Consider the following 57671-nt stretch of genomic DNA (forward strand, 5'->3'; position numbering starts at 1 on the left):
ACGAAACACCCCGACAAATCCTCGGCGGCGCAACCCCACGTGAAATACTCAACGAACTATTCAAGCGTGGCGCATCCACCGCTTGATTCCGCCCCGCGAGTACACCGTGAAGACCCCGGGGCTTAACCACCGGGGTGAGCGCCGCATCGTCGTCGGCGGCGGCACTAAGACCGACCCGGACGTGTGGTATTACACGTCCGACCACTTCGAGAGCTTCTGCTCCATCCCCGACGCGGAGGACTAGCCCACGCCTAGGCCCAGGCGGCGCTGATCCCGCTGGCGCGCTTGTCCAGCCGCTCCAACCGGGATTCCGTCAGCGAGGCCACCTGGTCGATGACTACGCGGCGTGCCTCGCGGTCGGAGGCGGCGGCGTCAAACCACGAAGAAAACATTGGGTCCAGCGCGCCCGAGCCGCCGCGCCACAGGTAGTCCGTGACACGAAAGATGCGCTCGCGCTGGCGCTGCTGGTTGGCCAGATGCTGGGTCTCGTCCATGACGTACAGGACCGCGACGGACTTCAGCAGTGTGACCTCAGCCTGCACGGGCTCGGGGATCACCAGGTCGGCGGCGTAGCGGCCGAGTGCCCCCTCGCCGAACTGCTGACGAGTGCCCGTGACGGCGGCGGTGACGAAGCGGGAAACCAGCTCCGAGGTCATGGCCTTGAGCGCGGCGAGGTCCTGCATCGACCCGCCGAAATCGGCCGCGCGGGAGACCAACGTCATCGCGCGCAGACGATCGGCGGCTTCCAGCAGCTCCTCCGGGGTGCCACCGAACACGCGGGCGCCCTTCTCCGCCAGGGCGGCCAGCTCCACCAGATCCCACAGCACGCCGAAGTCGATGCGGCCGGAAAGAATGCCGTCCTCCACGTCGTGCACCGAGTACGCGACGTCGTCGGACCAGTCCATGATCTGCGCCTCCAGGCACTTCCGCCCCTCCGGCGCGCCCTCGCGGATCCACTCGAGGGCTTCCACGTCCTCGGCGTAGGCGGAGTACTTGGCGCGCTTGTTGCCGTGCTCGTCGACCGGTCCCCACGGGTACTTGCAGGCAGCATCCAAGCTAGCGCGGGTGAGGTTCAGGCCGTAGGAGACGGGCGCGGCGCCGGCTGTGTCTGCCGTGCCGGCAGCCCCAGTGCCGGCACCAGCTGTGCCTTCGCTGCCCTCCCCCAGCACCTTCGGCTCCAGCCGGGCGAGAATGCGCAGCGTCTGCGCGTTGCCTTCGAAGCCTCCACAGTCGGCGGCGGCCTCATCCAGCGCGCGCTCGCCATTGTGCCCATACGGCGGGTGGCCAATGTCGTGGCTCAGCCCCGCCAGCTCCGTCAGATCCGGGTCCGCACCCAACGTCTTGCCGATCCCGCGGGCGATCTGCGCGACCTCCAGGGAATGCGTCAGGCGGGTGCGGGGCGTATCCCCCGACCCCGGCCCCACGACCTGCGTCTTATCCGCCAGTCGCCGCAGCGCCGCAGAGTGCAGCACGCGCGCCCGGTCGCGGTCGAAGCTATCTCGCCCGTCCACCACCGCCCCGGGCAGCCCCAGGGTCTTCGGCCGGTCCGGCAGCCGCCGCTGCTGGTCGTGATCGCTATAGGGGTAACGCATGTCCTCTTCTCACTTACGCTTCTCTACTACCTCGTAGTACAGCATGCCCAACGTCTCGTGCAGGATCGAGTTGGCCTGCGACTTTCGGGTGAACACCGACGGCCCCTGGCGCGTGGGGCTCGCCCACGCATCCAGGCCCTGGTCGCGCACCATCCGGGTAGCACGCAGCGAATGCTCCGGATCCGTCACCACCACGGAAGTCCGCCAACCATTATCGTCTGCCACCTGCGCGAACGCCTCGGCTGACTTCAGCGTATCTGCACCTTCCTCCACCGGCACTACCGCCGATTCCGGAATGTCGAAGTTCTCCACCAGGTAGTTCTTGCCCGCGGCCGCCTCTGTGTACAGGTCGCCCTCTGCCTTGCCGCCCACGGTGACGATCGTCGGCGCCACGCCCTGCTCATACAGCTCCGCAGCGTGATTCAACCGCGAGGCAAACCAATTCGTCGGGTTGCCCGCGTACTGCGCTGCCCCCAGCACAAAGATCGTATCCGCCGGTCGCCTGTCGTCCGACCGCGCAAAGTGCCACACCTGGAAAGCCGTCACTCCAAACACACCCGCCGCCACCAAGAAGATGGTCAACAGCGTGATGAAGACATACTTCACCACGCGCTTCACCGGACGCCGTGCATTAGCCATGCGCAAAACCATACGCGGTTTCCCCTGTATTTTTCGTTAAGGTGGGCTGTATGAAACCGACTTTTTCCACCACTCGCTTCCTGGCAATCCTAGCCGCCGGCGCCGTACTCGGATTTGGCTCTTTTCTTATTGACGCCCCCTCGGCCCCAGCCGCTACCGCCACCAGCGAGGTGCAGCTGACATCCCAGCTCGTTGACGAGTCCGGGGTGCTGTCTGAACAGGAAAAAGCGGACATTACGGCGTCATTAAAGGAAGCAACCAAAGAATCCGGCAAGAAGCTCTACATCGTATTCGTCCCGACTGCGCCAGACAGCATCAATGCAATGGCCGAGCAGCTACGGGACCAGGACGGCACCGACAACGTAATTGTGCTGGCAGTGGCCACCGAAACGCGGCAGATCGGCTACGCCGCCGGGCCGAAGGTAAAGACTAGCGAAGCAGAGAAGCTGCAGGACGCGGCACGGGAGCACTTCGCCGACGACGATTGGGCCGGGGGCGCGCAGGCGGCGGCGGACAAGCTGGCGGGCAAAACCTCCACAGCGTCGAAGGTGTGGATGGGCGCCGGTGCCGTCGGAGTGGTCGGCGCGGGCGCCGGTGCGGTTGTGTGGTCCCGCCGCAACCGTAAGAAGACTCACGCGCAGCAGCTGGAAACCGCCCGCGAGATCGACCCGGGCAACATCGACGACCTGTACAAGCAGCCCACCGAGGTGCTGCGCGAACTGGCGGATGAGGAGCTGCACAGCACCGACGAATCCATCCGCAAGGGCGACGAAGAGCTGGCCGTCGCGCGCGGAGAGTTCGGCGAAGAGCGCACCCGCGACCTAGCAAAGGCGCTGCAGCACAGCCGCTCGACACTGAACAAGGCGTACAGCATGAACGAGCGGCTGCGCTCCGGGCTGGTGACAACTGAGCCGGAGCAGCGCGACCTACTGATCGAGATTGTATCTACCTGTGGGCAGGCAGACGACAACCTGGACGGGCAGGCCGCGCACTTTGCCGAACTGCGCCAGAAGCTGATGGATGCGCCCCAGCTGGTGGAAAAGCTCCGCCAGACCAGCATCAGCCTGCACAATCGCATTCCGAACGCGCGGGAGATCCTCAGCGATGCCGAAACTCGCGTGGACCCGGCGCTGCCGGAATCCGTACGCCAAAACCCGGACGTTGCCGAGGACGAGCTGGCGGAAGCTGAGAAGGCCCTGGACTCCGCACGCGGACTGCTGGACAAGCCAGCCGGGCAGCAAGGCGGGCTGATCGACGCGCTGGGGGCCGCGCGCATGGCACTGCAGCAAGCGGATTCGCAGCTGCTGGCCGTGGAGCGTGCGGAGGAGCACCTGCGGTCGGCGCAGTCCAACCTGCCCGCGCTGATCACCGAGGTGGAAGAGGAGATTACGGAAGCCGGGCAGCTGGATAAGTCCGGGGCGGACCTGGATAGGGAGGCTCTATACAAGGCCGTGGAGCAGGCCCGCGAGGCACTGGAGAAGGCACGGAAGGAAGGTTCTTCGGATCCGCTGGGCAGCTACTCCCAACTGCTGGAAGCCGACGGTGCGCTGGACATTGAGCTGGACGAAGCGCGCGGCAAGGCCAGCGACTTCGCCCGCACCGTGGACATGGTGGACCGGACGGTCATGGATGCAGCACAGCGGTTGGAGGCCGTGGAGGACCTGATTAAGAACCGCCGGCGGATCATCGGCGTGGATACGCGCACGGCAGCGCAGGCCGGACGAGCTGCTCTGGATGAGACTGCGCAGCTGCGGACGGAAGATCCGAAGCGGGCTCTGCGGGCGGCCCAGCGGGCTAGCCAGCTGGCGCAACAGGCCACTTCGCAGGCGCGCAAGGACATTGATGACTTCAACCGACGCAACAGCGGCTACGGCGGGTTCGGCGGTAGTGGCGGCAGCGGCAACTTTGTGACAGGCATGGTGCTGGGTTCGCTGCTGAGCGGCAACGGTGGTTTCGGCGGAGGATTTGGCGGTGGCTTCGGTGGCGGCGGTTTTGGCGGCGGAGGCGGGGGCTTCGGCGGCAGCGGCTCCTCCAGCTTTTAGTCGAGTCTCCTCCCGCCTTTGGCTAGGGTGCTGGGCTTAGGCCCCCTGAATTCCACTCAATGCCGTTAGAAATGTCGCAAAAGTGGGAATTCGTTACCGGCACTCATTTCCAAATGTATAAAACCGCAGGTCAGCGAGTTACTGAAAAAACATAAGCGGAATTCAATTTTACAGATTCCCACTTTTACGACATTTACGACTAGCGAGGCCCTTCAGATACACCAGTACAGAAGACCCAAACCTCGGATCGACTCGAGCAGGTGCCCCACGTTTAGGCGTTCCACATTCTGGCGCCCCCGCATTCTCCGGGCAGCAAAAAGCCCCCGCATTCTCCGGGCAGCAAAAAGCGCCCGCCCCGAAGGGCGAGCGCCTTGAATCAACAATGCCGGACCAGCTATCAGGGCCTGCAGTAACGCGCCAGCCATCCGAGCCTGCAGTAACGCGCCAGCCAGTCGGGCCGGGCCAGCAACTTCAGCCGGGCCAGCTAGCCGAGCCTGCAGTAGCAAGCCAGCTAGCCGGGCTAGGCCAGCGGCAAGTAGTTTGCTTTAGAAGATCACGCGCAGCACGGAGACCGTACCGCCTGCGATGATGGCGGCAGCCGGGAGGGTGATAACCCAAGCCAGGGCGATGGGCTTCATCAGGCCCCAGTTGGCGTCCTTGTTAACCAGGCCAACGCCCAGAACTGCACCGATCAGAATGTGAGTGGAGGAAACCGGCAGACCCAGCACGGATGCGCCCATAACCACGGCAGCTGCGGACAGCTCTGCAGCGAAGCCAGAAGCCGGGTGCATCTTGGTCAGACCGGAGCCAACGGTGCGGATAACGAAGCGGCCAATAAACCACAGGCCAGCAATCAGAGCAACACCCATCGCAACCATCACGGGCAGTGCCACGCCAGATTCCTCAGAGATGGTGTTGGTCTTCAGAACGTCCAGCACTGCAACGAACGGTCCAAGCGCGTTAGCGATGTCGTTGGAGCCGTGGCTGAATGCGAAAGCAGACGCGGTAAACACCTGCATCCAGCTGAACAGCAGGAAGGTCGAACGGTTCAGAGCCTGCTTCTTCAAGGTACGGGAGAAGATGTACACAGCCATCCAGACAACAGCTGCCACCATGCCCATGATCAGGAAGTTGCCCAGGCTGGACAGCTCCAGGTTCATGTTCTTCAGGCCCTTGAACAGCAGCATCGCGGAAATGATGATGGAACCACCTGCGGCCAGCAGCGGCACCCAGGTATCCAGGGCGTGGTGCGCCTCAACCTCGTCGACAGACTTGTTGATGCGGTGCAGCTTCTTGTAGTAGTCGGACTCCAGGTCCTCCTCGGTATAGCCGTGCTCGCGCATCGTGGTCGAGTCGCGGATCATCGCATCGGTCAGCGCCAGCTGCTCTTCCTCGCTGAGCTGACCGAAGGCGATCTTGTGCTGAATGTTCAGCTCCTTCTTTTCCTTCTTGATCTCTTCGAGGCGCTGATCTGCCAGCTCGTTGTAGACCAAGATGCCACGCTTAATCGCGCCATACAGAAGGTAGGCAACTATTCCGCCCAAGGCAGGAGACAGAACCCAAGAGATAGCAATCTTGCCAACGGCACCCCACTGGACCATGGACCAGCCACCAGTGCCGGTGACGAAACCGACGGTCAGAGCCGCACCCACGATACCGCCCACGATGGAGTGTGTGGTAGACACTGGCCAACCCATGCGAGTCGCCACCAGCAGCCACACAGCCGCACCCAGCAGCGAGGCCATCATGATGTAGGCGAAGTTCATCGGCTCGAGGTTGTCGATAGCACCCAGGTCAACAATGCCGGAACGGACCGTATCCGTAACCTCGCCACCAGCCAGTACAGCTCCGGAAACTTCGAAGATGGCGGCCACAACCAGGGCTTGCTTCATGCTCAGCGTGCCCGCACCCACGGAGGTACCAAAGGAGTTCGCGACGTCATTACCACCGATATTGAACGCCATGAACACGGCGAAGATGATGGTGGTCAGCAGCACGATCACATTGGCGTTGTCACCGACGTAGTCGTGCGCCCACAGGCTGAAGGTCACCAGGGTGATGGCCATGAGGCCACCGAAGAATAGGTGCCACCAGGTATTATTCTCGTTTTCGGGCACAGGGGTGATGCCCGTGGCCGACGATGGCGCGGCCGTTTCGGTTGTCGTCGACAAGATTCCTCCAAAACGTCAAGATGTCAGACAGAAACACCTTCTCCGATGGAGGTAAAAAACACGGGATTTAATGGTGAACAGAAGGTTAATGGGGGTTGAAATCTTGCTACCTATTTAGTTTGGGCAAACCCTCGACATGCGGTTTTAGTCAAACCAAACCCAGCTCCCCGCCAACCCCAATCCGGCGTTTTAGATGAACCCAATCCAGTAGAGCACCACGACCGGGATGCACAGCAGCAGCGCGATGGTGATCGCCCACGAAGAGCTGATCATCCGCGTCTCCATGCACAGCCGCGCCGCCCAGGAAATGAACACGCGCACGTCGATCGGCAGCTTCTCCCCCGCACCCTCGAACTCCACGTGCAGGTTCCGCAGGCCACGGTTCTCGCTGGTGAACTGCCCCACCTTCTCGCCATCGATGTCCAGCACGAAGTTCTTCTTCGTCTCCGCAATGATCGTCACGTGGTGCCGGTCGGCCTGCACCTCGTAACGGTCCGACTTGCCGAAGCTCTTGCCGTTGCCGGTCACTGTCCAGGTGCCCGTCTGGGTCGTCGCCGATGCGGTGCAGCCATCGCTACTGTCGGGGCCGTGCAGCTGCCACGTGTCGCCACCGAAGCGGATGTTGGTGACGCCGCGCTCGTCGGCGAATTCCGCCACCTTTACGAGGTCATTGCTGGGACCTTCGTAAATGGGGAACGTGTGTCCGTCACTCGGCAGGCCCCAGCGAATGTCACTCGACATGCTTAGCAGCCCGCCAGTCGTTCAGCGAAGTAGCTCTGCAGATCCTCGATCTTGATGCGCTCCTGCTCCATGGTGTCGCGCTCGCGGACGGTCACGGCATTGTCCTCGAGGGTGTCGAAGTCAACAGTCACGCAGAATGGCGTACCGATCTCGTCCTGGCGACGGTAGCGGCGGCCGATAGCACCGGAGGTGTCGTAGTCCACGTTCCAGAAGCCGCGCAGCTGGTCGGCGATCTTCTCCGCGGTCGGCGTCAGCGTCTCCTTCTTGGACAGAGGCAGAACTGCGATCTTGACCGGAGACAGACGACGGTCCAGCTTCAGCACCGTGCGGGTGTCCGTGCCACCCTTCGCATTCGGTACTTCTTCTTCCGTGTAGGCGTCAACAAGGAAGGCCATCATCGCACGGCCAAGACCGGCGGCGGGCTCGATGGTGTACGGGATCCAACGCTCGTCCGCAGCCTGGTCGTAGTAGCTGAGGTCCTCGCCCGAGCCCTCGGAGTGAACGCGCAGGTCGTAGTCGGTGCGGTTGGCCACGCCCTCGAGCTCGCCCCACTTGGAGCCGTTGAAGTGGAAAGCATACTCCACGTCCACAGTGCGCTTGGAGTAGTGGGACAGCTTCTCCTGCGGGTGCTCGTAAAGGCGCAGGTTATCGGGGTTAATACCCAGGTCGATGTACCACTGGTGGCGATCATCGATCCAATACTGGTGCCACTCTTCGTCCTCGCCCGGCTTGACGAAGAACTCCATCTCCATTTGCTCGAACTCGCGGGTGCGGAAGATGAAGTTACCCGGGGTGATCTCGTTGCGGAAGGACTTGCCAACCTGCGCGATGCCGAACGGCGGCTTCTGGCGGGAGGTGGTCATCACGTTCTTGAAGTTCGTGAAGATACCCTGCGCGGTCTCCGGGCGTAGGTAGTGCAGGCCCTCCTTGTCATCCACCGGGCCCAGGAAGGTCTTCAGCAGACCGGAGAAAGCCTTCGGCTCGGTCCAGGCGCCCGGCTGGCCGGTCTCTGGATCATTGATGTCGGCCAGGCCGTTTGCCGGCGGGTGGCCGTGCTTCTCCTCGTAAGCCTCCAGCAGGTGGTCCGCGCGGTAGCGCTTGTGGGTGTGCAGGGACTCAACCAGCGGGTCGGTGAATACCTCGACGTGGCCGGAGACCTCCCAGACGCGCTTCGGCAGGATCACGGAGGAATCCAGGCCGACGACGTCGCGGCGGGAAGTAACCATGTGGCGCCACCACTGGCGCTTGATGTTCTCCTTCAGCTCGACGCCCAGCGGACCGTAATCCCAGGCAGAGCGGGTGCCACCGTAGATCTCGCCGCAGGGATACACCAGCCCCCTGCGCTTGGCTAGGTTGACGACGGAATCAATGGTGCTTGCCATGGTTGGCGTGTCTCCTTGGTCGAGGTGTTCGTGCAAGAAATGCAGGTTTCGCTTTCCAGCTATTGTGCCCAACATTCTAACCCGTTCAAGGCGAAAGCCAACGGTCGGGGTGGGAGCGCCGAATGTGTCGCTGCATTTCGGCGCAACCACCGCTGCAGCCGGCCGAAGGGGCGTCATAAAAATGGGTGAAGATAAAAAAGAACCCGCGGTTAGGGGGGGGTAAATACCGCGGGTTCCGGCCACGCTTTCCTCGTAAAGAGAATGGGGCCTGTTCCCTTTAGCTGGAAGCTGCGAAGGGGGGGATTACGCACGCTCCCAAGGGAACTGCCTTAAATCTAGCCCGGGAGTTTCTAGAAAGTCAAGCGTCCGGAGCACATTATTTGGGCATATTTTTCCGGCTCGCCGCTGTTGCGTGCGGGCTCAGGTTCTGGTGGCCACTGCACCGCGCACGCGGCGACCACACACCGCTATCGTGCCGCACTGGAGCTGCCCTAGAAGGACTTATCGAAAGCTTATTGAAAATTACCAGCAAGATCCCTATTGTGGGTAGTTACCGCAGGTTGACTGCTGCAGAAGCGGTATTAGTTAGCCACACAGCGCACGTTTGAAGCACATTTAGAGCACATTCAAAGCACTTTTAGAGCACAAGGAGCGAGCTCACCGTGAGCACCCCAGCTACCAACAAACTTCCCAAGATCGGCCAGCGCAACACCCGCCAACGACGCGCTGTGGCGGAGCTATTGGAAGGCCTCACCACGTTCTGCAGTGCCCAGGACATCCACCAGAAGCTCGTAGCCCAAGGCCACAAGGTCGGCCTGACCACCGTGTACCGCACGCTGCAGCAGATGGCGGAAGCCGGCGCGATCGATACGCTCTACGACGATTCCGGCGAGACCCTCTACCGCGCCTGCGCCACCGACGACCACCATCATCACCTGGTGTGCACCTCCTGCCGCCGGACCGTGGAGATCGACGGCGGCCCCGTCGAGGACTGGGCCGCGGAGACCGCAAGGAAGTTCGGCTACGAAAAGTCCGGCCACACCGCCGAGATCTTCGGCCTGTGCGGGGACTGCCAGAAGAAGTCCGCCAGCTAACTAGACGTTAAACAGCGAGCCGAGCAGGTAGGTCGCCCCGGCAGCGCCGAAACCGATAAGCAATTGACGCAAAGCGCGTCGGCCCGGCTCCACGCCAGACAGCAAGCCCACCACAGAGCCGGTAAACATCAAGGCCAGGCCCACCATCACGCAGGCGACAATCGCCGCGGTGGAGCCCGACAGGCCGAAGATATACGGCAGCACCGGGATCAAAGCGCCAACCGCGAAGCAGAAGAAACTGGAGACCGCAGCGGACAAGCCGGAGCCGCCATCCTCGTGTTTGGGAGCCGCGTGCTCCGCCATGCTCTCCCCGGCGCCCTGCACGGACACAGTGCCAACCTTCTCTGCATCGAAGGCCTGCTCCCCTACCGGCTGGTTCGTCTCGATGATCGAATCGAAAACGCGGCGGGCGCGGTCGGCGGCCTCCTGCTCGCTCATGCCACGGGCGCGGTACACCAGCGCCAGCTCGTTCTGGTTCACGTCCAGGTTCGGCAGCGAGCGGCTAGCGTTCGGATCCGGGGCATTCGCACCCAGCAGCTCCTTCTGCGAGGTCACGGACACATACTCGCCAGCAGCCATCGACAGCGCGCCAGCCAGCAGGCCAGCGATACCGGTGACCAGCACCAGGTGGGAAGATCCACCCGTGCCGACCATGCCCAGTACCAGCGCCAGGTTCGAAACCAGGCCATCATTCGCGCCGAAGATAGCAGCGCGGAAATCGCCCGACATGCGGGCGCGCCCGCGCGCGGCCAGGCCACGGACAACCTCGGCGTGAATCGTCTCGTCCGCCGCAAGCTGGTCGTCGGCGTCCGCATCCGAAATGTACTCGTTGCGCTGCTCCGAGGATTGCATCAGAGCCAGCACGAACACCGATCCGAAGCGTCGCGCCATCCACGCCTTCATGCGGGTATCCAGGCTGGCCTTGCGCGGCAGACCCACGTATTCACCGAGGCGGTTCTTCCAATAGGCCTCGTGGCGCGCCTCTGCTTCTGCAAGCCCCAGGAGGATGGCGCGCTCCTCGCCGGTCTTCTTACGCGCCAGCTCGCGGTAGACGGCACCCTCGGCACGCTCGTTGGCCAGGTACTGCTGCCAGCGGGCGATCTGGCGCTTCGTCGGCTGCGGCTGCTCGACCTGCTCGGCGGCATCCGCCCCGTTTGCACCGGTCACGTCGCTCACTTCACACCTCCAAAGCGCCTATCGCGCTTCGCAAACTCCAGCACCGCCGCCCGCAGGTGGTTCGGCGTGTAATCCGGGAACAGCACATCCTGGTACACCATCTCCGCGTAGGTGGACTGCCACGGCAGGAAGTTCGAGGTTCGCATCTCGCCCGACGGCCGCAGGAACAGATCCACGTCCGGCATGTCCGGCTCGTCCAGGTAGCGGGCGAACGTCTTCTCGTTCACCTGCCGGGGCTTCAGCCGACCGGCCTTCACATCCTCGGCGATCCAGCGCGCCGCGTCCGCGATCTCCGCCCGGCCACCGTAATTCACGCACATGCCCAAGGTCATGGTCGTGTTGTTCTTCGTCAGCTCCTCGGCCTGCTCCAGCTCCGCAATCACGGTGCGCCACAGACGCGGGCGGCGCCCCACCCAGCGGATCCGCACCCCCAGGCTGTTCAGGTAGTCGCGCTGGCGGCGCAGCACGTCGCGGTTGAAGCCCATCAAAAAGCGCACCTCTTCGGCCGAACGGCGCCAGTTTTCGGTGGAGAACGCATAGGCCGAAAGGTAATCCACGCCCAGCTCGATGCACTCCTCCACCAAGGACATCAGCACAGCCTCGCCCCGGCGGTGCCCCTCGGTGCGGACCATGCCGCGCTCCTCAGCCCAGCGCCCGTTGCCGTCCATCACTAGCGCAATGTGCTTCGGGCGGAGCTCTTCCGGAATCTCGGAACGGTCCACGTGCGGATATTCAGTGCTACTCACCCGTACCATATTGCCACACGCGCACCACTGCCCCTATAGCGCCGCGTAAGCCGGGCAGCCTACCTCGAGCTGCTGTCGCACGTGTGCCAGTAGCAGGCGGTGCGATTGTGCCGCGATGTCTTGCCCCTGCTGGTCGCGGAGTACTTGGGCTGCTTGTTCGTGACGCCCCTTCTTCAGCAGCCACAGGGCGTGTACCGCCGCCGACGGCGGCGTGAACGCGCCCGGAGGCCTGCACGTCACGCACACCGCACCACCGGCCCCCGGGTGGAACGCCCGGTGGGGGCCGCGCTTGCCGCACTGCGCGCAGTCGACCAGGCTGGGCTCCCAGCCGGCGACTTCCAGGCCATGCAGCACGAACTCGTCGGCCACGCTGACCGGAGGGAGGGCTGAGGTGGTTAGTTGCTGGAGCGCGGCGTCCAAAAGAAAAAAGATCGAGTGCGCCGACGAAGGCTCGGCGGCAAAGACCTGGGCCATCTCCAGCATCGCCGCGCCAGCGTAGAAGCGATCGACATCCGCGACGATCGGCGAGGCGTAGGTGGCGACGGTGGCGGCGTCGGTGACGTTGGCCAGTGAACGGCCAGGATAAATCTGCACGTCAACGCGGGAAAAACGGTCCAGACGGGCACCGAAACGGGAGCGGGTTTTGCGGATGCCCTTGGCTACGGCACGGATCAGGCCATTGTCCTTGGTGAGTAGGACGAGGATCAGGTCGGCCTCACCCAACTTGTAGGTACGAAGCACAAAGGCCTCGTCCCGAAAGCTGGGACGAGACCTTCTACTCATAGGCAGCAAGTATAGCGCTTGCCCGAAAGTACTCGAGCTAAGCCAAAGCTAAACGGACATACCCCGCTGCTTGATGCGAGCCCACGCGGCGGAAGTACTGGTCAGCGCCGCGAAGACCTCCAGGACAATACGGACGACCGCCAGGTTAACGATCGACTGGAAGATCGAAACCACGGAGGAAATCAGCTTGGCTCCAACGGAATCCCCGCCGCTCAAATCCACCTTCGCATAGGCCTGGCCTTGATCGGAGTAGGACCCATAGGCAGAGAACTCGAGGAAGGAACTATTGGTCCAGGTTCCGATCAAAGAGAACAGCAGGTACAGACCGATCACGATCGTGGCGAGGATGTAAAGCACTCGCAGGAAAGAACGGGTCGTGTACTTCTCAAAGTTAACGTCGAAGAGCCCGGAAAGAAAAGATTCGTTTCCCATCGGCTAGCTCCCGTTGGTCGAGTTACGCGCCTGTCGCTCGTCGATGGACTGCACCGACTGCGCGGTGCGGATGATGGACACAGCGACCTCCAGACCAACGCGGTAGACCGCCAGCCACGCCGCGGCACCGAGGAGCACCAGCGGGATGCCGATGAGCGCCAGGATGATTGCGGAAGCGTCCTGCGCCATCGCCGCAAGCAGGCCGATGATCGCCAGCAGTACGACGAGGCCGACGACGATCATCAGCAGGATGTACAGCACCTTCACCACCGACGGGGTGACGTAGCGGTTAAAGCTGAAGTCGAACAGGGCGGCGAAGAAACCGTCGTTGTCGGTGCCCGTCGTGTTCGCCATCTGCTGGTTCGGGTAAGCCTGGAAACCGGCCGCACCCTGCGGCTGGTTCTGCTGGCCCCAAGGCTCCTGCTGGCCGAACTGGTTCTGGTCGAACTGGTTCGTGTCGTACTGACCCGGCTGGCCGTAGGAGCTCGGCTGGGAGTACTGGTCCTGCTGGCCGAACTGATCCTGGCCGTAGGAACCGTACTGACCCTGCTGGTCCTGGCCGTACTGGCCGAAGCCCTGGGAGTAGTCCTGCGTCTGGTCCTGTCCGGAACCGTTGTTCAGGCCGCCGTTATCGCCAGCGCCGTAGCCAGCGCCATTGTCGCCAGCACCGTCCGCCGAGTGCTTGCCGGAATCATCGGAACCGTAGGGGTTAGACGGAGTTGTCACTAGTAGCCCTTCCTAGCGGCGCAATCCATGCGCCTGGTTAGGGGCGCGCCATGCGCCACGAAATTTCAAGATCAAGGTCTAGACCAAACTATCGCACTTCGCTTCCGCGCACCGGCTCAGAACCAAAAAATGGTCAAACCCAGTTCAGCCCCAGGTCAAGACCAAGCCGCTAGAACCCCATCCGTCCCAGCTGCTTCGGGTCCGACTGCCAGTTCTTCGCCACCTTAATGTGCACGTCCAGATATATGTTCTGGTCCAGCATCTTCACGATCTCCAGCCGCGAGCGGTGGACGATGCGCGACAGGCGCCGACCGTCCTTGCCCCGCAGGATCGCCTTCTGGCCTTCGCGCTCCACGTAGATCACCGCGTGCACGTCCAACACGCCCTCGCGCTGCGGGTTCGGCACAACCTCCTCGATCTGCACGGCCACGGAGTGCGGCAGCTCGTCGTGCAGTCCTTCCAGCGCGGCTTCGCGGATCAGCTCGGCCATGCGGGTATCGCGGTCGTCGTCGGTCACGTGGTCGTCCGGGTAGAACTTCGGCCCCTCCGGAAGCTGGTCGCGTAGCACGTCCAGCAGCACGTCCAGCTGCACTTGCTTGGTGGAGGAAACCGGCACCACGTCCGCCCCATCCAGCAGTTCGTGTAGCGCCAGCAGTTGCGCGCCAACCTGGTCCTTGGAGACCTTGTCCAGCTTCGTCACCACACCGATCAGCGGAGTCTTCGGGGCGACGGAACGCACGGCGTCCACAATCCAGCGATCCCCCGGGCCGATCTTCTCGTCCGCGGGCACGCACATGGCGATGACGTCCACATCCGAGTACGTTTCCTTCACCACCTCGTTTAGCCGCTCGCCGAGCAGCGTGCGGGGCCGGTGCAGTCCGGGAGTGTCCACCAGGATGATCTGCGAGTCCTCGCGGTGGACGATGCCGCGGATCGGGTGGCGCGTGGTTTCCGGCTGGTCGGCGGTGATGGCGATCTTCTCCCCCACCAGCGCGTTCGTCAGGGTGGACTTGCCGGTGTTGGGGCGGCCGACAAAGCTGACGAACCCGGAGCGGAAGCCCTCCGGAGCGCGGTATTCCTCCGGCACTTCCATCTCTTCGGGCGCCACGCCCGCCCCTTCGGGCATTCCCGCGCCCGGGTCGAAGGGGTCTTCGGGGATATAAGGATCGTTCATGGTCATTAAGTATCCCTTATTCCTGTTCTTTATCGCCAGCGGCTTTATCTTGTTCCGCCGCCTCACCAACGCGGCCAGCATTACCAGTGCCTTCAGGCTGCTGCTCGCGGGTCACCACGGCGGTACGGATCTTCACGCGCCCACGGCGGTCGCGCCCGCCCTCGTAACGGACATGCAGACCGGCGGTGGAAATCTCCGCCCCCGGGATCGGCACCCTGCCCAGCTCGAAGGCTCCAAGGCCGTAGACGGTATCCACTTCCTCGTGCTGCGCCTCGCTGAACTCTACGTCCTCGAAAAGCTCCTCGAGTTCCTCCAGCGACAGGCGCGCCTGCACCCGGTAGCTGCCGTCCTCCAGCGGCTCGATCGGCGCTTGCTCCGACGTATCGTATTCGTCGGTGATCTCGCCGACGATCTCCTCCAGGATGTCCTCAATAGAGATCAACCCCGCCACGGCACCGTATTCGTCGATGAGCATGGCGATGTGAATCTGGTCGCGCTGCATGTCCTCCAGCAGGTCGTCCAGCTTCTTCGAGTCCGGCACGAACACGGCAGGCCGCATGCAGTCGCGCACGCGGATGGAGCTGCCGCCGTCGGTCATGTGATAGGTCTCTGCGATGAGGTCTTTGAGGTAAATGACGCCCACAATGTCGTCCACGTCATCGCCCACCACGGGCAGGCGGGAAAGACCGGTGCGCACGCACAGGCTGGTGGCCTGGCCGGCGGTCTTGTCGGCCTCGATCCACACCATCTCTGGCCGCGGCACCATCACGGAGCGAGCCGAGGTGTTGGCAAGGTCGAATACGGATTGGATCATCCGTCGCTCGTCCATCTCCACCACACCTCGTTCGGAGGCGATGTCCACCATCTCGCGCAGCTCGATTTCGGAGGCGAAGGGACCATTGCGGAAACCCCGGCCGGGGGTCAGCACGTTACCCGCGCCGACCAGCAGCTTGGCGATGGGGCCCAGCAGCTTGGATAGGCCCAGTAGGATCGGGGCAGTCGCCAGGCTAATGGTGTACGGGTTCTGCCGGCCGAGCGTGCGGGAGAGCACGCCGATCAGGATGAACGTCAGCAGCGTGACGATCACGATGGCGGTGGCGAAAGCCCAGCCGCGCGAGCCCATCAGCTCCACACACGCGGCGGCGGCCAGCACCGCGCCGGAGACCTCACAGATGGTGCGGAGCAGCACCAGCAGGTTAATGTGGCCAGCCCGCCCCTCGAGCACCCGCTCCAGCCGGGCCGCGCCCGGGCGATCCTCCTTTACCAGGTTCTCCACCCGCGCCGCGGAGAGCGAGGACACTGCCGTTTCCACCAGCGACAGCACACCTCCGAGGAAAAGTGCAAGGATCGCGAACGGGATGGATAAGGGGATGTCGATCGTCATCTTTCGAAGCTTCTAGGTCTTCCTGAGTTTGAGTGGGGTCTAGTGGGTTCTAGTTCTGGGTATCGTCGCGGTCCGCGGCGCTGGGGAAGGCCCCGGCGCCGGTTGGCTTCGGGGCGAAGCTCACGCCGCGCTCCTCCTGGGAGTCGTACCAGTTCGCCAGGATCTCATTCTGCAGGGCGAACATCTTCTGCTCGTCCTCCGGGGTGACGTGGTCGAAGCCCAGCAGGTGCAGCACCCCGTGGACGGTCAGCAGGTCGAGCTCGTGAGCCAGGGAGTGACCCGCACGGGTCGCCTGCCCTTCGGCAAAGTCGGGGCACAGCATGATGTCACCCAGCATCGCCGGGGAGGGCTCCGCCGCATCCTTGCGGCCCCAACCTGGCGTCAATTCGTCCATAGGAAAGCTCATCACATCGGTAGGGCCGGGCAGATCCATCCACCTAACGTGCAGGTCCTCGATGGTTTCCAGGTCCACAATGTGGATAGATAGTTCGGCGGCCGGGTGGACGTCGAGGGTCCACAGGGCGTAGCGGGCGACGTCGATCAACTCTTCCTCGTTGACCTCGCCGCGGCCGGATTCGTTAAAAACTTCGATGCTCATTGGGTGCTTGCCTTTGGTAGTTCGTGCTTGCCGCTAGATTTCCGCTAGATTTCCGTTAAATTTCATTGTCCAGCTCGTAGGTGCCATAGGCCTCCACGATCTTGGAGACCAGCCGGTGGCGCACCACGTCGTCGGAATCCAAGTTGATGATCGACACGCCATCCACGCCCTGCAGAACCTGACGGGCAACCTTCAGGCCGGACTCCTGACGGTTCGGCAGATCCACCTGGCTCAAGTCGCCGGTGACCACCATCTTGGAGCCAAAGCCCAGGCGAGTCAGGAACATCTTCATCTGCGCCGGAGTGGTGTTCTGCGCCTCGTCCAGAACCACAAAGGAATCGTTGAGCGTGCGGCCGCGCATGTAGGCCAGGGGCGCGACCTCAATCACGCCGGTATCCATCAGCCGGGGAATCGTCTCCGGATCCACCATCTCCCGCAACGCATCGTGCAACGGACGCAGGTAAGGGTCAATCTTGTCACTCAGCGTGCCGGGCAGAAAGCCCAGCTTCTCCCCTGCTTCCACTGCCGGACGGGTAAGGATGATGCGATTGACGTCCTTGGCCTGCAGGGCCTGCACGGCCTTGGCCATCGCCAGATACGTCTTGCCGGTACCGGCCGGGCCGATGCCGAACACGATCGCGTCCTCGTCGATGGCCTCCACGTATTCCTGCTGTCCAGGGGTCTTCGGGCGCACCGTCTTGCCCCGGTAGGAAACGATGGGTGCGGAATCGCTGCTGGAAACGAGCGCCGGGGCTTGTTCCTCCACCAGAGTGATCGCCCGCTTCGTGGCGGCCGGATCCACCGCATGGCCGCGGCTGACCAGGTTGATCATCTCCTGCAACACCCGTCGGGCCTGGGAGACCTCGGAGGCCTCGCCGCGGATCGTCACGCGGTTGCCGCGGGTCAGGATGTCCGCGTCGAAAGCATGTTCCAGCACCCGCAGGTTCTCATCTGCCGGGCCGGCGACGGCCAGGACCGAATCCGGGTCGAGCTCCACAGTAGAGCTGGCTACGCGGGGGCGCGGTGACCTGGCGGAGTTGGAAGACGTCATGTATATCGATCCTACCGCCAACGGTCCGTGACAGCGCCGATGGCGCCCAGCGCAACGGCGGCTGCGGTGGCGGTGCGCAGAACTTCCGGCCCCAGGCGGACCGGGGTAGCTCCCAGCCGTTCGAACTCAGCTAGCTCCTCCGGGCTGATGCCACCCTCGGGGCCGACGACGAGGGCGATCTCGGTGGCGGCAGCTTCGCTGCCGTTGGCGCTAGCGGCATTCACTGCAGCGGTGACGGCCGCGGGCAGCGGCTCAGTGGCCTCCTCATGCAGCACCAGCACGCGCACGGCGCCGGTCTCCCCCAAGCCCAGCTCCCGCGCCAGGTCCTGCGGGCTGCGCACCAGCTGGGTAACCTCCGGGATCTGCAGGCGGCGGGACTGCTTGGCGGCCGCACGCGCCGCGTTCTCCCACTTCGCGTGCGCCTTGGCCTCCTTGCCATCCCACTTAGCGATAGCTCTGCGGGCGGCCCACGGCACAATCCGATCCGCGCCCGCCTGCACCGCCAGATCCACAGCTAGCTCCGCCCTATCGGACTTTGGAATCGCCTGCACCACCGTCACCCGCGGGTGTGGGACGGGCAGCTCAAGAATGTCGGTGACCTCCACGGTGGCGTCACCAAGAAAAGAACCTTGCACCGCGCGCGCAGCGCCATCGGTGACGACCAACCCCTCGCCCACCTCAAGGCGCTTGACGGAGGCGTGCTTGGCCTCCGCGCCGGTCAGACGGAAACGATCCCCGACGGCGACCGGCTCGGGGATCGGGTGGATGAACACCGGATCCGTCATGGGCTAGCGGCCAAACTTCGAGCGCAGACGGGAGAAGAAGCCGCTGTGGGACTCGTCCTTCGAAGCCACGCCCGCGTTCTGGGAGCTGGCCTCGCGCAGCTTCTCCAGCAGGTCGCGCTGCTTGTGGTTGAGGTCTGTGGGGATCATGACCTCCACGTGGGCAATCAAGGAACCGTGGCCCTCGCGGCGCAAGTGCGGCATGCCTTTCTCAGACAGGCGAATGGTGGCATCCGGCTGAGTGCCCGGCGCGATGTCGACGGTCGCGATGGAATCGTCCAGCAGCTTGACCTCCACGGACGTGCCCAGGGCTGCGTCTACCGCCGGCACCTGCAGGTTCACGTGCAGGTCGTCGGACTCGCGGATGAAGTACGGGTGCTCGGTGGTGTGCACCTCCACGTACAGGTCGCCTGCCGGGCCGCCGCCCGGGCCGACCTCACCCTTGCCGCTCATGCGCAGGCGCATGCCGTCGGAAATGCCGGCGGGGATGGAAACCTTGAGGGTCTGGCGGTCGCGCACGCGCCCGTCGCCCGCGCAGTTCTCACACGGGTCCTCGATGACCTCGCCGGTGCCCGCGCAGCGGTGGCAGGCGCGACGGACCTGCACGCGGCCCAGCATGGAATTCTGCAGCTCCATGACCTCGCCCGCGCCCTGACAGGTCGGGCAGGTCACAGGTGCGGCCTTGGAGGCCGAGCCCGAGCCGTCGCACACGTCGCACAGCACGGCGGTTTCCACGGTGATCTCGCGGTCGATGCCCGCGTAGACCTCCTCCAGGGTGGCCTCCAAGTGCACCAGGGCATCGTTACCGCGGCGCACGCGGGACTCGCGCGGGCCGCGTGCGCCGCCGCCACCGCCGAAGAATGCGTCGAAGATGTCGCCCAGGCCGCCGCCGGAGAAGCCCCCAAATCCGCCGCCACCCGGCTGGCCGAAGCCCTGCTCCTCCGGGTCGCCACCAGCGTCCACGATCTGGCGCTTCTGCGGGTCCGTCAGCACCTCCTGGGCCAGGGAGGCCTCGCGGAACTTCTCCGCAGCCTCCTCGGAGGGGTTGACGTCCGGGTGGTACTTGCGCGCCAGGCGGCGGTACGCCTTCTTAATTTCGGCGTCCGTAGCGTCGCGATCCACACCGAGGATTCCGTAATAATCTCGAGCCACGTTCAGCGGGTCCTTTTCACGTCTATCTTTAGTTGCTTGCAGTCTTTAGTGCTTAACCAACTGCACTATCCTACTATTCCTACTCTTCGCTCAAAATCCGCGAGACGTAGTGCGCCACGGCCGTCACAGAGGAAATGGTGCCGGAGTAGTCCAGGTGGGTTGGCCCCACCACTCCCATTCCGCCGAGCACCGCGTTGGCGTTGCCGTAGCCGGTGGATACAACGGAGGCGCCGCGCAGCTCCTCGTCCTCGTTCTCCTCGCCGATGCTCACCTGCACCTGCAGGTCGCGCACGCTATTCAGCAACTTCAGCACCACCACCTGCTCTTCCAGCGCCTCCACCACGGGGCTGAGTTCGCTGGTGCGCATCAGGTTGGGCGTGCCCGCCAGGATCAGCCGGTCGTTTGGACGTTCGAGCAGGGTCTCCACCAGCACAGTCGTCACCACAAGTGCGACGTCGCGCAGTTCCTCGGGCATGCTGTTGCCCTTGGCCTCGTTGGCCAGGGCGGCGATGTTGGTGCATGCGTCGTCCAGGGTGCGCCCCACCATCGCGGAGTTCACCAGGTCGCGCAGCCGTGGCAGGTCGTCGTCGCTGATCGGCTGGCCTAGGTCCACGTTGCGCTGGTCCACGCGTCCGGTGTCGGTGATCAGCACCAGCAGGATGCGGTGGCTGCCCAGCTTCACCAGCTCGCAGTGCTTCACCCGCCCGCGCCGCAAGTCTGGCATCTGCACCACGGCCACCTGGCGGGTCAGCTGGGATAGCAGTTGCACGCTGCGGCGCAGCACGTCTTCTAGGTCCACCCCGTGTTCCAGGAATTCCAAGATCGCGCGGCGCTCAGGGGTACTGAGCGGCTTGACCTCGTGGATCCCGTCCACAAAGCGCCGGTAGCCCTTCACCGTGGGAATGCGCCCGGAGGAGGCGTGCTGCTGGGTGATGTAGCCCTCGGCTTCCAGCACCGCCATGTCGTTGCGAATCGTCGCGGAAGAAACACCCAGCTGGTGCTTATCCACCAGCATTTTCGAGCCCACCGGTTCGTGCGACGCGATGAAGTCGCTGACGATCGCCCGCAGCACCTGGTTCCTTCTGTGTTCAGTTCCGCTCGACAAATCCTTCACTCCTCGCGTGAGTCCGATCAGCCTCTATTAGCCCTTAAAGCCCGAGCGCCAACACGATGTCCGTGACGATCCCGTCGGCCAGGTAGCGCCCTTTATCCGTCAATCTTAGGCGCTCGCCGCGTTTATCCAGCAGCCCCAGGCCCGTATAGCGCTCGATCACCTGTTCCAGATCGGGGTTCCGGGCGGGATTAGCGGTGTTAGCGCTATCTGTTCCGCCCGTCAGCTCTGCCAGGTCCAGCCCCTCGGCCAGCCGCAGCCGCAGCATCACCTGTTCTGTACGCAGGTCGTCGTTGCTTAAGCGCTCGGTCGTCACCACCGCCCCTGGCACGGGTAGGCCATCCTTTCCTATTGACGCCCCTTCGGCCTCCCCCAGCAACCCATTCCAATAGGTCGCCGGACGCTTCGCATTCACCAGCCTCACCAGACCTGACTCGCTATGCCCTTCCCCGCGCAGCCGCACGCATCCGTGGGCGCCGGGTCCTGCGCCCCACCACTGTCCGGAGCGCCAATAGATCAGGTTGTGCTGGCATTCGCCGCCCGGTTTGGCCCAGTTAGAGACCTCGTACCAGTGAAACCCGGCCTGGTGCAGACGGGCGTCGATGGCGTCATAACGATCCGCCAGAGTGTCCTCGTCCGGGGCGGGCAGCTCGCCACGCCGCACCTTGCGCGCCATGACCGTACCGTCCTCGACGATCAGGGAGTAGGCGGAGACGTGGTCGACGTCCGCCTCCAGCACCGCGTCGAGGGTGCGCCGCAGGTCGTCATCGGTCTCGGTGGGAGTGCCGTAGATGACATCCAGGTTGATGTGCTCAAAACCGGCCCGCTTGGCCTCGCGGGTGGCCTCGATCGGGCGGCCCGGGGTGTGCTGGCGCTCCAGCACCTTCAGTACGTGCCCCATCGCGGACTGCATGCCTAAGGAGATGCGGTTGAAACCCGCCTCGCGCAGGCCTGCGAAGAACTCCGGGCTGGTGGACTCCGGGTTCGCCTCGGTGGTGACCTCTGCATCGGCTGCGATCCCCACGGTGCGACGCGCAGCGTTCAGCGCCCGGGCCAGCCCCTCGTGGCCCAGCATGGAGGGCGTGCCACCACCGAAGAAGACAGTCTGCACTTCGCCGGGGTAATCCCACACCTCGGCTGCGACCTCTAGCTCGCGTTCCAGGGCATCCAGGTAGCCGGGGATGGTGTTGCCCTCTGCAGCGCCGCCGTCGGCCGCGCTGAGCTCCTGCGGGGTGTAGGTGTTGAAGTCGCAGTAGCCACAGCGGGTGGAGCAAAAGGGGACGTGGATATAAAGGCCATGCATACTACGTGCATAGTACTAGCTGTATTAGCAGTACTGGCACTAGACCGCAGTGCCGCGCTTGCGTCGCTGCAGGCGGCCGACGATCTCCTCCACCCGGGCGCGCTCTGCCAGGAACTCCGGCGGTGCCTCGCCGCGCATGCCCGCGGCCAGCTCCGGTTGGCGGGCGATAACCTCCCGCCAGTGGCCCACCAGCTCGATGGCGCGCTGCTCTGCCTTCACGTATGCCTGCGGCAGCAGAACGGACTGGGATTCCAGGGCGCACTGCGTCTGGTTGATCACCCAGTCCTCCACCTCGCGCAGGTCCGCGCGGATGCGCTCGGCCTGCTCGCGCAGCCACATGCGCCAAGAAGCAGTAGAGGCCATCGTCGCCGGGGCGTGCTCGGCGGAAGCCTCAGCGAACTCCGCGCCACGGGCACGGCGCGGGTCACTGGCGCCGGGGGTGGTCGGGGCGGTGGCGTCATTAAGAGAACGGTGAGCGGACGCACCGGGCTTGCTGCGCATAAAGCTCAAGGTGCGACCGGGATGCGGGTAGTCGCTGCCGCGGGCAACGCTGCCACCGAGGGTGCGCGGGGTGCGCGAGGGAGTCACACCCGACATGCTGCCGGCGCGCACACCGGAGACGAAAGCCTGGCGCAGGCCGTTGAGCTCGGACAGGCCGGGGCGCACCTCGGCGCGCCCCTCCGCGACGATCTCCTCCAGCTCCAGCAGGCAGTCTTCCACCAGGTCGGCATCCCAATCGGCGATGGCCTGGGAGACGTGATTGATGTAATCGGCGATCTCGTCGCCAATGTCGTAAATATTTTGGGTGAGCTCGCGAACGCGCAGGGCAGCATCGTAGTGCACGCGTTCTCCTCTCCCCTGGGCCCGTCACAGCCCATGTGTTGGTTGATACCGCAGACAACTCTAAAACAAGAACACCGGTCACGCGCGGAGGCGTGGCCGGTGTCGTGGAGCGGATTTCTTAACTTACTTTGAGTTGTAGATCCAGGCGATATCGTCGGCGAAGTTCTTCGCCACAACGAAGCGCTTCAGCTTCAGCGACGGGGTGACTTCGTCGTTCTCCTCAGTGAAGTCGCGGTGGACGATGCGGAACTTCTTGATGCCCTCAGCGTGAGAAACGGTGGCGTTAGCCTCGTTGATCGCATCCTGAATCTCGGAGCGCAGAACCGGGTTCTTCGCCAGCTCGCGTATGGAGACGTTCTCGGCGATGCCGTTGTTTTCCTTCCACTTCTTGGCAGCTTCCTCGTCCAGGGAGATCAAGGCGCCGACGAACTTCTGATCGTCACCAACGACCATGGCCTGGGAGATCAGCGGGGCGGAGCGCAGGATGTCCTCCATCGGGCCAGGCGAGACGTTCTTACCACCGGCGGTGACGATGATTTCTTTCTTGCGTCCGGTGATCTTCAGGTGGCCGGTGGGTAGCAGCTTGCCCAGGTCGCCCGTGCGGTAGAAGCCGTCCTCATTGAAGGACTCGTTGGTGGCCTCCTCGTTCTCCCAGTAGCCGGCGAAAACCATGTCACCCTTCAGTAGGATCTCGCCGTCGTCGTCAATCTTGACGGTGATACCGCCCAACGGGCGGCCGACGGTGCCGATGATGTTGTCGGGCGCAAAGTTCGTGCAGGCTGCGGCGGTGCACTCAGTCAGGCCGTAGCCCTCGTACAGGTTCACGCCCACACCGCGGAAGAAGTGCATGAGCTCCGGGTTCAGTGCGGAACCACCAGAGATGGCGTAGTCCAGCTCGCCACCCATGGCCTCGCGAACCTTGGAGTAGACCAGCTTGTCGCCGATAGTGCGGTCGATCTTCTGCTTCAGCGTCGGACCCTCGTCGGTATCTAGTGCCTTCGAGTAGTCGACTGCGGCGCGCTCTGCGAAGTTGAAGATCTTAGCCTTGACGCCGCCGCCGTCCGTAGCCTTGGACTTCACGCCCGCGTGAACCTTCTCAAAGATGCGCGGCACAGAGCAGATCAGGTTCGGCTTGGTGCGTTGGAACTCGGCAACCAGGGTGCTCATGTCGCTCCAGTGGGTCTGGGTAGCGCCGCCGACGGTGGCAGCGTGTGCCATCGCGCGGGAGAACACGTGCGCCAGCGGCAGGAACGTCAGCTTGCGGTAACCGAAAGCAGCGGCACGGCCGACCGGGTGGGTCAGGATGGCACGGGCCTCAGCCAGCCAGTTGTGGTGGGTCAGCTTGCAGCCCTTCGGGCGGCCGGTGGTGCCGGAGGTGTAAACGATGGAGGCAACGTCATCGTGGCGGGTGTTGGCAATGCGCTCTTCCAGGACGTCCTGCTCGATGCCGGCTTCCTTGCCGTCGTTAACCAGGATGTCGATGGCACCACTGTTAATCTCCAGCACGCGGTTGAGGTGCGCGGAGGTATCGCCCTCTGGGCGGTCGCCTTCCTTGACGAACGTCTTCAGGCGAGTGGTGTGGCCAGACTTTTCGGAGATCGCTAACTTCGCGCCGGAGTTCCCCACGATCCACTCGCACTGGGAGGTGGAAGAGGACGGGTAGATCGGCACGGTGATGCCGCCGGCAGCCCAGATGCCGTAGTCCAGCACGGTCCACTCGTAGCGTGTGTCGGACATGATAACCACGCGGTCGCCCTGCTCGATTCCGTTGGCAACCAGGCCCTTGGCTACCGAGTACACGTCGTCCAGGAACTGGGAAACGGTGACGTCCACCCAGTCGAAGTTCTTCGGGCGCTTAAACAGCACCCCATCCGGGGACTCGGCGCCAAGGTCACGGACTGCCGTTAGGCAGGTCTCGTGCTCGTCGATCGTGTACAGGGCTTCAGAGGTGTACTCCGTCATGCTGCTCCCTTTGTTCATGTCCTGACAGTTGCCTGACCTGGGTGTTTACGTGAATAACGGGTGCAATTTCGGTCGCTGCGCCCGTAGCCTCAACGTGATTTATACTTCTACAACTATATATGAGTGGTGTGCATCACGCCGAACCTTCAGGAAAACTCCCCACACCCGCTGCCCCGCCCTTCTCCCTACTGCCTCCCCACTGTCTCCCCACCGTTCCGCTCGCCCCTTTTTACAAAAAGGCTGAAAAAGTGGAAGATGCGCCCAGTGCCCTGCACAATGGCAGTTGTGACTAGCTCTGTGGAATCCGGCGGTGCAAACGCCTCCGACGTCAATGCAATCCTCAATGAATTGGCCACCGAGTGCGGTGTGGCCACCTGGTACACCGGCCAGAACGGCCAAAGGGTAGATGTCCAAAGCAGCACCGTGCTTTTCGCACTCCGCGAGCTGGGCCTGGACCTGCCCGAGGACCCCGCCGCCCTCACCGAAGAGATTGCACAGGCGGCCATCGAGGATCTGCTGCGCGCCCGCTACAGCCGCATGCTGCCTCCCACCGTCACCGCCATCGCCGACCGCCCGCGCACCCTGCGCGTCCACTGCATCGACGGCGAATCCCTGCAGGTGCAAGTTCGCACTGAGGACGGCGAGACCATTGCCCTCGAGCAGCTCAATGAATGGGTCGATCCCATCACCGTCGGCGCTGAAGCCGCCGCCACCACTTTCGGCACCGCCACATTCCAGCTGCCCGCACTGCCCGCAGGCTGGCACCAGCTAGAGGCCCGCGCCGATTCCACGGAGGCTACTTCTACCCTGCTGATTTCCCCCCAATCCCTGGACCTGCCGGATGCCCCGCGTACCGGAGTGATGGCGCAGCTGTATTCTCTGCGCGACCGCGACGCTTGGGGCATCGGCGACTACGGCACCCTCGAGGTCTTGAGCGACTCCCTGCAAAAGCTCGGCGGGGCGGACTTCGTACTTGTAAACCCCATGCACGCAGCGGAGGCCGCTCCCCCGGTGGAGGATTCCCCCTACCTGCCGACCACCCGCCGCTACACCAACCCCATTTACATCCGGGTGGAGAACACTCCTGAGTACGCCGCACACCCCGAGCTGCACGCGGAGATCGAGCAGCTCGCCGCCCCGCTGAAGAAGCGCAACCACACGGCTGACCTGTTGGAGCGAGACCCCGTGGTGGCGTCCAAAATCAAGGCCCTGCACCTGCTGTACGCCGCAGGAATAGGCGACGAGCGCGCGGAGCAGCTGCGTGACTTCCACGAACGTGAGGGCGAGGGGCTTGTGGGCTTCACTGAATGGTGCGAGCGCGCGGCCAACGACCCGGCGCTAACCAGTGACTTTTACGCCTGGATGCAGATGCTCTGCCAAGAGCAGGAGATGCATGCACAACAAACCCTGACCGAACACATGAGCATCGGGCTGATGGCCGACCTGGCCGTGGGCGTGCACCCCGGCGGCGCAGACTCACAGACCCTGGCCGACGTGTTGGCACCCGGAGCCAGCGTGGGTGCCCCGCCGGACGGCTACAACCAGCAGGGCCAGGACTGGTCGCAACCGCCATGGCACCCCTGGAAGCTGGCGGAGGAGGGCTACCTCCCGTGGCGCGACATGCTGCGCACGATCCTGCGCACCGCCGGTGGCATCCGCATCGACCACGTGCTGGGGCTATTCCGCCTGTGGTGGATCCCGCGCATGGAATCCCCGACCCTGGGCACCTACGTCACCTACGACCACGAGGCGCTGGTCGGCGCGCTAGTGCTGGAGGCCCACCGCGCCGGTGCCGTGGTGGTCGGTGAGGATCTGGGCACCTTCGAGCCGTGGGTGCAGGATTACCTGGCCAGCCGCGGCGTAATGGGAACCTCGATCGTGTGGTTTGAGGGCGACGCCAACGGGGCAAAGCCGCCGGAGGCCTACCGACGTACCTGCCTGACCTCCGTGACCACACACGACCTGCCCCCGACCGCCAGCTACCTGCGCGGCGGGCACATCGACCTGCGCGAGAAGCTGGGGGTACTGACTCGCAACGCGGACGACGAGTTCGCCGACGATGCCAACTGGCAGGTAGACGTGCTGGGCACCATCGCCCGCCACGGTGGCTTCCGCGGAATGGACTGCGAGGGCTACTTCCTTAACGACTTGCGCCAGGAGCTCGACGATCCGCGGCACGGGCGTGAGCGCCGCCCGGATGTTTCGTACATCCTGCGCGCCATGCACCGCTACATTGCGCAGACCCCGTCGTTGCTACGCTGCGCCGCGCTGGTGGATCTGGTGGGAGACCTGCGCGCGCAGAACCAGCCGGGTACCACGCAGGACCTGTACCCGAACTGGCGCGTACCACTGTGCGATGGCGAGGGTAACCCGGTGTTGGTGGAGGATCTGGCGGACATGCAGCTGGCCCGCGACGTGCTGGCCGCTACCCGCGGCGAGGGCTAGCAGCGCGTTCGCCAGGGCCGCTCTCTCTGGAAGCTCGCTGGGCTAGAAGACGCTGGTGGCTAGCCAGGCCACGAGCAGCAGAACCAGCAGCAGGGCCAACGCCTGGCGCACCTTGGAGTGGTGTTTCATCGGCTGCTAGTCCTCCCTGTGTCTTTCACTAACTCTGTGTCCGGCTACTTCTAATGCTTCTGGTCGCTTCCGACGCTGCCCTGAGCCCCGTCGTCCAGCGGCACCGAACTGCGGCTCGCCCACATCTCGCGCAGCGAAAGCGCCCCGTGCACGCGATCTTCCTCCGCGCTGGCGGGGAAAATCCGCAGCGCGATCACCTGCCATATTAAGGCCAACACGGTGCAAACCACGAATAGGGCGAGGAACACCAGCGGGGTTTGGATCCACACCGGCGCGTTGATCAGCCATTCCATCATCTACCCCTGGCTCAAGCCGCGGCGGTCAAGTAGCGGCTGCACACTGCGCTGCTGGCCACGGAACATCCAGAATGCGTCTTCGAAGTCGATGCTAGCGCCGCGGGAGAGGATGATGCGGCGGAAACGCTCGCCCGCGAAGCGGACATCATCGTCGTCGAGGTCGGCGGCGTCATTAGACTCCCCCACGGCAGCGCCGGTATCGACGAAGGCCTGGAAACCGTCGGCGTCCAGCACCTCCGCCCACAGGTAGCTCCAGTAGTCGGCGGAGTAGCCGCCGGCGAAGATGTGGTTGAAGTAGGCCGAGCGGTAGCGCGGGGCGAGGGCGCCGTTGACGTCCACCCCGGCGCGCTCCAGGGTTTCGGCCTCGAAGGATTCCACCTGGGCGGCGGCATCGTCCGTGGCGGCGAGCTTCTCCGCCTCCGCGGCAGAGAGCTTGTGCCAGGCCAGGTCCAGCCAGCAGGCGGCCAGAAACTCGGTGGTGGCCAGCCCCTGACCCCACTTCGCCTGGGCGCGGATCGCATCGACGAACTCGCCGCTGATAACTTCTCCGGTTTCCACGTGGCGGGCGTAGTTGCGCAACACGGCGGGCTCCAGGGCCCAGTTTTCGTTGATCTGGCTGGGGAATTCCACGAAGTCGCGGGGCACGTTGGTGCCAGACAGCGTGGGATAGCGCACGTCGGAGAGCAGGCCGTGCAGGGCGTGGCCGAATTCGTGGAAGACAGTCTGCACCTCATCGAGGGTCAGCAGCGCCTGTTCGCCTTCAGCGGGTTCGGCGATGTTCATGACGTTGACCACCACAGGCGCCTTGCCCAGCAGGTTGGATTGCTCGACAAAGGAATTCATCCACGCGCCGCCGCGCTTGGTAGGGCGGGCGTACATATCGGTCAGCAGCAGGCCGATGCCGACGGGCGATTCTTCCCCCTCGGTGACCTCCCACACCCGCACGCCCGGCGCGTAGCCGGCCAGGTCGGTGCGTTCCCGCACGTCGATGCCATAGAGGCGCTTAGCGGCAAAGAAGGCACCGTCGACCATCACCTGTTCCAGCGGGAAGTACTTCTTCAGCTCCGCCTCGTCGACGTCCAACTCTTCTGCGCGCAGCTTGGCATCCCAGTAGGGCCAGTCGGCGCCGCTGAGCTCAGCTGTGCCCGCTGCGCCCGCTGTGCCCTCAGCTCCGCTAACGGCCATCTTGTCCAGCGCCCGCTTGTACTCTCCGTGCGCGTTCGCCACGGCGGCGGGCGTCACCTGATTTAGCAGTTCCTCGACAGCCGAGAGGCTACCGGCGGTCTCGGCAGCGGCTACGAACTCGGCGTGGTTAGCAAAGCCCAGCAGCTCGGCGCGCTGCGCACGCAGCCGCACGATCTGCAGCAGTGTGGCCTCGTTGCTGCCGGCGGCGCGGTTCAGCGATGCCTCGTGCACCTTCGCACGCGCGGCCGGATTCTCCAGCGATTCCAGCACCGGCTGGATGCTCGGCAGGCCCAGGCGGATCAGCCAGCCTTCCTCCCCGCGTTTGGCGGCGGCCTTGGCGAAGTACTCCTTGTCCGCCGCGCTCAGTCCCGCGACCTCGGCCTCGTCGGTCAGCAGCACCGCCGCGTCCTCGGTAGCGGTCTGCAGCTGCGCGCCGAAGGCGGTGGTCAGCTCGGCCAGCTGGGCGTCAATGTCGCGCAGGCTTTCCCGCTGCGCGTCGTCCAGCTCCGCGCCGCCGCGGATAAAGCTCTTCTTCAGCTCCCGCAGCAGGGCTTCCTCTTCGCTGCCTTCCGGTTGCTCGGGCAGGTCGCAGATACGCTCCCACAGCTTCCGGTTCAGCCAGATTTCGCTAAAGTGCCGCGCCAGCTCCGGGCTGATCGTCGCCTCAATCTCGCGCACCTGATCAGTGGCATTTGCGCCCGTATAATTAAAAACAATGGCCAGCACGCGCTGCAGCATCTGCCCCGATTCTTCCCACGCCTCGGCGGTGTTTTCCCAGGTGGGAGCCTCGGGGTTGTTCGCGATCGCCGCGATCTGCGCGGCGTGATCCACCAGAGCGGTGCGGAAGGCGGGCACCAGCTCGGCAAGGTCGACAGCCGCGAAGTCGGGCAGTTCATAAGGCAGTTCGGAAGCGTTTTGGAGGTAATCCATGATCCCCTACTCTATCCCTGAGGCCAAGGACTACGTCGATGTGGCCATCAATCAGGGTCGCAGTCGTGGCTTCCTCCGCGGTTCCGTCCTCCGCTTCGAGTCCATCCCCTATGCCTCGGGCGAACGCTTCGCCCCTCCTTCCCCTGCCGTCCCTTTTAGATTCTTCTTCGGCGACCCCTCTACCGCCACCCACCGCCAATCCCTATCCATCACCTGCCCGGTCGACGCACCCCCTTCCATCATCGAGTCTGACTTCCACCCCATGGCCAAGTCTGGATCTGGCTCCACCCCCACAGCCAGTACCAAGTCTGGGGCACCCGTAATCGTGTTCATCCACGGTGGTCGCTATGAGGAAGGCTTCGCCGACGAACTCTGGTACCAGGGTGTCCGCTTCGCCGAGGAGGGTTTCGTTTACGTTTCACTGAACTACCGCTACCGCCTGGAGGACTTCCTGCCTCTGCTGGACGAGGATCACCCCGCCGACGTGGACGCTTCGGCCGATCCGAACACCGAGCCGGAGTACTTCCGCGGCGCCGAGGATATTGTGGCCGCCCTGCGCTGGGTGCGGGACAACATCGCGGCTTTTGGCGGAGATCCGGAGCAAGTCACGCTGATGGGGCAGTCCGCCGGCGGCGCGCTGACGGCCTGGACGCTGTGCAATCCGCGCACCGAAGGCTTGGTGCACCGCGCCGTGATCTTGAGCCCCGGGTTCCCGCGCGAGGGCTGGCCGAGCCGCGAGCATGTTGCCCGCGCGGTCCTCGGCGGCCCGCTGACCAGCAAGCACCTGGACAGCCTCTCCCCCGAACAGCTGCAGCGCGCCTATCGGCGCTACGCCCGCTTCTACAGCACGGACTGCGCCGTGGGGCCGTATCCTTTCCGGCCCAGCGAGATGCGCGACGTGCCGCTGCTGATCGGTACCCTGCGCGAGGAGTTCACACAGATGCCCTTCGCCCGCGCCATCGACAAGCGCTTGAGCTCCAAGAACCCGCTGGTTCGGCAACCGGCCAAGGCGCTGGGGTGGTACGCGGAACGGAAGCTGGGGGCGCGGGTGCGGTGGGCGTCAGAAAACCCGGTAGGAATGGCCATCGGTGATTCGGCCATCAAACGCTGGGCCGTCGCGATCATGGAGGAGAAACGTGATACGAGCTGGGCCTATGAGTTTCACGGGAGCCAATCGGCCTGGCACTGCGCGGATCTGCCTTTGGTTTTTGACGCCCTCACGGTCGCGCCCAAAACAGTGAAGTATTTCTGCGGCGAGTCGGCCGCTGAGCGTTTGCAGCCGCTGGCGACGGAGTTTCACGGGATCGTCGCGCGCTTCGCCCGCGGGGAGGATCCGGAGTGGCCACGCTATGGTTCGCGACGTTTGGTGCGGCGCTTTGACACGGATGCGGCGGCGCGGGGTGAGGTGACCCGCGAGGTGGCGGAGGATGCCTACCGGCAGATTAGGGAGGATTATCCGGAGCTGTACCCGAGCTGTTAGGGCTGTTTCGAAACCCACACTAGACAGCTCGGTCTAGAGTGCTAGGGTGGGAGACTATGAACGCAACCACCCAGAACACCCAGAACGTCCGCCCGCAGGATTCCGCCGTATCCGTCCCCGACCTCGCCACGCTGCGTGCCCGCGGGACGATGAAGTGGACTGTCTACGACGAGGACGTCCTGCCCCTGTGGGTAGCCGAGACCGACTTCGACACCTGCCCCGCCGTCAAGCAGGCCATCCAGGCGGGCGTGGATCGCGAATACTTCGGTTACGAACGTCGCAACCGTTCCGTGGAGAAGGCCCTGGCCGGCTTCCTGGACCGCCGTTTCGGCTGGCAGATCGAGCCGACGTGGGTGCGGCTGGTGCCAGATGTGGTCAAGGGCGTGGCTGCGGCTATCGACGAATTGACGCCCCAGGGCTCCGACGTGATCGTTCCAGTGCCCAGCTACCACCCGTTCTTCGACGTGCCGAGCGCAGTGAAGCGCCCGAAGGTCGAGGTGGAGATGACAAAGGTGGAGAAAACCACTGCGGAGCAGGGCGAACAGGGTGCGAGCGTCGAGGAGTGGGCCTTCGACTACGCGGCCCTGGAGGCCGCCTTCGCCAGCACCGACAACCCGGCGGGCGTGGGCGCGATGATCGTCTGCAACCCGTACAACCCGCTGGGCCGCGCGTGGCGGCCGGAGGAGCTGGCCAAGCTAGTGGAACTGGCTGACAAGTACAACGTGCGCCTGATCTCCGACGAGATCCACGCGCCGGTGGTCTACGCGCCGCACAAGCACACTCCCCTGGCCACTCTCAGCGAGACCGCTGCGCGGGTGACCGTGACGGTGCTGGCCACCTCCAAGGGATGGAACACCGCCGGCCTGCACTGCGCGCAGATGATCTTCACCAACCCGGATGACCGCGCAGCCATGGCGAAGGTCAGCCCGCTGCGCACCGGATCTGCCTCCACGCTGGGGCAGGTCGCCGCCGAGGCCGCCTACACGGACGGCGAGGCCTGGCTGGACAGCGAACTGGAGTACCTGCAGGGCAACCTGGACCTGCTCGAGCGCCGCCTGCCGGAGGTGCTGCCCGGCGCGAAGTTCATCCGCCCCGAGGCCAGCTTCCTGCTGTGGGTGGATCTCAGTGAGGTTCCGGGACTGGAGGAAAAGCCGGGCCAGAAGCTGCTGGAAGGAGCCCGCGTGGCCTTCAACGAGGGCACCATGTTCGGCTCCCAGGGCGCGGGGCATGTGCGCATCAATTTCGGTACGTCCCGGGAGATCCTGGAGGAGGCCCTGGACCGCATCGCGGAATTCGCTAAGACGCATGTGAACAATTAACTTGGCTAGGTGTGATTAATGCCTTTAGCCGAATCCTGCGTTCCACTAAGGAACTGTGGCCGTTCTACATCATTGTGATGATCACCAGCCTCGTCACCGCGGGGCTGGCACTAGCCACTCCCTTCCTGGTGAAGTTGGCCACCGACACGATCGTGGACACCGTCAGCGGTGGCGCCTCCGACGCCGCCATTGAAAACGCCACGAAAACCGTCATCTGGCTCGCGGTCGGGCTACTGGCGGTGGAACTGGCGAACACCATCATCCGCAACATCGGCGGTTGGTTCGGCGACGTGATGGCGATGCGAATGCGCCAGATCCTTTCCAACCGCTATTACGCCAAACTTCTGGCCCTGCCACAGGGCTATTACGACAAGCAGGTCACAGGCACCATCATTTCCCGGTTGGATCGCTCCATCCTGGGGCTGACGGACTTCCTCAAGTCCTTCGCCAACAACTTCTTCTCCATGCTGATCACCGTGGTGATGATCCTGGTCATCACAGCGATCTACTACTGGCCGTTAGCGCTGCTACTGGCCATTATCTTCCCGATGTACCTGTACCTGACCATGCTGACCTCCCGGAAGTGGATGGTGTGGGAGAAGGAAAAGAACGAACACATCGACGTCGCCCAAGGGCGCTTCGCGGAAGTCATCGGCCAGGTGAAGGTCGTGAAATCCTTCGTCTCCGAGCTGCGCGAGCTGCGGCTGTTCCAGAAACACTTCGCCGACACGATCCAGCTGACCCGCGAGCAATCCCGCTGGTGGCACTTCATGGACATCCTGCGCATGGGCGGGATGAACATCATCTTCTTCGCCATCTACCTGATGCTGTTCTGGCGCACCCTGCACGGCGACTTCACGCTCGGCGACATGGTTCTACTGCTGCAGTACGTGGTGATGGCCCGCCAGCCGGCCGGCATGATGAGCTGGATGGTGGATACCGCACAGCGCGCCGCCGCGGGCTCCCGCGAGTACTTCGAAACCATGGAGGAGCTGGAGGAACCATCGGCCACCGCTCCCCTGCTGGAGGCCGCCCGCCCAGGCGGACCGATGCTGGTCTCCCAGGAAGATGTGGATCAGGCCGTGCGCCCGCAACTATCCGCCCCGGAAACTGGGCCGGTGATCGACTTCGACCACGTGAGCTTCGAGTACCTCAAGGGCGAGCCCGTCATCCACGAAGTCACCTTCCAGGCGGCCAAGGGCGACCAGGTGGCGCTGGTCGGTGAATCCGGTGGTGGCAAGTCCACCCTGGTGAACCTGCTGCTGGGCCTGTACCGGCCCACCGAGGGTCAGCTAAAGGTCTGCGGCAAGGACGTGGCCGACATGACGGCTGCGGAGCTGCGCAGCTCCGTCGGCGTGGTGTTCCAGGAACCCGCCCTGTTCTCCGGCACAGTGCGGGAGAACATCGCCTACGCCAAGCCTGACGCGACCGACGAGGAGATCGTGGCGGTGGCCAAGCGCGCCTTCGCCCACGATTTCATCATGCACTTCAAGGACGGCTACGACACGCTGATCGGCGAGCGCGGCCTGCGCCTTTCCGGCGGTCAGAAGCAGCGCATCGCTGTGGCCCGCGCGATGCTGAAGGACGCGCCTGTGCTGATCCTGGACGAAGCCACCTCTGCGTTGGATACCAAGGCCGAGCGCGTGGTGCAGGCTGGCCTAAACGAGCTGATGGTGGGCCGCACCACCATCGTCATCGCCCACCGCCTATCCACCATCGCCGACGTGGATAAGATCGTCACCCTGGACAAAGGGCACGTCTGCGAGGTCGGATCCCCGGCAGAGCTGGCGACCAGCGGCGGCATCTACAACGAGCTGCTGCAGCTGACCAGCTCCTCCTCCGCTGCCGATCGGGCGCGTCTGAAGCGCTTCGGCTTCGCCGAACCAGGCGCTGAAGACGACGAAGACTACGGCGAGGATTACCGCGCGGATTACGACGAAAGCCTTACGGAGCAGGCCACCCGGGAACAGTCTTAGACAGCAGCTCCGCTGCCGATGCCAACGCACAGGAGTAGCCTGGGGGAATGACTGAATTACCCCCTAACATCACCGAGTTCACTACCTTCGACGGCGCGAAAGTTGGCGTCGGTACCGAAGAAGCAAAGACCGCAGAGCAGCAGGTACGCGACAACGACAGCAACTACGTATTCCACAGCTGGTCGGCGCAAGAGAAGATCAACCCGCAGCCGCTCAGTCACGCGGAGGGCGTGTGGATCTACGACTACCAGGGCAACGGCTACCTGGATCTGGGCAGCCAGCTGGTCAGCGCCAACCTGGGCCACGCCCACCCGAAGCTGGTAGAGGCAATTCAGCAGCAGGCCACGCGCATCACCAACCAGAATCCCGCGTTCTCCAACGACGTGCGCAGCGAACTGGCCAAGGAGATCGTGGAGCAGGCGCAAGGCGACTTCTCCCACATCTTCTTCACCAACGGCGGCGCGGACGCTATCGAGCACGCCATCCGCATGGCACGCCTGACCACTGGCAAGTCCAAGATCCTGACGGCTTACCGCAGCTACCACGGCGCTACCGGCTCCGCGATCATGGCCACCGGTGAGGCACGCCGCCACGGCAACCCCACCACCGACGGCGACGTGAAGCACTTCTGGGGCCCGTTCCTATACCGCAGCGCCTTCTACTCCTCCACGCAGGAGGAAGAGTGCGCCCGCGCTCTGCAGTCGCTGGAGGAAACCCTGGTGTACGAGGACAACGTGGCTGCCGTACTGATCGAATCCGTCGTGGGTTCCAGCGGCATCATCGTCCCACCGGAGGGCTTCCTGCAAGGGGTACGCGAGATCTGTGACCGCCACGGTGCGCTGTACATCGCCGACGAGGTTATGGTCGGCTTCGGCCGCACTGGCAAGATGTTCGCCTACGAGCACGGCGGCAAGGACCTGCAGCCGGACCTGGTTACCTTCGCTAAGGGCGTGAACTCTGGTATGGCGCCGCTGGGCGGCGTGATGATGAACGAGGCCATCTACCAGCGCTTCGCCGACAAGCCCTACCCGGGTGGCCTGACCTACTCCGGCCACCCGCTGGCATGTGCCCCCGGCCTGGCTGCGCAGAAGGTCTACCGCGAGGAAAACACCTTCGAGAAGGTCGCCGAGCTCGGCGAGCGCGTGATTGCCCCGGCTATGGAGAGGATCGCGGAGAACCACCTGAGCGTGGGCAACGTCCGCGGCAAGGGCTTCTTCTGGGCCATCGAGTTCGTCAGCGACCAGGAGGCCAAGACTCCGATGGGGGGCGAGGCCATGGGTGCGTTCGGTGCCGAGCTGAAGAAGGCTGGCATTTGGCCGATGGTTTCGGGCCACCGCCTGCACTTCGCCCCGCCGCTGATCACCACCGAGGAGCAGCTGAACTGGGCACTGGAGATCGTCGACCGCGCGGCAACGGTCGTCGACCAGGCGCTGTAAGGCTCCGGCACGCGCCAGCGCGCGGGGAGCTCCCCCGGCAATAGCAAAAGTCCCGGCTGAACTTTCAGCCGGGACGTTGTCGTTTTAAGTTTTACTTCTGAGCGTCGCCCAGAACCTTGTTTACAGCGTCTGAAGCCTTGTCCTTCAGCTCGTTGGCCTTGTCCTTGATGTCGGACTTGGTCTGGTCGGCGCGACCTTCGTTGGCCAGATCCTGGTTGTCGGTAGCCTCGCCGGCGGCCTCCTTGGCCTGACCTGCGGCGCCTTCTGCCTTGTTCTTCAGATCGTCGATGGACATATGGTGACCTTCCTTTCTGTAGAGTGTCGTGAGTTTAATTGTACACGTAAAAGCCCTTGCCGGACTTGCGCCCGGTGTGACCTGCGGTAACCATGCGGCGCAGCAGCGGCGGGCAGGCGTAGCTCGGGTCGCCGAACTCCTTGTACATCACGTCTGCGATGAAGGCGCAGGTATCCAGGCCAACCATGTCGGCCAGGGTCAGCGGGCCCATCGGGTGGTTGGCGCCCAGCTTCATGCCGGTATCGATGTCCTCCGGGGTTGCCACGCCGTTTTCCACCATGCGCACTGCAGAGAGCATGTACGGCACCAGCAGGAAGTTCACGATAAAGCCAGAGCGGTCCTTGGCGCGGATGGCCTGCTTGCCCAGCTTCTCGGTGGCGTAGGTCTGGGCCACCTCAACAACGTCTTCGTCGGTGGTCAGCGCCGGGATGACCTCCACCAGCGGCAGAACCGGAACGGGGTTGAAGAAGTGCAGCCCCAGCACGCGGCCCGGGTTCTTGGTGGCGCTGGCGATGGTCTGGATCGGCAGGGAGGACGTGTTGGAGCACAGCGGCGCCTTCTGGTCCTCGACAATCTCGTCCAGCTTGGCGAAGACGTCCTTCTTGATGTCCTCGTTCTCGATGATGGCCTCCATGACCAGCTCGCGGTCCGCGAAGTCCTCGAGCTTGGTGGTGAAGGTCAGTCGACCCAGAGCTGCGTCGCGGTCCTCCTCGGACAGCTTGCCGCGGCTGACGGCCTTCTCCAGGGACTTCTCGATGCGAGCCTTACCCGCATCGGCAGCCTCCTGCTTGGCTTCCCAGACCAGCACGTCGCTTCCTGCCTTGGCTGCCACCTCTGCGATGCCGGATCCCATCAAGCCTGCACCGATAACACCTACACGCTGAACCATGGTCACTCCTTTTTTATAGGTTTATTCGTACTTGATCCAGCCTACCGATGTTGTAGGTGCGATTGTGCTTAACGGTTTTCCTGATCTATTCCTTATTGACGCCCTCATCTTCCGCTGAGCTTTCGTCCTCAGCCTTCTCTTCCGTAATCAGTTCGCCCTCCTGGTCATACATCGGGCGCGCGGGGGCAACTTCTGCCTCATTGTCCACGTCACCCACGATCCCGAGGTCACCCTCAATGCGCACGTTGCCGGGGATAACGAGGTTGCCTTCCGCGTCGTACTCAAATCGCGCGTGCTCCTTACCCTCGTTGTCATAGCCAGGTGACGGGCGAGCCTCGTGCTCGGCCAGCTTCTCCGCGGAGTCGGTCTTGCCCCACTGGCGACTCGGCGGCTCGGGACGCGCCGCAGAGTCGTCGTTCATTCCCTTCACAAGGGAGAACATCATGACGAAGTTGAACACCACGAACGGGAAGCCAATGATGATCACGGTTTGCTGCAGCGCGTCGATGCCGGAATCTGGAGCCATGATCAGGATGGAGCCGGCGACCGCGCCGATCATGATGCACCACAGCAGGCGGTACATCAGCGGGGTCTTACCCTCCTCACCGGCGGCGAACATGTCGGTGATCAGCGCGGCGGAGTCGATGGAGGTGACAAAGAAGATGGCGATAACGAATAGCGCCAGGATGCTGATGGCCATGGTCCACGGGAAGTGCTCCAGGAAGGTGAACAGTGCTGTGGCAGGATCGCCTTCTTCCACGATCGGCTGGGTCAGCACGCCAGGTTCCTTCTTTTCGATGTCCAGGCCGGCGTAGCCAAAGACGGAGAACCATAAGATGGTGAATGCGGTCGGCAGCAGCAGCACGCCACCGATGAACTCGCGGACGGTACGGCCGCGGGAAATGCGGGCAACGAACATGCCAACGAAAGGCGACCAACAGATCGTCCACGCCCAGTAGAAGACCGTCCACTTACCCTGCCAGCCGGGGTTTACCTGCTGTGAGTCGGACCAGAACATGATCTTCGGCAGGTACTCCGCGTACAGACTGGTGGCATCCATCGTGCCGCGCAGCAGCAGAAGTGTTGGGCCGGTCAGTAGCACGAACACCATTAGCAGAGTTGCGGCGAGGATGTTGATGTTGGACAGCCACTTAATGCCCTTAGATAGTCCCGTGGATACCGAGATGGACGATGCCGCCACGATGACGACAAGGATGCTGATCTGCACCCAAGCGACGGTCTCCGCACCAAACACCTTGGCCAGACCAGAGTTGATCTGCAGCGTACCGAGCCCGACCGAAACCGCGATGCCGAAAACGGTGCCGATGATAGACAGGGCGTCAATAAGCTTTCCGGGCCACGAGTAAATGCTGGCGCCAAGGATGGGCGCGAAGATACTAGATACGCGTGGTGGTAGGTGGCGCTTGTAGATGAAGTAGCCCAGAGCAAGACCCGGCAGGGCGAAGATAACCCACATGTGCAGGCCGAAGTGATACAGGGTAAAGCCCATGGCCTCGCCGATCGCCTCTGGACTCATCGGTTCTGCGTCCTGCATGGGCACGTTGACGACGTGGTTCATCGGCTCGGCCACACCGTAGAACATCAGCACGGAGCCGAGGCCACCGGCGAAGAGCATCGCAAACCAGGACATAGTTCGGAATGCAGGCTGCTCGCCTTCCACACCCAGGCGCATGCGGCCGAAGCGGGAAACGAAGAGAACGATGAGGAACAGGAAGGCCAAGGAGATGCTGCCGATGTACAGCCAGTTGAGGTTCTCCAGCAGCCAGTTGGCACCGCCCTGCAGGGTTTCTGCGGCTCTGTCCTTGAAGATGATCGCGTAGCTGACGAAGGCAACGATGAAGCCAAAGGCAACCCAGAAGATTAACGGGTCGACTTTTACTTTTTCCGCGTTTGCCTTAGCTGTAGATTTTTCGCCTTCCATGGCGGGATCACTCCCCAGTTTCGGTTCTCGAACGTGTGTAGGTCTTGCCTTACCCTATCCCCTCGCCCGGACAATCATGCCCTCAGCGTGAAAATAACTGGTTGCAGCAAGCCCGTTTCCGACGCTTGAACAGGGGTTTTATCGTTTGCGGGAAAAGCCTATTTAACGCGTAGCGACCTTGCAGACCGTCCACAGGGTTTTTCCAGGAAGGCACTTTAGATTAGTCCTCAGTGGTCGACAGAAAGGATTCACATACGAACGGTCATTCTCCTCTTGAAACGTCAGCAAGAAACCCCCAGGTTTTAAGTCCGCCTGGGGGTTTCTTGTTGCTGTTTTTAGCTGGAGCTCTAGGTTCCGGGCTCCGCCGCGGCCGAGCTAATTGTAGCTGGGCCTCCCGGTGGGCACGGCAGGGCTCTCGGTCATGCTGCTCAACATCTCTTCCAGATCTTCCAGGCTGTCGTCGAGCTGATCTTGGTAGTCAGACATGTCCGGGAAGTCCGAAGGCAAAGTAATGCCAGAGGGGCTGGGGAGCGAGGTCAGCGGGTTGTCTTCGTTCTGGTTCCCCGAAGTCTCTTCGTTGTTCTCGCCCGTCGTATCCGTGGCCTCGGATGTAGAGGAGCTGGGCTTATCGCCACCATCGTCGTCACTTGAGACCAGGTTATAAAGAAGCACACCGCCAACCACCAGTGCAATAAGCACCAGCAGGCCGATAACGATCTTGGCTACGTTGCCATTGCCACCCTGCCCATTGGCGCCGTTGGGGCCGGGCTGGCCGTAACCCTGACCATATCCCTGGCCGGGCTGGCCATACCCTTGCTGACCGTAACCCTGCTGACCATAACCGGGCTGGCCAAAGCCCTGTTGGCCGTATCCCTGCTGCCCATAACCCTGTTGGCCGTAGGCAGCTTGGCCGTATCCCTGCTGACCAGGCTGACCGTAGCCCTGCTGACCAGGCTGGCCATAGCCACCCTGAGGGTTAAAACCGGGCGCACCGTACCCCTGACCGCCCGTGTTCTGGTAGCCCTGCGAGTTTCCAGTACCGGAGGCTCCGAATACCTGCGTGCTCTGATCATCCTGGCGGCGGTACTGTGGGGGCTCCGCACCCGCCCCTTCCGACTTGGCTTGCCCCAAGTATTCGGTCGGGTTGTCGGCGTTCTGCCCGTCCGCGCCGTTGCCTCCGCTGTTGAAAGGGTTTTTGTCCTGTGGTGCCATTACCTAAAAACTTTCCGTGCCAGGAGCCTAGCTCAATCCTTCATGTGCCTTAGTTGCTTATGTGTCGCTGCACTTCGAGGCTTAAGACTATCGCAGGTATCCTGCTGCCGCTCGAGTATCTGCGTTCTGCACCGCACGGCCGCCCCAGGAGAAGGAGGCCACGGTGTATCCGTTGCCGAAGGAGGCCGAGGCCAAAGTCTGGCGACCGTAATCGGACCAGCCCCACTTCGTGCCGTTGACACCCGGCAGGTGCACCGTTCCCCAGTTCTGGCGGGTGCCGTCAGCCGCCACGGGGCTGGCGGTGCGCATCCAGTGCAGAACCAGGGAGCGCGGGTGGCGGATACGCAGCTTGTGCAGGAATAGAGCGGTATCCGTCGCGGATGTATAGGAGTTACCCCAGTGGGCGGCTGCACGGGTGTTGCGCAGGCCATACTCCCGGGCGATGGTGCTGATAGATCGTGGGTACTTGCGGTAGATCTTGGAGGCTGCACCGTCGTCGGAGAAGCGGATCATGCGCTCTGCCAGGTAGCGATCGGAGTTGCTGCGATCGCCGTAGCGCAGCACGTAGTCCGCCATGTACAGCTTCACGATTGATAGACCCGGGCGAGACTCATCCGCGTTCGGGGTCTTGGCAATGCCGTTATTGGTCACCACTGCCATGGAGGTGCGCGCAGGCACGTTGTGGATCGTGCGCACCTTGTAGCCGTTGTTCGGTGCCGGCCGGTGCGGTGCCGGGCGCTGCGGGGCGGAGGAACCCGGGATCTGGTTGGCGGACATTCCCAGCTGGTTCAGCGCATCCTCCACAGCCTGCGGAACCGGAGGCAACGGTGGGAGCTGCGGGAGCTGCGGCGGCGGGGGCAGCTGAACCTGTGGCATGGGCGGAAGCTGCGAGCCGGCGGGCGGACCTGCGGGCGCGGCATTCGTCGGGACGGCGAACCCTGCCACACCAATGGAGGCGGTCAGAGCCGCGGTGGCGATACCCTTTGCAGCAGAGCGTGAGCTCTTTGCCGCATGCCGCGGACGGTAGGTGTACTGGGAAAAGTCGAACGTCATAACCTCAAGTCCCGTTTATTCATGTTGTTGCGCGCCGAGAAGTTGGCGTCACCTAGAAAAGGGGCAACAAAGTGCCCCGAGCGATAAACGCACAGCATAAATATACATAAATAGATGCTTATGCACCTGCTTTGAGCGCTAGGCGTCGCGGTAAAGAAGCTCCATAACCTCTTCATAAGGGGCGGGGTGCAGACCCCACGCATCCACTCCAACGTCGACCTGACCCGGGCCGGTGATGGGTGCGGCGGAGTGCAGGTGGCCGTGAATGACGTATGGCACGTCCAGGCGTAGAGAGTCGTAGCGAGACTCCATGCCCTCGTGATCCTGACCGGGGCGCGGGAAGTGGCACAGCCAGGCAACCTCGGTATCGGCCTTCCTAGCTAGATCCTCGTTATCGGCCACTCCGTCGCCGTCCGGATCCCACGGGACCACACACTGGTAGGGCTGCACGGAATCGAAAACCTCCAGGAAGCGGCGCTGCCGCTCGGCGCTGTTGGCGTGCAGCGGATGGCAGGAGTCGTGGTTGCCGGCGATCAGGTGAACGGTGACGTCCAGGCCAGAAAATGCCTCGGCCAGCAGGTCCAGCGCTCGTTCTTCCTGTGGACCCCACCCAGAGGAAATATCGCCGAGAACCCACAGCGTGTCGCCCGGAGCCAGGGCGCTGGTGAGGTTGCTCAGAATCGTTGCGTCGTGCCGCTCGACGTCCGCGTCGATTTCTCCGCTGGTGCCGTAGCCGCGTAGTTCGGCGACGAAGGGATGACCAAGGTGCAGGTCGCTGGTGAACCAGGTGCGGGGTTGATTCATTGGTCACTCCTTCTGTTGGGCGCAAGCCGTTAGAACCACTCTAACTAATCTCCCCACCCCCGTTCACGGCAGGCTTTTTCGGCGAATTTCATACTTTGAGACTACCGTCTCATATACTGGTCACATGACGACCGAAGAGAAGAACACCGAAGCGCCCCAAAACGGCGCGGAAAACACTAAAGCCACCAATGCCGCCAATGCCTCTGAGGAACGCTCCGCCACCATTGCCGTGTGGGCCTTCCCCGCATTCATCCTGATCGGCGCCGGCCTTGCACTGGCCAGCCCGGACACCTTCACTCCCCTGGCGGCGCACATCTCCACGATGATCGCCATCATCATGCTGTGCATGGGCCTCACGCTGACGCTGCCGGACTTCGCACTGGTCATCAAGCGCCCCATGCCGATCTTCATCGGCGTGCTGGCACAGTTCGTCATCATGCCGCTAGGCGCGGTGGCCGTTGCCAAGCTGCTGGGGCTGAACCCCATGCTGGCGGTCGGCCTGCTGATGCTGGGTTCCGTCCCGGGCGGCACTACTTCCAACGTGGTTTCATACCTGGCCAAGGGCGACGTCGCCCTGTCCGTGACCATGACCTCCGTCTCCACGATCCTCTCCCCGATCGTCACCCCGGTGATCATGCTGCTGCTCGCCGGCGAGGAAACCCCGGTGGACGGCGCCTCCATGGCGTGGAGCCTGGTCCAGACCGTGCTGCTGCCCGTCATCGGCGGCCTGGTCATCCGTGTGATCTTCGACCGCATCGTTCAGTTCTTGCTGCCGGTCCTGCCGTGGCTGTCCATCATCGCCATCGGTGGCGTGGTCTTCCCCGCCGTGGCCAAGTCTTCGGAGACCCTGATGAACGTCGGCGTAACCGTCCTGGTCGCTGTCATCATCCACAACACCATCGGCTACATCCTGGGCTACTTCGCCGCCCGCGCTACCGGCGAAACCCCCGCTGTGTGCCGTACCACCGCCATCGAGGTCGCCACGCAGTCCGCTGGCCTGGCCTCGGGCATGTCTGGCAAGTACTGGGCCCCGGAGGCCGCCATCCCCGGTGCGGTCGCCGCCGTGTGGCACAACATCTCCGGCGCTCTGTTCGCTTTCCTCATGCGCCGCTTCGCCAAGAACTAGCGGATCCCTACCATGGGGTTCATGCGTATCTTCGGCTTTGAATCCTTCGGCGGCCCCGAGGTCACCCGCTTCCTCGACGTCGCCGACCCCACCTGGCAGCCCGGCAGCGTGCTGATCCGCCCCACGGCGATCAGTCTGAACCCCGGCGACATTAAAGTGCGGAACGGCCAACGCCAGGGCTCATTCCCGGTCTCCTTCCCCATGGCCATGGGCCGCGAGGCCGCCGGAATCGTCGTCGAGGCCGACCCTTCCACCGGGTTTTCGCCAGGTGATCGCGTCTTTGGCTCGGCTTTCTCCAGCACTGGTGCTGCGAGTGATTCTTTTGTTCTTTTGGACGCCACCTCGACCGCAGCTATCCCCAGCGGTGTAGAGGCCACGGATGCGGCCTGCCTCCCCGCGGCTGCTGGGACCGCCTACGACGCTTTGGCAGAACTGTACAACCTGGAAACCTGGCCGGATGAGGGCGCCCGTCTGCTGGTGATCGGCGCGGGTGGTGGCGTGGGCACGCATGCCCTGCAGTTAGCGCGACATTTCGACATTGAGGTCATCGGCATCGCCAGCGCCCGCAAGAAGATACTGGTAGAGCGCCTGGGGGCGCGGTTTATGGATACCGCGGAGCTAGGCAAGACCGGTTCCCACGTCACCGTTCCGCCGGTGGACGGCATCCTGGACCTCGTCGGCGGCGGGGTCTTGGAGGGGCTGGCGCATCTTGCACCAGAGGGCGCGATCCGCAGCGCTGCCGACAAGCAGCTGGCCGCCCGCCTGGGCGGTAGCGGCATCACTCGAGTCCGCACCCAGGAGCGTTTCGCGGAGCTCGCCCGCTTGGTGGCGGACGGCGCGATGCGTCCGGTGATCGGCAGAGAGCTGCCCTTCAGCGCCGCCGCCGAAGGCTACGAGGAAGTCGAGTCGGGCCACGCACTGGGGAAGGTCGTTCTCACTGTGAATGACTAGCGGAAGCGCTAGGCTTCTTCATTAATACGACTCTTTTCTTTACTTAAGGGAGTTTTCATGAAGCGCATGTCTGCCCTAGCCCTATTCACCGTCGCCGCGATGAGTTTAAGCGCCTGCGGATCTGAAGATTCCAACGATGCCGCCGACTCCAGCAGCTCCGCTAACGCCTCTGCACAGCAGGATTCGGCAGCTAAGGATGAGGCCTCTAAAAAGGACGACAAGGCAGACGAAACCACGCGTGCAAAGTCCACCAAGAAGCCCGGCCCCAACCCCACGGTCCCGGGAGCGAGCGACCAGGCCCCTGAGCCCTCACCAGGCGATGGCTCGAGCTCCGAGCCCCGCAGGAACGCAAGGACAACCCCCAGCAAAGTCGGAGGGGCTTGCGGAACCACTGCGGAAGGCGCCAAGCTCAAAGCGCACGAAGCAACCTCGTGCGAGTTCGCGCAAGCGATCTACCAGACTGCGTTGAAGACTAAGTTCGAACTTTTTGCCTTGAGTCCTGATGCGACGCCAATACCTCGCGCCTCTATTAGCGTCACCAGTCCGGTAAACAACGAATCTTACGACCTGAAGTGCACCATCGGCTCCGCTAACACCGATATGGACTGCATCGATCAAAGCGACCGCTCTGTAGGTGTAAGCGTCGGATTCCCCAACGCCGGTTATCTCCATCGCGCGATGCCGCAGGTGCTGGCTCTATATAACAGCTAGTCGCCCTCGTCCCGACCCCTGCACCCTTCACGGTTCAGGCGGCAGCTAGGCAGGGGTCAGCGCGCCGGCAGTAGCGATCACCGCGAACTCCGCGATCCAGATCCACAGCCAGGGGCGCTTCGGTAGTAATGGCAGCTCCTCTGCCAGTGAAGGCCGCGCGAAGATGGACTGTGTCGCCGAGTCGAAGGATTCCCACACTTCCCGGTAGTCGGATTCCGTGGCAGCCCACTGCCGAACAGCCTTGGTATCTCGGTTGTTCGCATAAATCCAAAACGATGCCGGTCCGGCAAACATAAGGCAGTAGAGCACCGCCAGGAAGATCCTTAAGGCACCCTCGACGCCCTCCATCGAGCCGGATAGGATCCCGAACAGCATCATCGCACCCAGGATCAATGCCAGCCAGGCCGCGATCTTCTTCGCAGTGCTCGGGCGGTACTTCGACAACCGAATGCGACGAGCTTCCAGATCCTGCTCTTCGGATGTACGCACGACCTGCCCATCATGTGGATCCTCGTCGGGCATCCAGCCAGCCAGATAATCCTTATCCTGCGGGCGCTGCGGGTCCTTGTAACTCATGGATCTCAGTGTAGGCATTGCGCCGGACAACCCACAGTTCATTGTTCGATTTCGAGGGCTACACTGTGAATGTCCCTATGACTGTCCCAATGGACGTCCTATTTCGCCGACGCATAAGAGGAAACATACAGACGCAGTGAGCCAAACCAGCCCCGACCATCAGCCCTCCTCGCCATCACCGCTGTCCCCTAAGCCCCCGCGCAACCCCGCGGAGTTCCCCATCCCCCAACGCCCGAGCGCTTGGGAACTGTTCAGTACCTTCAACTCAAAGGCCTCGGGCTGGGCTGGTGGACTGCGAGCCGCACTGTCGTTGCTGATCCCCGGCACTATCGCATGGTCGTTGGGCCACACCGATGCGATGTTGCTAGTTGCTGGAGGAGCGTTCACCGTCATCTACGGCGGCAATCTGCCGTACCGCATCCGCCTGAAGGTGATGGCGTTCTCCGCCGTCCTGCTGGCCGCCTGCCCCACCATCGCCGCTTGGCTGGGCAAGATGATGTGGGAGCACATGGATTCCGGCGGCTCGCATTGGTGGCTACTCATCGCCGGCGTGTACTGCACCTTCCTCTCCGGCGTGTTCACCTACGCACAGAACGCACTGCGCCTGCCGCCACCGGGCGGCTTCTTCATCGTCATGGTCTCCGGCGGTGCCACGATGATCGCCCGCAACGACCTCAACCCGCTAGCCATCGGCGGTTGGGCCTTGTTCGGCGCATTCGTCGCCATCATCGTGGGCATGTTCCCCGCCCTGTTTAATCCGCGCGGCCCCGAGCAGCAGGCCATTCGCACCCTTAACAACGCAGTAGCAGACTTCGCTGAAGATCCAAGCCCCGGCAACTACTACCTGGCCCGCACTTCCCTCTCCGAGGCGTGGACCACGCTCATGGGCGCGGGCATCGTCTCCGGTGGCAGGGTCATCCGCGAGTCGCAGCGCGACCTGGTGGTGCAGGTGCAGCAGGCCCGCCAAAAACTCATGTCCGCCAGCGCGCACTCAGGCTACGTGGATACGGACGAGGACTTCTCCGATACCAACGGCATGGTCGACCCCACCCGCACCGCAATCCCACACCACAAGCCTTCGGTGAAGTACCGCTTCGGCCGTTCACTCAATATCCACAGCCATGCGGAGCTCAGCATGGAAAAGGTAGTGCTGGCCAGCCTGGTCTCTTGTGCCATCACTATCTGGTTGGGCCTGGACCGTCCCGACTGGGGAGTGATCACCGCCCTGCTGATCCTGCAATGGGGTCCGGAGAAGATCCCCGGTACCGTTCGCGGCGTCCACCGTCTCTTGGGCTCCATCCTGGGCATCGGCCTGTTCGCCATCGCCCATGCCTTCCAGATCGGTGGCCTCCCCCTGCTGTTCTTGCTGGCCGCCTGCCAATTCGCCGCCGAGTTTTTCATCGTCAAGAACTATGCGTTCACCGTCATCTTCACCACCCCCATGGCGCTGATGATGGGCAACTCTCTCGACCGCCCGCTCGGCGACGTGGTGATCGACCGCCTCGCCGAGGTGTGTATTGCGGTTATCTGCTCGTTTATCTTCTTGTGGCTGTGGCGTACTACGTCGGACGCCCACTACCACCGCCGCCTTGCAGGCCACTGCGAAGCGGCAATGGGTGCCCTGCTGGGCGCCTTGCTGATGAACCCGCCAGACCGCGCGCTCTACGCACGCCGCGATCTGCAGTTCGAGCTGCTCAGCGAGCGCAAACACATGATGAAGATGATCAACAACAACTCGCCCTATGCCCGCAGCATGTGGGCCAGGCACAACCAGCTGCAGCTCACCGGCTATACCCTGCTGGATTATTGCAACGCCCACGCGGACGAGGAGCTCTCCTTAAGCGAGATCAACCGCCTGGCCGCGGCGGTGCGCCAGCTCGGCTGAGCCTAGTGGGCGTCAATAGACCTAGTCGGCGTCAGTAGACAGAGCAGCGACGAAGGCCTCCTGCGGAACAGAAACCGAACCAATGGCCTTCATGCGCTTCTTGCCTTCCTTCTGCTTCTCCAGCAGCTTGCGCTTACGCGACACGTCGCCGCCGTAGCACTTGGAAAGAACGTCCTTGCGCAGGGCGCGGATGTTCTCGCGGGCAATGATCTTGGAACCAATGGCGGCCTGCACCGGCACTTCGAACTGCTGGCGCGGGATGAGCTCCTTGAGCTTCACGGTCATCTTGTTGCCGTACCAGTGGGCATTCTCGCGGTGGACAATAGCGCTGAACGCGTCCACCGGCTCGCCCTGCAGCAGGATGTCCACCTTCACCAGGTCGGCCAGCTGCTCGCCGGCTTCCTCGTAGTTCAGCGAAGCGTAGCCCTTGGTGCGAGACTTCAGCTGGTCGAAGAAGTCGAAGATGATCTCACCCAGAGGCATGGTGTAGCGCAGCTCCACGCGGTCCTCAGAGAGGTAATCCATGCCGCCCATCTGCCCGCGCTTGGACTGGCACAACTCCATCGTCGCGCCCAGGAACTCCGCAGGCACAATGACGGTCATCTTCACGATCGGCTCGTAGATCTCGCGCATCTTGCCGCCCGGCCAGTCCGAAGGGTTGCGCACCATTACCTCGCTACCATCCTCCTTGACCACGCGGTACACCACGGAAGGAGCGGTGGAGATCAGGTCCAGGTCGAACTCGCGCTCCAGGCGGGCGCGGGTGATCTCCATGTGCAGCAGGCCCAGGAAGCCACAACGGAAGCCAAAGCCCAGAGCCACGGAAGTCTCTGGCTCGAAGGTCAGGGAGGCATCGTTGAGCTGCAGCTTCTCGATAGCCTCGCGCAGGTCCGGGTACTGGTCGGCACTGATCGGGAACAGGCCGGAGTACACCATCGGGGTCGGCTCCTGGTAGCCCTTCAGCGGGGTTTCCGCGCCGTTGACGGCCCAGGTGATCGTATCGCCCACCTTGGACTGACGGACGTCCTTCGCACCGGTGATGATGTAGCCGACCTCGCCCACTCCCAGGCCCTTGGTCTTCGTTGGCTCCGGGGAAACCACGCCGATCTCCTGAGTCTCGTGGGTCGCGCCACTGCTCATCATCTCGATCTTCTGGCGGGATTCCAGCCGGCCGTCCATCATGCGTACGTAGGTCACCACACCGCGGTAGATGTCGTACACGCTGTCGAAGATCATGGCACGGGCGGGGGCATCGGCATCGCCGACCGGAGCGGGAACCAGCTCGCACACCTTATCCAGCAGCTCGGATACGCCCTCGCCGGTCTTGCCGGATACGCGCAGCACGTCCTCTGGCTCGCAGCCGATGATGTGCGCGATCTCCAGGGAGTACTTCTCCGGATCTGCCGCGGGCAGGTCGATCTTGTTCAGCACCGGGATGATTTCCAGGTCGTTTTCCATCGCCAGGTACAGGTTCGCCAGCGTCTGCGCCTCGATGCCCTGGGCTGCGTCGACCAGCAGGATGCAACCCTCACACGCTTCGAGGGCGCGGGAGACCTCGTAGGTGAAGTCCACGTGACCAGGCGTATCGATCAGGTGCATCACCAGTTCTTCGCCCGCGTGCGCACCTGTCTTCGGCACCCAGGGCAGGCGCACGTTCTGCGCCTTAATCGTGATACCGCGTTCGCGCTCGATGTCCATGTTGTCGAGGTACTGGTCGCGCATGTCGCGATCCTCGACCACGCCGGACATCTGCAGGATACGGTCGGCCAGTGTGGACTTGCCGTGGTCGATGTGGGCAATGATGCAGAAGTTGCGGATCCTCTCTGGGTCCGTAAACGTCTCTGTGGCGTAATTCTTCTGCTTGGCTGCCATTTGCCCTCCTCTTTCGCTTATGCGTAACCCTACTATGCATCGGCCCAGAAGTAGCAGACGGGGTTTAGCTGCGAACCTTATTACTGTGCGCACGTGGTTCGGGTAATCTGTCACCTATGGCTGGTTCCGAAGGAAGTGTTGTGGATGTGACGCCCCCACGGGGGAAATCCCGCAATCCCATTGGGGCCATCAAGGGGTTCTTCCAGCGTTTTTATATCCGCCGTTTCACGCGTAGGCAGGCTCTGAAGCGCGGCATCGCGGAGCTAAATGCCCATCTTGGGATGGGCGCGGAGTACGCCGGCTTGGCGGGTGACCGGGACGAAACCATCAAAACCGCCAGCCGCGAGCTCGCTCGCCCCGTCACTTATATTCCGGACATGGATGGGCAGGCGGATGCTGGTGAGGTCGTGTGGGCAGACATCCGCCCGAAGAAGGGCGTGCCCCCTGAGCGGCGCGCGGTGCTTGTGGTCGGGCGCAAGAGCCACCGGCTTCTCACCCTGCTGATTTCCTCCCGCGAGGAGTACGCTGATCAGCCGATCTGGGTTCCCATCGGCACCGGGCCGTGGAGCTCCGGCGCGGACCGCGATAGCTGGGTGCGTATAGATAAGGTGCTGCAGGTGCCGGAATCCCACATCCAACGCCGCGGCATTCCGCTACCCTCCCGCCGCTTCGATCGGGTCGCCAACGTGCTGCGCCAGGAGTACGGCTGGGGCTAAAAAGCCCCGCCCGGAGCTTTTTGCCTTTTCTTTACCCCTGCTGCTAACATTTCCCGAGTTCACAGTGCTGCTCATAGCAGCCACTCGCACTATCCACTAGTGCAGCGCCGTTGTTGAGACGCACTGCGAGGCCACGCCGCATCCCACAGGACCTTGGGTGGGGTGTTAGAGACCGCGCGGCCACGGCGGGAGTCCGCTCCCCTGAACAGATTTTTTCCGAAGACTTTTTGAAAGAAGAGGCACGCCACCATGGCAAACATCAAGCAGCAGAAGAAGCGCGTTCTCACCAACGAGATCGCTCGCAAGCGCAACCAGGCTATCCGTTCCCGCCTGCGCACCGAGACCCGCAAGTTCAACGCCGCCGTGGAGGCTGGCGACAAGGAGGCCGCTGAGGCTCAGCTGCGCGTCGCTTCCCGCTTCTACGACAAGGCCGTCACCAAGGGCACCATCCACCGCAACAACGCGGCAAACAAGAAGTCCGGCATGGCCGCTCGCTTCAACAAGATGGCCTAAGGTTTATCCGGAGATTCTCCAGCCGGCACTTGCCTGAATCGAGGCCCGCACCCTTCTACAGAGGTTGAGACGTTGCGTCACAAAGCAACAACAGCAACAACCTCCCCCGGGTGCGGGTTTTCGTTATGCCCTAAGCTTAAGAGCTAGATCAAGGGCTGTTACAGCCTCAGCTGATCGCTGCTAATGACTTTTCAAAGGAGTTCGACAAAGGGATGAAGGATCGCTTCCGCTCAGCCCTACTCGGCACCGCCCTGGGCGATGCGTGGGGCTACCCGTACTTGAACGAGCCGCAGCCCGACCGCACCCCGCTACCCGATTCGCTGGTGATCAGCGACGCTACGCAGATGACCCTGGCTCTGTGCGCCGCGATGGCGGAGATCGACGACGGGGACCTGGACCGCGAAGAGGGCATGCAGGCCATCGGCCAGCACTTCATCAACTACCACGGCGACCGGGACTACGACCGCCACCCCGGCGCGTCGAACACCGAGTCTCTGGAGCGGCTGAGCCTGCTCGGGGCGGAGCACTGGGACGATGTGGCTACTCACTCGGGCGGCTCCGGTGCCGTAATGCGCGTGGCGGCCAGTGCTTTGCTTGCTCCCGCTGATGAGGGCGTGGGCTGGTCCGTCCTGCAGGGCATCTTGACTCACGACTCAGGCGTGGCTCGCGCGGCATGCGCCATGGTGGCCTGCATGCTGGCTGCTAAGAAGGGCACCCGCCTGCTTGACGTCGCAGAGGGCTTGGCCGGCGATGAGAACTTCGATAACGATAGCCTGCTGACCAACGAGGAGAAGCTGGACATCCTCACGGACCTGGACGAAGCTCTGATTACGGATCTGACCGGCCCCGACGTTCCGTTGAGCGAGCTGATCTCGCGCGTCAGCGCCGTCCACGAGCACCTCACCCCATTCCTGCAGCAGGGCGACTTTGAGGAGCTCTACCGCAACAGCGGCAAGTTTGTGCAGATTCTGGGCCGTGGGTGGGACGCTGGCTCCTGCACCGCCTCCGCCCTACTGCTGGCGCAGCTGTACCTGGATAATCAGGATCAGTACGCCCCGCACGACTTCCTGCACGTTGCCGTGAACTGGCCGGGCAATCGCAACACTCGCGCGTCGCTGACCGGCGCGCTGATCGGCTCTCATCTAGAGGGTGGCGTGGCCGCGTGGGAGGAAACCCGCGAGTACGATTTCGAGTCTCGTTACGACGACGCGGTGCACTGCGGCGTGTGGAAGGGCTTTAACGCCCGCTAGCGCCGTGCCAGCTGCGCTATCTGCGCGCTGTCTGCCCGCCAGCACTGCGCTATCTGCGCGCTGTCTTCCCGCCAGCGACGTAGGCGATTTTCCGCACCGCGTCTTCTACCGCGAAGTCGGGGTCGGCGCTGTGGCCCTTCACGCCCGCATCGAGCTCCGCGGTGATCTGCACCGCCTGCGCGATCATGGGGGTGTTCCAGCGCCGGGCGGTGCGGATCGTCTTGTCCAGTTTCCACGGCGCCATGCCGAACTTCGCCGCATCTCGGCGAGAGTTGATGTTGCCCGCGCCCGCTACCTTCGCAATGTCTGCGATCCCGGTGCTCAATGCGCTGGCCAGCAGCACCGGCGCCACGCCCAGCTGTAGCGCCCGGCGCGCCAGCGCCACCGCGGCACGGACGTTTCCGGCGATGGCATAGTCGGCTACTTCAAAGCCGCTGACCTCTGCCTTGCCCTGGTAGTAGCGCTTCACCGCTGCGGCGTCCACGTGGCCGTCCGTATCGGCGATTAGCTGGCTGATGGCGCCGGCCAGCTGGCGCAGGTCGCTGCCCACCACATCCAGCAGCAGTTCGCACACTTCGCGGGTCACGCGCGCGCCCTGGCTGCGGAATTCTTGGTCGATGAAGGCCAGCTGCTCGCGGCCCTTGAGCGCCCCGGCTTGGAATACCACCGCGCCGAGTTTCGGCCAGCTATCCACCAGCTTCTTGTTGCGCCCCTTACCGGTGTGCACGATGATCAGCACCACCCCGTCGGCTGGGTCTTTGATGGCTTGTTCCAGCAGCCCGACGATCTCCTTGCCCGTATCCTCCACGCCCGTGACGACCACGATGCGATCTTCGGCGAACAGGCTGGGGCTTAGCAGTTCAGCCAGTTCAGGTGCACTGAGTTCCGAGGCTTTGCGCATCTCTACCGGCAGGTTTGGGTCTCCGCTGGCGGCCCGCGCTTGGTCGACGATGGCCTGCCTGCGCCGTTCGGCCAGGAAGTCGTCGTCGCCGACGATCAGGTTGATGGGTGCGGGGGGCTCGGGGCGGTTCATGGGTTCGATCTTGCCAGATTGGCGGGCGCGACTTCTAACGGATCTCCACCTTGTCCTTACACGGGTAGTACACGGGCACCCCGTTGGGCATAAAGCTGGGCCTGCCGTGCGGTTTCCCGCACTGCGTCACGATCACCGCCACCTGTTGTGTTCCCCCTTTCTCCGCCACGGCTGCGTCGATCGCTTGTAGCTGCCGCATCGCCTGATCGTCGTCGCGAACTTGAAACACTGCCTTGCCGTCTAGGTCCACTGGCCCTGTCTTGATTGCTGCGGATACGTGTGGTTTTTCTAGTTTTATGACGCCCCCTCGTCCCCATACCCCCAGCATCAGCATCCCGCACACAAGCGTGGCCCAGCCCCACCGGAGTGTGCGCCAGTAGCGGGCGTAGCGGACGCTCGCCAGCACTACAGCCAACAGGGCGCTGGCGATGCCCGCCCATGCCCATCCGCCTGGGGTGGCAAGCATGGGCGCGCCAGACCCCGTGCGGGCCACCTGCAGTACCCATGCCGCACACGGCACTGCTGGGGCGACGATGATCTTGGCCAGCAACATCGTCACCGGTGGGTAGATCGCCGCCAACAGTGCTGCCCCGAGCCCAAGAACGGTGATCACTGGAACCACCGCAGTCACCGCCAGGTTGCAGATCACCGCGACCAGGGAGACTTTCCCCGTCATGTGGACGATGATCGGGATGGTCACCAGATCCGCTGCGATCGCCACGAGGACCATGCGCACCACCATCGCCTGCAGCTGGGTGGGTCGCTCGTGCACGGGCAGCCAGGGAATCAGCGGCATCCTAGCCAGCACGGCTTTTGACCACCAAGGCAGCACCACCACGATGCCCGCCGTTGCCGCCACAGAGAGCACGAAGGCGTAGCTTATGGCCATGCCTGGGGAAAGCACCATCAGGACAATGATGGCCGCACTCAGGGAGGCGATGATGTCCGTCCAGCGCGCCGAGGCCACCGCCACCAGCCCGACGCTGCCCATGATCGCCGCTCGCAGCACACTGGGTTCCGGGCCGACCAGCAGCACGAAGGCCACCAGAGCGCCGGCTGCCACCAGCAGCCTGGTGAGGCGCCCCGCCCGGCAGGCCGTGGCCAGCACCAATGCGGTTCCGGTGACTACCGCGACATTGGATCCAGAAACCGCGCTGAGGTGGCTTAGCCCAGTGACGGTGAACTGATTGCGCAGAGTGGAGTCCTGCATGCTGACGTCCCCCAACACCATGCCGGGCAGGATCTTCCCGGCTTCCCACGGCAGGTCAGCGCACAGCGCGTGGAAGCCTTCACGCAGCCAGGCGGTGACGGCCCATATACCTTCCGGCTCGGTGATGTTCTCCGGCGCGCGGGTGGCGGACAGGGTGACCGGAACCATCTCCGCCCCGCGGGATGGGCGCAAGGTGGCGGCAATGTCGAAGCTCATGCCGGGTCGTAGAGCCGTGAAGTCGCCGGCGCCCACTGTGCCTCCGTCTGCAGCTCCGGCTCCAGCTTCTGCCCCGGCCAAATCGGGGCGTAGAAAAAGCGGCACCTCCCCCAGGCTGTCGACGTCCACGGGAACCAACACCGTGCCCTCCGCGACTTGTTTCGGCAGGCCCGCCACCGTTACCCGCTGCTGCACACCGCCTGCTTGAGTGGAGAGGTCTTGCAGTAGCGGCTGGGCGTCAATAAGAAAGATCCGCCACCACGTGCCCAGACCCACCGCGCTGGCGACAGCTCCAACAGTCGCAACGCTGCGCGCGAGAAGGCGGCACCACGGGGCTCCGTAACTGCGGCGGGCGTGCCACCACCACGCGGCGCTGGCGAGCGTGATGAGTCCTCCTCCGACAAGCGGCCAAACGCTACGGGTGAGGATGATCGCGGCGGCGATGAGCCAACACCCGAGCGCGACGGGGACAAGCCGCAGATCAACACCGCGGGCTTGGGTGACGGCTTCCGGACTGAACGGCTCCGGCGCGCCCAACGCCAGCGAGCTAGATTGTGACGGCATCGCGCATCGCTTCGAACTTCGCCGGGCCGATGCCTCGGACATCCAGGAGCTGCTCGATACTGGTGAAGGGGCCGTTGGATTCTCGCCAAGCGATGATGGCTTCGGCGGTGGCTGGGCCGATGCCGCTGATGGTCTCCAGCTGCGCGGCGTCGGCGGTGTTGAGGTTCACTTTGCCGTCTGCGCCGTCTGCGCCGTCGGGCTTACCTCCGTTCGTTGCTGACCCGCTGCCTGTCCCACCAGGTTTCGTCCCGTCCGCACCTGCGCCTCCGGCTCCACCCGGCGCGGCTTGCGTTCCCCCGGCGTAGACCACGCGCGAGCCACGATCATCCACCACGATCTGCATGCCATCGCTGACCGGCTCCGCCAGATTGATGCCCAGCACGACCGCCTTAGGCAAACCGCCACCTGCGGCTTCTATGGCCTCGCCCACCCGGGTGCTCGCCTGCACCCGAAGCAGCCCTGGGTGATGCACCATACCCTGCACACTCACCACTACTTCCTGGTTATCGTCCTGCTCGTTAGCCTGGCCATCGTCCCCCGCTTTGGCTTCCCCCGTGCCAGTTGCCGCCGCTACGCCACCGCCACCTGCTTCTGCGGTTCCACCGCGTATCCCAGGCGCGTTAGTGCTCGCCAGCATGTCGGCGCCGCCCGCTCCCACCCCATCGTCCGGGTCTTGCCGTTGGCACGCGAAGAACGTGACGCTGATGAGGACAGCCACGACCACCGTGACGATAAGCCCCCTGGATGCCGTGCTGCCTATGACCGTGTGCGTGTCTAGGTCAACGTTGGCGAGCTCATGCTCCGGCATGGGCTGGGCTAAAGCCTCGGCGCGGGCGCGGACCTTGTCAGCAGAACTCTGCCTCATACGTCGTGTGGACATGCGCCGATCAGAACATGTCTAGCGGACTACTGACCGCCGGATACCACAGCTGGAAAGTCAAAACTCCAGGAAGCTGTGGAAAACCCCTCCCCTGTGGATAACCGGCGAGTAGAAGCTCCCTGTAGCCCCTCCTGAGTTACTCGGTGTCGCTGCTCTCTGCGCCGTTATCCTCGGCCTTCTCGCCGTTCGCCCCGGATGTTTCGGGTGCATCGGGCGCCTCTGCAGTCTCGGCGGACTTATCCGCCGCTGCTTCGGTCGCCTCGGCGTTCTCCGCCGTACCTCGCAGCGTCGCCGCCACACCCAGTGCCCCCTGCCCCACGTGCAGCTGAAGGACCTCCGGAATGCTCACGATACTGACCTCTACCTGTGGCAAGGACTTCCACGTCTCTATTCGAACCTGCCTGCGCAGCGAGTGCGGGCGCGGCTCCGGCGGCTCGGTTGGGGCCTCCAGCTGGTTCAGCTGCTCAATCATCTCCCCCAGCCGCGCAGATAGATCCACTGCCTGGTCCTCGGCATCACTGTGGTGCACGGCAATCTGCACGTCACGCGGGTTGCCCTTGCCCGCCACGGCCTCGTCGATCACCAGTCGGCGCACCAGATCCACCACGCGATCCATCGCCTTGACCTGGGTACGGGTCTTCGCCGCCAATGTCAGCTTGCCCTCGGTCACCTGCAGAATCGGCTTAATCGCCAGCGTAGAGGTCAGCAGCGCCTGCCCCACCGACAGGCGCCCGCCCTTGCGCAGCACGTCCAGCTGGTGGACGTACAGCCACAGGGAGGAGTTCTTCAGTGACTCCTCGGCCACCGCCACCACGGTGTCCAGGTCCGCTCCGTCGCGCGCGGCCTCGGCGGCGCTCAGCGCGGCAAAGCCCAGCACCATGCCGATGCTCTTGGTATCCAGAACCTTCACCTGGCCGTCGAACACTCCCGCCGCCACGCACGCATTCGCATACGTTGCGGACAGCTGCTTGGAAAGGTGCAGCGCCAGCACGCCAGCATCCCCGCCGCGCTCCATCAGGCGGGCGTAGCTCGCGGTCAGCTCCAGGCTGCTCAGGCTCGAGGTCGTCTGTTCTTCCCCTTCACCCTCCACGTGCAAGTCCAGCACAGTGATGCCGGCCTTCTCCGCAACCTCCTTCGTCAGGCAGCAGGAGGAATCGGTGACGATCTGGACAGTCACTACCTACCTACCTTCGCTGGGGTTGTGCGGGTTGGAGCGGGTGGCGTCATTACCAAAAGAGCTAGGGGCAGCACCTGGAAGGGCACCCTCGTCCGGGCTTGCGTCGGTGGCCACGCCCAAGTTCCAGCCCTCCAGGTGCCACTGCGGCAGCTTCCACCAGTCGGCGCGGCTGGAAGGCACCAGCGGCACCGTGCTTCCGTCGACGGCCACCGGAGTGGTGCCCGTCGCCTCGCCAGTAAAACGTGGGCGTGCCAACAGTTGCGACCAGCAGGCATTGCCCAGGCCGGTGAACACCGGGTAGTAGCGCACCGGAAGGTCCAGCAGGCGGGCGGTAAGCGCACCGATCGTGCCACCGTGGGCGACGATCATCACGTCGCCGTCGTCGAAGATATCGGTAGCCATGATCTCCTCGATCACGGCGTAGGCGCGCTCGGCGACCTCCAGGCGCGTCTCGCCACCCGGAGGAGCCCACTGGGGATCGTGGCGCCAATACGCTCGCTGGCCTGGGAAATCGCGGTCTACCTCTTCGCGCGAGGCCCCCTGCCACTGCCCCAGGTCCGTCTCCCGCAGGCGGGTATCGGTGGTCACCTCACAGCCGAAGGGCTCGGCCAGGATCAGCGCCGTATCGTAGGCACGCTTAAGGTCGCTGGCGATCACCCGCGCGATGCGCTTATCCCCCAGCATCTGCGCGGTGACCTTGGCCTGCTGCACACCCA

At 63.6% G+C, this 57671-nt stretch carries 49 protein-coding genes and 1 pseudogene (1 of these 50 running past the window's edge); 15 read left to right on the forward strand and 35 right to left on the reverse strand.

The window, feature by feature from the left end:
* Positions 1-94: 94 nt before the first annotated feature.
* Positions 95-244: pseudogene (locus tag JQ46_RS02920) on the forward strand (ribonuclease domain-containing protein); the annotation flags it as partial.
* Between the two features lie 7 nt (positions 245-251).
* On the opposite strand, the gene JQ46_RS02925 reads toward JQ46_RS02920, so the two are convergent.
* Both JQ46_RS02925 and JQ46_RS02930 read right to left on the reverse strand, forming a co-directional pair.
* On the reverse strand, positions 252-1592 hold the full coding sequence (locus JQ46_RS02925) for a deoxyguanosinetriphosphate triphosphohydrolase (RefSeq protein ID WP_034985304.1): 1341 nt from the start codon (positions 1590-1592) through the stop codon (positions 252-254).
* Between the two features lie 9 nt (positions 1593-1601).
* A complete protein-coding gene (locus JQ46_RS02930) occupies positions 1602-2231 on the reverse strand; it encodes a YdcF family protein (RefSeq protein ID WP_337588505.1) in 630 nt (209 codons plus the stop codon).
* Positions 2232-2281: 50 nt separating this feature from the next.
* On the opposite strand from JQ46_RS02930, the gene JQ46_RS02935 reads away from it, so the two are divergent.
* Positions 2282-4273 carry a TPM domain-containing protein gene (locus tag JQ46_RS02935; RefSeq protein WP_034985307.1) on the forward strand — a complete coding sequence of 664 codons (1992 nt, stop codon included), beginning with the start codon at positions 2282-2284 and terminating at the stop codon, positions 4271-4273.
* A 545-nt stretch (positions 4274-4818) separates the two neighbouring features.
* On the opposite strand, the gene JQ46_RS02940 is transcribed toward JQ46_RS02935, so the two are convergent.
* The 3 genes from JQ46_RS02940 to JQ46_RS02950 all read right to left on the reverse strand — a co-directional run bounded on the left by JQ46_RS02940 (position 4819) and on the right by JQ46_RS02950 (position 8567).
* Positions 4819-6444 carry an inorganic phosphate transporter gene (locus JQ46_RS02940; RefSeq protein WP_034985309.1) on the reverse strand — a complete coding sequence of 542 codons (1626 nt, stop codon included), beginning with the start codon at positions 6442-6444 and terminating at the stop codon, positions 4819-4821.
* Positions 6445-6633: 189 nt separating this feature from the next.
* A complete protein-coding gene (locus tag JQ46_RS02945; RefSeq protein WP_034985311.1) occupies positions 6634-7185 on the reverse strand; it encodes a hypothetical protein in 552 nt (183 codons plus the stop codon).
* 2 nt (positions 7186-7187) lie between these two features.
* Positions 7188-8567, reverse strand: a complete 1380-nt coding sequence (locus JQ46_RS02950) for a glycine--tRNA ligase (protein ID WP_034985313.1) — start codon at positions 8565-8567, stop codon at positions 7188-7190.
* A gap of 662 nt (positions 8568-9229) precedes the next feature.
* Here JQ46_RS02950 and JQ46_RS02955 point away from each other — a divergent pair.
* On the forward strand, positions 9230-9661 hold the full coding sequence (locus tag JQ46_RS02955) for a Fur family transcriptional regulator (RefSeq protein WP_034985315.1): 432 nt from the start codon (positions 9230-9232) through the stop codon (positions 9659-9661).
* Here the strand turns inward: JQ46_RS02955 and JQ46_RS02960 are convergent, their stop codons facing one another.
* The 15 genes from JQ46_RS02960 to JQ46_RS03030 all read right to left on the reverse strand — a co-directional run bounded on the left by JQ46_RS02960 (position 9662) and on the right by JQ46_RS03030 (position 24884).
* Positions 9662-10837 (reverse strand): VIT1/CCC1 transporter family protein, encoded by a 1176-nt coding sequence (locus JQ46_RS02960; protein ID WP_034985317.1) that lies wholly within the window; start codon positions 10835-10837, stop codon positions 9662-9664.
* Positions 10834-11583, reverse strand: a complete 750-nt coding sequence (locus tag JQ46_RS02965; RefSeq protein ID WP_237744689.1) for an isoprenyl transferase — start codon at positions 11581-11583, stop codon at positions 10834-10836. The genes JQ46_RS02960 and JQ46_RS02965 overlap by 4 nt, the downstream gene beginning before the upstream one ends.
* Before the next feature lie 33 nt (positions 11584-11616).
* On the reverse strand, positions 11617-12366 hold the full coding sequence (gene recO, locus JQ46_RS02970; protein ID WP_034985321.1) for a DNA repair protein RecO: 750 nt from the start codon (positions 12364-12366) through the stop codon (positions 11617-11619).
* A gap of 48 nt (positions 12367-12414) precedes the next feature.
* Positions 12415-12798 carry a DUF4282 domain-containing protein gene (locus tag JQ46_RS02975; protein ID WP_034985323.1) on the reverse strand — a complete coding sequence of 128 codons (384 nt, stop codon included), beginning with the start codon at positions 12796-12798 and terminating at the stop codon, positions 12415-12417.
* 3 nt (positions 12799-12801) lie between these two features.
* Positions 12802-13524, reverse strand: coding sequence for a DUF4282 domain-containing protein (locus JQ46_RS02980; protein WP_034985325.1), 723 nt, complete (start codon positions 13522-13524; stop codon positions 12802-12804).
* 169 nt (positions 13525-13693) lie between these two features.
* Positions 13694-14650, reverse strand: coding sequence for a GTPase Era (era, locus tag JQ46_RS02985; RefSeq protein ID WP_192817226.1), 957 nt, complete (start codon positions 14648-14650; stop codon positions 13694-13696).
* Positions 14651-14714: 64 nt separating this feature from the next.
* Entirely contained in the window at positions 14715-16082 is a 1368-nt protein-coding gene (locus JQ46_RS02990; RefSeq protein ID WP_051876216.1) for a hemolysin family protein, read from the reverse strand.
* A gap of 49 nt (positions 16083-16131) precedes the next feature.
* A complete protein-coding gene (ybeY, locus tag JQ46_RS02995; protein WP_005296353.1) occupies positions 16132-16680 on the reverse strand; it encodes an rRNA maturation RNase YbeY in 549 nt (182 codons plus the stop codon).
* A gap of 55 nt (positions 16681-16735) precedes the next feature.
* Entirely contained in the window at positions 16736-17731 is a 996-nt protein-coding gene (locus JQ46_RS03000; protein WP_034985326.1) for a PhoH family protein, read from the reverse strand.
* An 11-nt stretch (positions 17732-17742) separates the two neighbouring features.
* The gene (locus JQ46_RS03005) at positions 17743-18516 is read right to left on the reverse strand and encodes a 16S rRNA (uracil(1498)-N(3))-methyltransferase (protein WP_034985327.1); all 774 of its coding nucleotides are present in this window, start codon (positions 18514-18516) and stop codon (positions 17743-17745) included.
* Between the two features lie 3 nt (positions 18517-18519).
* On the reverse strand, positions 18520-19665 hold the full coding sequence (gene dnaJ, locus JQ46_RS03010) for a molecular chaperone DnaJ (protein ID WP_034985329.1): 1146 nt from the start codon (positions 19663-19665) through the stop codon (positions 18520-18522).
* A gap of 79 nt (positions 19666-19744) precedes the next feature.
* Positions 19745-20770, reverse strand: a complete 1026-nt coding sequence (hrcA, locus tag JQ46_RS03015; RefSeq protein ID WP_034985430.1) for a heat-inducible transcriptional repressor HrcA — start codon at positions 20768-20770, stop codon at positions 19745-19747.
* Positions 20771-20813: 43 nt separating this feature from the next.
* A complete protein-coding gene (gene hemW / locus JQ46_RS03020; RefSeq protein ID WP_034985330.1) occupies positions 20814-22079 on the reverse strand; it encodes a radical SAM family heme chaperone HemW in 1266 nt (421 codons plus the stop codon).
* A 39-nt stretch (positions 22080-22118) separates the two neighbouring features.
* Positions 22119-22922, reverse strand: a complete 804-nt coding sequence (locus tag JQ46_RS03025; protein ID WP_034985331.1) for a hypothetical protein — start codon at positions 22920-22922, stop codon at positions 22119-22121.
* 123 nt (positions 22923-23045) lie between these two features.
* The gene (locus JQ46_RS03030) at positions 23046-24884 is read right to left on the reverse strand and encodes an AMP-dependent synthetase/ligase (RefSeq protein ID WP_034985332.1); all 1839 of its coding nucleotides are present in this window, start codon (positions 24882-24884) and stop codon (positions 23046-23048) included.
* A 276-nt stretch (positions 24885-25160) separates the two neighbouring features.
* Here JQ46_RS03030 and JQ46_RS03035 point away from each other — a divergent pair, with 276 nt between their 5' ends.
* Complete coding sequence (locus JQ46_RS03035) at positions 25161-27329, forward strand: 4-alpha-glucanotransferase (protein WP_034985333.1); 2169 nt, start codon at positions 25161-25163, stop codon at positions 27327-27329.
* Positions 27330-27508: 179 nt separating this feature from the next.
* Here the strand turns inward: JQ46_RS03035 and JQ46_RS03040 are convergent, their stop codons facing one another.
* Both JQ46_RS03040 and JQ46_RS03045 read right to left on the reverse strand, forming a co-directional pair.
* A complete protein-coding gene (locus JQ46_RS03040; RefSeq protein WP_034985335.1) occupies positions 27509-27754 on the reverse strand; it encodes a hypothetical protein in 246 nt (81 codons plus the stop codon).
* Positions 27755-29869, reverse strand: coding sequence for a M3 family metallopeptidase (locus JQ46_RS03045; RefSeq protein ID WP_034985337.1), 2115 nt, complete (start codon positions 29867-29869; stop codon positions 27755-27757).
* On the opposite strand from JQ46_RS03045, the gene JQ46_RS03050 reads away from it, so the two are divergent.
* From JQ46_RS03050 to JQ46_RS03065, 4 genes are read left to right on the forward strand one after another with little or no spacing between them, the layout of a single operon-like run.
* Complete coding sequence (locus JQ46_RS03050) at positions 29868-31349, forward strand: carboxylesterase family protein (protein ID WP_051876217.1); 1482 nt, start codon at positions 29868-29870, stop codon at positions 31347-31349. The genes JQ46_RS03045 and JQ46_RS03050 overlap by 2 nt on opposite strands.
* Positions 31350-31405: 56 nt before the next feature.
* Positions 31406-32668 carry a MalY/PatB family protein gene (locus JQ46_RS03055; RefSeq protein WP_034985339.1) on the forward strand — a complete coding sequence of 421 codons (1263 nt, stop codon included), beginning with the start codon at positions 31406-31408 and terminating at the stop codon, positions 32666-32668.
* Between the two features lie 11 nt (positions 32669-32679).
* Positions 32680-34644, forward strand: a complete 1965-nt coding sequence (locus JQ46_RS03060) for an ABC transporter ATP-binding protein (protein ID WP_034985341.1) — start codon at positions 32680-32682, stop codon at positions 34642-34644.
* A gap of 47 nt (positions 34645-34691) precedes the next feature.
* Positions 34692-36080 (forward strand): aspartate aminotransferase family protein, encoded by a 1389-nt coding sequence (locus JQ46_RS03065; protein ID WP_034985343.1) that lies wholly within the window; start codon positions 34692-34694, stop codon positions 36078-36080.
* Positions 36081-36171: 91 nt separating this feature from the next.
* On the opposite strand, the gene JQ46_RS03070 is transcribed toward JQ46_RS03065, so the two are convergent.
* The 6 genes from JQ46_RS03070 to JQ46_RS03095 all read right to left on the reverse strand — a co-directional run bounded on the left by JQ46_RS03070 (position 36172) and on the right by JQ46_RS03095 (position 42275).
* Positions 36172-36369, reverse strand: coding sequence for a CsbD family protein (locus JQ46_RS03070; RefSeq protein ID WP_192817228.1), 198 nt, complete (start codon positions 36367-36369; stop codon positions 36172-36174).
* A 40-nt stretch (positions 36370-36409) separates the two neighbouring features.
* Positions 36410-37264, reverse strand: coding sequence for a 3-hydroxybutyryl-CoA dehydrogenase (locus JQ46_RS03075; RefSeq protein WP_034985347.1), 855 nt, complete (start codon positions 37262-37264; stop codon positions 36410-36412).
* Between the two features lie 85 nt (positions 37265-37349).
* A complete protein-coding gene (locus JQ46_RS03080; RefSeq protein WP_034985350.1) occupies positions 37350-39206 on the reverse strand; it encodes a BCCT family transporter in 1857 nt (618 codons plus the stop codon).
* A 375-nt stretch (positions 39207-39581) separates the two neighbouring features.
* A complete protein-coding gene (locus JQ46_RS03085) occupies positions 39582-40418 on the reverse strand; it encodes a hypothetical protein (RefSeq protein WP_034985352.1) in 837 nt (278 codons plus the stop codon).
* 87 nt (positions 40419-40505) lie between these two features.
* On the reverse strand, positions 40506-41471 hold the full coding sequence (locus JQ46_RS03090; RefSeq protein ID WP_034985354.1) for a lipoprotein: 966 nt from the start codon (positions 41469-41471) through the stop codon (positions 40506-40508).
* A 138-nt stretch (positions 41472-41609) separates the two neighbouring features.
* The gene (locus tag JQ46_RS03095; protein ID WP_034985356.1) at positions 41610-42275 is read right to left on the reverse strand and encodes a metallophosphoesterase; all 666 of its coding nucleotides are present in this window, start codon (positions 42273-42275) and stop codon (positions 41610-41612) included.
* 124 nt (positions 42276-42399) lie between these two features.
* Here JQ46_RS03095 and JQ46_RS03100 point away from each other — a divergent pair, with 124 nt between their 5' ends.
* Genes JQ46_RS03100 through JQ46_RS03110 form a run of 3 tightly spaced genes read left to right on the forward strand, consistent with a single transcriptional unit; the run spans position 42400 to position 45063 of the window.
* On the forward strand, positions 42400-43401 hold the full coding sequence (locus tag JQ46_RS03100) for a bile acid:sodium symporter family protein (RefSeq protein WP_034985357.1): 1002 nt from the start codon (positions 42400-42402) through the stop codon (positions 43399-43401).
* 21 nt (positions 43402-43422) lie between these two features.
* Positions 43423-44352, forward strand: coding sequence for an NADP-dependent oxidoreductase (locus JQ46_RS03105; protein WP_034985434.1), 930 nt, complete (start codon positions 43423-43425; stop codon positions 44350-44352).
* Between the two features lie 57 nt (positions 44353-44409).
* Positions 44410-45063, forward strand: a complete 654-nt coding sequence (locus JQ46_RS03110) for a hypothetical protein (RefSeq protein ID WP_034985358.1) — start codon at positions 44410-44412, stop codon at positions 45061-45063.
* 45 nt (positions 45064-45108) lie between these two features.
* On the opposite strand, the gene JQ46_RS03115 is transcribed toward JQ46_RS03110, so the two are convergent.
* Complete coding sequence (locus JQ46_RS03115) at positions 45109-45639, reverse strand: hypothetical protein (protein WP_034985359.1); 531 nt, start codon at positions 45637-45639, stop codon at positions 45109-45111.
* A gap of 136 nt (positions 45640-45775) precedes the next feature.
* On the opposite strand from JQ46_RS03115, the gene JQ46_RS03120 reads away from it, so the two are divergent.
* The gene (locus JQ46_RS03120; RefSeq protein WP_237744690.1) at positions 45776-47524 is read left to right on the forward strand and encodes an FUSC family protein; all 1749 of its coding nucleotides are present in this window, start codon (positions 45776-45778) and stop codon (positions 47522-47524) included.
* Positions 47525-47545: 21 nt separating this feature from the next.
* Here the strand turns inward: JQ46_RS03120 and lepA are convergent, their stop codons facing one another.
* Positions 47546-49396: a translation elongation factor 4 gene (gene lepA / locus JQ46_RS03125; RefSeq protein ID WP_034985360.1), complete on the reverse strand. Its 1851-nt coding sequence runs from the start codon at positions 49394-49396 to the stop codon at positions 47546-47548.
* Between the two features lie 116 nt (positions 49397-49512).
* Between lepA and JQ46_RS03130 the strand changes: the two genes are divergently transcribed.
* The 3 genes from JQ46_RS03130 to JQ46_RS03140 all read left to right on the forward strand — a co-directional run bounded on the left by JQ46_RS03130 (position 49513) and on the right by JQ46_RS03140 (position 51875).
* A complete protein-coding gene (locus tag JQ46_RS03130) occupies positions 49513-50112 on the forward strand; it encodes a type II toxin-antitoxin system PemK/MazF family toxin (RefSeq protein WP_034985361.1) in 600 nt (199 codons plus the stop codon).
* Between the two features lie 249 nt (positions 50113-50361).
* On the forward strand, positions 50362-50625 hold the full coding sequence (gene rpsT / locus JQ46_RS03135) for a 30S ribosomal protein S20 (protein WP_005296442.1): 264 nt from the start codon (positions 50362-50364) through the stop codon (positions 50623-50625).
* A gap of 212 nt (positions 50626-50837) precedes the next feature.
* Positions 50838-51875: an ADP-ribosylglycohydrolase family protein gene (locus JQ46_RS03140; RefSeq protein ID WP_034985363.1), complete on the forward strand. Its 1038-nt coding sequence runs from the start codon at positions 50838-50840 to the stop codon at positions 51873-51875.
* A gap of 49 nt (positions 51876-51924) precedes the next feature.
* Here JQ46_RS03140 and holA read toward each other — a convergent pair whose 3' ends face one another.
* The 5 genes from holA to JQ46_RS03165 all read right to left on the reverse strand — a co-directional run.
* Complete coding sequence (gene holA, locus JQ46_RS03145) at positions 51925-52908, reverse strand: DNA polymerase III subunit delta (protein ID WP_034985365.1); 984 nt, start codon at positions 52906-52908, stop codon at positions 51925-51927.
* Positions 52909-52942: 34 nt separating this feature from the next.
* A complete protein-coding gene (locus JQ46_RS03150; protein ID WP_237744691.1) occupies positions 52943-54940 on the reverse strand; it encodes a ComEC/Rec2 family competence protein in 1998 nt (665 codons plus the stop codon).
* Positions 54882-55763: a ComEA family DNA-binding protein gene (locus tag JQ46_RS03155; RefSeq protein ID WP_237744692.1), complete on the reverse strand. Its 882-nt coding sequence runs from the start codon at positions 55761-55763 to the stop codon at positions 54882-54884. Before JQ46_RS03155 ends, JQ46_RS03150 begins: the two co-directional genes overlap by 59 nt.
* A gap of 151 nt (positions 55764-55914) precedes the next feature.
* A complete protein-coding gene (locus JQ46_RS03160) occupies positions 55915-56955 on the reverse strand; it encodes a DegV family protein (RefSeq protein WP_034985367.1) in 1041 nt (346 codons plus the stop codon).
* A 3-nt stretch (positions 56956-56958) separates the two neighbouring features.
* On the reverse strand, positions 56959-57671 hold the 3' portion of the coding sequence (locus JQ46_RS03165) for a histidine phosphatase family protein (protein ID WP_034985369.1). 97 nt of this gene lie beyond the right edge of the window; 713 of the gene's 810 nt are visible here — the last part of the coding sequence; its start codon lies beyond the right edge, outside the window — the gene reads right to left on this strand; its stop codon occupies positions 56959-56961.

The organism is Corynebacterium jeikeium, from assembly GCF_000738175.1.
GTDB lineage: Bacteria > Actinomycetota > Actinomycetes > Mycobacteriales > Mycobacteriaceae > Corynebacterium > Corynebacterium jeikeium_C.

Excerpts from the sequence above, each read along its gene's own strand:
- hemW (WP_034985330.1), bottom strand. The coding sequence starts at position 22,079 with ATGCATGGCCTTTATATCCACGTCCCCTTTTGCTCCACCCGCTGTGGC.
- JQ46_RS03155 (WP_237744692.1), bottom strand. The coding sequence starts at position 55,763 with ATGAGGCAGAGTTCTGCTGACAAGGTCCGCGCCCGCGCCGAGGCTTTA.
- JQ46_RS03095 (WP_034985356.1), bottom strand. The coding sequence starts at position 42,275 with ATGAATCAACCCCGCACCTGGTTCACCAGCGACCTGCACCTTGGTCAT.
- JQ46_RS03100 (WP_034985357.1), top strand. The coding sequence starts at position 42,400 with ATGACGACCGAAGAGAAGAACACCGAAGCGCCCCAAAACGGCGCGGAA.
- recO (WP_034985321.1), bottom strand. The coding sequence starts at position 12,366 with ATGAGTAGAAGGTCTCGTCCCAGCTTTCGGGACGAGGCCTTTGTGCTT.
- JQ46_RS03130 (WP_034985361.1), top strand. The coding sequence starts at position 49,513 with ATGGCTGGTTCCGAAGGAAGTGTTGTGGATGTGACGCCCCCACGGGGG.
- JQ46_RS03150 (WP_237744691.1), bottom strand. The coding sequence starts at position 54,940 with ATGTCCGAGGCATCGGCCCGGCGAAGTTCGAAGCGATGCGCGATGCCG.
- JQ46_RS03030 (WP_034985332.1), bottom strand. The coding sequence starts at position 24,884 with ATGACGGAGTACACCTCTGAAGCCCTGTACACGATCGACGAGCACGAG.
- JQ46_RS03040 (WP_034985335.1), bottom strand. The coding sequence starts at position 27,754 with ATGATGGAATGGCTGATCAACGCGCCGGTGTGGATCCAAACCCCGCTG.
- JQ46_RS03045 (WP_034985337.1), bottom strand. The coding sequence starts at position 29,869 with ATGGATTACCTCCAAAACGCTTCCGAACTGCCTTATGAACTGCCCGAC.
- JQ46_RS03085 (WP_034985352.1), bottom strand. The coding sequence starts at position 40,418 with ATGGCACCACAGGACAAAAACCCTTTCAACAGCGGAGGCAACGGCGCG.
- JQ46_RS02945 (WP_034985311.1), bottom strand. The coding sequence starts at position 7,185 with ATGTCGAGTGACATTCGCTGGGGCCTGCCGAGTGACGGACACACGTTC.
- JQ46_RS02975 (WP_034985323.1), bottom strand. The coding sequence starts at position 12,798 with ATGGGAAACGAATCTTTTCTTTCCGGGCTCTTCGACGTTAACTTTGAG.
- JQ46_RS03115 (WP_034985359.1), bottom strand. The coding sequence starts at position 45,639 with ATGAGTTACAAGGACCCGCAGCGCCCGCAGGATAAGGATTATCTGGCT.
- JQ46_RS03035 (WP_034985333.1), top strand. The coding sequence starts at position 25,161 with ATGGCAGTTGTGACTAGCTCTGTGGAATCCGGCGGTGCAAACGCCTCC.
- JQ46_RS02950 (WP_034985313.1), bottom strand. The coding sequence starts at position 8,567 with ATGGCAAGCACCATTGATTCCGTCGTCAACCTAGCCAAGCGCAGGGGG.
- JQ46_RS03050 (WP_051876217.1), top strand. The coding sequence starts at position 29,868 with ATGATCCCCTACTCTATCCCTGAGGCCAAGGACTACGTCGATGTGGCC.
- holA (WP_034985365.1), bottom strand. The coding sequence starts at position 52,908 with ATGAACCGCCCCGAGCCCCCCGCACCCATCAACCTGATCGTCGGCGAC.
- era (WP_192817226.1), bottom strand. The coding sequence starts at position 14,650 with ATGCCCGAAGGGGCGGGCGTGGCGCCCGAAGAGATGGAAGTGCCGGAG.
- JQ46_RS03065 (WP_034985343.1), top strand. The coding sequence starts at position 34,692 with ATGACTGAATTACCCCCTAACATCACCGAGTTCACTACCTTCGACGGC.
- lepA (WP_034985360.1), bottom strand. The coding sequence starts at position 49,396 with ATGGCAGCCAAGCAGAAGAATTACGCCACAGAGACGTTTACGGACCCA.
- JQ46_RS02925 (WP_034985304.1), bottom strand. The coding sequence starts at position 1,592 with ATGCGTTACCCCTATAGCGATCACGACCAGCAGCGGCGGCTGCCGGAC.
- JQ46_RS03000 (WP_034985326.1), bottom strand. The coding sequence starts at position 17,731 with ATGACGTCTTCCAACTCCGCCAGGTCACCGCGCCCCCGCGTAGCCAGC.
- JQ46_RS03055 (WP_034985339.1), top strand. The coding sequence starts at position 31,406 with ATGAACGCAACCACCCAGAACACCCAGAACGTCCGCCCGCAGGATTCC.
- JQ46_RS03080 (WP_034985350.1), bottom strand. The coding sequence starts at position 39,206 with ATGGAAGGCGAAAAATCTACAGCTAAGGCAAACGCGGAAAAAGTAAAA.
- JQ46_RS02990 (WP_051876216.1), bottom strand. The coding sequence starts at position 16,082 with ATGACGATCGACATCCCCTTATCCATCCCGTTCGCGATCCTTGCACTT.
- JQ46_RS03110 (WP_034985358.1), top strand. The coding sequence starts at position 44,410 with ATGAAGCGCATGTCTGCCCTAGCCCTATTCACCGTCGCCGCGATGAGT.
- JQ46_RS03140 (WP_034985363.1), top strand. The coding sequence starts at position 50,838 with ATGAAGGATCGCTTCCGCTCAGCCCTACTCGGCACCGCCCTGGGCGAT.
- JQ46_RS03090 (WP_034985354.1), bottom strand. The coding sequence starts at position 41,471 with ATGACGTTCGACTTTTCCCAGTACACCTACCGTCCGCGGCATGCGGCA.
- JQ46_RS03005 (WP_034985327.1), bottom strand. The coding sequence starts at position 18,516 with ATGACGGATCCGGTGTTCATCCACCCGATCCCCGAGCCGGTCGCCGTC.
- JQ46_RS02935 (WP_034985307.1), top strand. The coding sequence starts at position 2,282 with ATGAAACCGACTTTTTCCACCACTCGCTTCCTGGCAATCCTAGCCGCC.
- JQ46_RS03075 (WP_034985347.1), bottom strand. The coding sequence starts at position 37,264 with ATGGTTCAGCGTGTAGGTGTTATCGGTGCAGGCTTGATGGGATCCGGC.
- JQ46_RS03105 (WP_034985434.1), top strand. The coding sequence starts at position 43,423 with ATGCGTATCTTCGGCTTTGAATCCTTCGGCGGCCCCGAGGTCACCCGC.
- ybeY (WP_005296353.1), bottom strand. The coding sequence starts at position 16,680 with ATGAGCATCGAAGTTTTTAACGAATCCGGCCGCGGCGAGGTCAACGAG.
- rpsT (WP_005296442.1), top strand. The coding sequence starts at position 50,362 with ATGGCAAACATCAAGCAGCAGAAGAAGCGCGTTCTCACCAACGAGATC.
- JQ46_RS02930 (WP_337588505.1), bottom strand. The coding sequence starts at position 2,231 with ATGGCTAATGCACGGCGTCCGGTGAAGCGCGTGGTGAAGTATGTCTTC.